49 protein-coding genes are annotated in these 55,357 nt (G+C 68.7%); 22 read left to right on the top strand and 27 right to left on the bottom strand.

Translation table 11 applies throughout. The features are described from left to right. Window positions 1-140 precede the first annotated feature (140 nt). The 6 genes from GIY56_RS15120 to GIY56_RS15095 all read right to left on the bottom strand — a co-directional run bounded on the left by GIY56_RS15120 (window position 141) and on the right by GIY56_RS15095 (window position 7,063). The gene (locus tag GIY56_RS15120; protein WP_154765695.1) at window positions 141-1,082 is read right to left on the bottom strand and encodes a substrate-binding domain-containing protein; all 942 of its coding nucleotides are present in this window, start codon (window positions 1,080-1,082) and stop codon (window positions 141-143) included. A 62-nt stretch (window positions 1,083-1,144) separates the two neighbouring features. Next, window positions 1,145-2,161 (bottom strand): ABC transporter permease, encoded by a 1,017-nt coding sequence (locus tag GIY56_RS15115; RefSeq protein WP_154765694.1) that lies wholly within the window; start codon window positions 2,159-2,161, stop codon window positions 1,145-1,147. Between the two features lie 13 nt (window positions 2,162-2,174). Beyond that, window positions 2,175-3,713: a sugar ABC transporter ATP-binding protein gene (locus GIY56_RS15110; protein WP_154765693.1), complete on the bottom strand. Its 1,539-nt coding sequence runs from the start codon at window positions 3,711-3,713 to the stop codon at window positions 2,175-2,177. A gap of 54 nt (window positions 3,714-3,767) precedes the next feature. Then, entirely contained in the window at window positions 3,768-4,709 is a 942-nt protein-coding gene (locus tag GIY56_RS15105) for a sugar ABC transporter substrate-binding protein (protein ID WP_154765692.1), read from the bottom strand. Window positions 4,710-4,953: 244 nt separating this feature from the next. Beyond that, window positions 4,954-5,982 carry a LacI family DNA-binding transcriptional regulator gene (locus tag GIY56_RS15100; protein ID WP_154765691.1) on the bottom strand — a complete coding sequence of 343 codons (1,029 nt, stop codon included), beginning with the start codon at window positions 5,980-5,982 and terminating at the stop codon, window positions 4,954-4,956. A gap of 73 nt (window positions 5,983-6,055) precedes the next feature. Beyond that, entirely contained in the window at window positions 6,056-7,063 is a 1,008-nt protein-coding gene (locus GIY56_RS15095) for a LacI family DNA-binding transcriptional regulator (RefSeq protein WP_154765690.1), read from the bottom strand. A gap of 108 nt (window positions 7,064-7,171) precedes the next feature. Here GIY56_RS15095 and GIY56_RS15090 point away from each other — a divergent pair, with 108 nt between their 5' ends. Both GIY56_RS15090 and GIY56_RS15085 read left to right on the top strand, forming a co-directional pair. Continuing rightward, complete coding sequence (locus GIY56_RS15090) at window positions 7,172-8,116, top strand: TIM barrel protein (RefSeq protein WP_154765689.1); 945 nt, start codon at window positions 7,172-7,174, stop codon at window positions 8,114-8,116. Beyond that, on the top strand, window positions 8,113-9,285 hold the full coding sequence (locus tag GIY56_RS15085; protein WP_154765688.1) for a Gfo/Idh/MocA family protein: 1,173 nt from the start codon (window positions 8,113-8,115) through the stop codon (window positions 9,283-9,285). The genes GIY56_RS15090 and GIY56_RS15085 overlap by 4 nt, the downstream gene beginning before the upstream one ends. Window positions 9,286-9,565: 280 nt before the next feature. Here the strand turns inward: GIY56_RS15085 and GIY56_RS15080 are convergent, their stop codons facing one another. After that, on the bottom strand, window positions 9,566-9,868 hold the full coding sequence (locus GIY56_RS15080) for an HNH endonuclease (protein WP_154765687.1): 303 nt from the start codon (window positions 9,866-9,868) through the stop codon (window positions 9,566-9,568). Between the two features lie 124 nt (window positions 9,869-9,992). Between GIY56_RS15080 and GIY56_RS15075 the strand changes: the two genes are divergently transcribed. After that, window positions 9,993-10,853, top strand: coding sequence for a hypothetical protein (locus GIY56_RS15075; RefSeq protein ID WP_154765686.1), 861 nt, complete (start codon window positions 9,993-9,995; stop codon window positions 10,851-10,853). A 55-nt stretch (window positions 10,854-10,908) separates the two neighbouring features. Here GIY56_RS15075 and GIY56_RS15070 read toward each other — a convergent pair whose 3' ends face one another. Beyond that, window positions 10,909-11,394 carry a PRC-barrel domain-containing protein gene (locus tag GIY56_RS15070; RefSeq protein ID WP_154765685.1) on the bottom strand — a complete coding sequence of 162 codons (486 nt, stop codon included), beginning with the start codon at window positions 11,392-11,394 and terminating at the stop codon, window positions 10,909-10,911. Between the two features lie 229 nt (window positions 11,395-11,623). Between GIY56_RS15070 and GIY56_RS15065 the strand changes: the two genes are divergently transcribed. Continuing rightward, complete coding sequence (locus GIY56_RS15065; protein ID WP_154765684.1) at window positions 11,624-12,109, top strand: DUF4142 domain-containing protein; 486 nt, start codon at window positions 11,624-11,626, stop codon at window positions 12,107-12,109. 4 nt (window positions 12,110-12,113) lie between these two features. Then, window positions 12,114-13,079 carry a patatin-like phospholipase family protein gene (locus GIY56_RS15060; RefSeq protein ID WP_196053645.1) on the top strand — a complete coding sequence of 322 codons (966 nt, stop codon included), beginning with the start codon at window positions 12,114-12,116 and terminating at the stop codon, window positions 13,077-13,079. Window positions 13,080-13,335: 256 nt separating this feature from the next. On the opposite strand, the gene GIY56_RS15055 is transcribed toward GIY56_RS15060, so the two are convergent. Further along, a complete protein-coding gene (locus GIY56_RS15055; RefSeq protein ID WP_154765682.1) occupies window positions 13,336-13,707 on the bottom strand; it encodes a response regulator in 372 nt (123 codons plus the stop codon). Window positions 13,708-14,036: 329 nt separating this feature from the next. Between GIY56_RS15055 and GIY56_RS15050 the strand changes: the two genes are divergently transcribed. Continuing rightward, on the top strand, window positions 14,037-14,201 hold the full coding sequence (locus GIY56_RS15050) for a hypothetical protein (RefSeq protein ID WP_154765681.1): 165 nt from the start codon (window positions 14,037-14,039) through the stop codon (window positions 14,199-14,201). 27 nt (window positions 14,202-14,228) lie between these two features. Here GIY56_RS15050 and GIY56_RS15045 read toward each other — a convergent pair whose 3' ends face one another. Both GIY56_RS15045 and GIY56_RS15040 read right to left on the bottom strand, forming a co-directional pair. Continuing rightward, window positions 14,229-14,807, bottom strand: coding sequence for a response regulator (locus tag GIY56_RS15045; protein WP_154765680.1), 579 nt, complete (start codon window positions 14,805-14,807; stop codon window positions 14,229-14,231). A 171-nt stretch (window positions 14,808-14,978) separates the two neighbouring features. Next, window positions 14,979-15,698 carry an arylesterase gene (locus tag GIY56_RS15040; RefSeq protein ID WP_154765679.1) on the bottom strand — a complete coding sequence of 240 codons (720 nt, stop codon included), beginning with the start codon at window positions 15,696-15,698 and terminating at the stop codon, window positions 14,979-14,981. Between GIY56_RS15040 and GIY56_RS15035 the strand changes: the two genes are divergently transcribed. Further along, on the top strand, window positions 15,697-16,395 hold the full coding sequence (locus tag GIY56_RS15035; RefSeq protein WP_154765678.1) for an ABC transporter ATP-binding protein: 699 nt from the start codon (window positions 15,697-15,699) through the stop codon (window positions 16,393-16,395). The two genes, GIY56_RS15040 and GIY56_RS15035, sit on opposite strands and share 2 nt — an antisense overlap. Further along, window positions 16,392-18,917, top strand: a complete 2,526-nt coding sequence (locus GIY56_RS15030) for an ABC transporter permease (protein WP_328288572.1) — start codon at window positions 16,392-16,394, stop codon at window positions 18,915-18,917. Before GIY56_RS15035 ends, GIY56_RS15030 begins: the two co-directional genes overlap by 4 nt. Window positions 18,918-18,979: 62 nt before the next feature. Here GIY56_RS15030 and GIY56_RS15025 read toward each other — a convergent pair whose 3' ends face one another. Next, window positions 18,980-20,029, bottom strand: coding sequence for an NAD(P)-dependent alcohol dehydrogenase (locus GIY56_RS15025; RefSeq protein ID WP_154765676.1), 1,050 nt, complete (start codon window positions 20,027-20,029; stop codon window positions 18,980-18,982). Window positions 20,030-20,180: 151 nt separating this feature from the next. Between GIY56_RS15025 and GIY56_RS15020 the strand changes: the two genes are divergently transcribed. Together GIY56_RS15020 and GIY56_RS15015 are read left to right on the top strand one after the other, a co-directional pair. After that, window positions 20,181-20,369, top strand: coding sequence for a hypothetical protein (locus tag GIY56_RS15020; RefSeq protein ID WP_154765675.1), 189 nt, complete (start codon window positions 20,181-20,183; stop codon window positions 20,367-20,369). A gap of 4 nt (window positions 20,370-20,373) precedes the next feature. After that, window positions 20,374-20,583 (top strand): hypothetical protein, encoded by a 210-nt coding sequence (locus tag GIY56_RS15015; RefSeq protein WP_154765674.1) that lies wholly within the window; start codon window positions 20,374-20,376, stop codon window positions 20,581-20,583. A 187-nt stretch (window positions 20,584-20,770) separates the two neighbouring features. Here the strand turns inward: GIY56_RS15015 and GIY56_RS15010 are convergent, their stop codons facing one another. From GIY56_RS15010 to GIY56_RS14970, 9 genes are all read right to left on the bottom strand, one after another. Continuing rightward, on the bottom strand, window positions 20,771-21,976 hold the full coding sequence (locus GIY56_RS15010) for a GAF domain-containing sensor histidine kinase (protein WP_154765697.1): 1,206 nt from the start codon (window positions 21,974-21,976) through the stop codon (window positions 20,771-20,773). 112 nt (window positions 21,977-22,088) lie between these two features. Next, window positions 22,089-22,925, bottom strand: a complete 837-nt coding sequence (locus GIY56_RS15005; protein ID WP_230312557.1) for an alpha/beta hydrolase — start codon at window positions 22,923-22,925, stop codon at window positions 22,089-22,091. Continuing rightward, complete coding sequence (locus GIY56_RS15000) at window positions 22,925-24,553, bottom strand: AMP-binding protein (protein ID WP_154765672.1); 1,629 nt, start codon at window positions 24,551-24,553, stop codon at window positions 22,925-22,927. Before GIY56_RS15000 ends, GIY56_RS15005 begins: the two co-directional genes overlap by 1 nt. Window positions 24,554-24,647: 94 nt before the next feature. Continuing rightward, the gene (locus GIY56_RS14995) at window positions 24,648-25,343 is read right to left on the bottom strand and encodes an ABC transporter ATP-binding protein (protein WP_154765671.1); all 696 of its coding nucleotides are present in this window, start codon (window positions 25,341-25,343) and stop codon (window positions 24,648-24,650) included. After that, window positions 25,337-26,095 carry an ABC transporter ATP-binding protein gene (locus GIY56_RS14990; RefSeq protein WP_154765670.1) on the bottom strand — a complete coding sequence of 253 codons (759 nt, stop codon included), beginning with the start codon at window positions 26,093-26,095 and terminating at the stop codon, window positions 25,337-25,339. Before GIY56_RS14990 ends, GIY56_RS14995 begins: the two co-directional genes overlap by 7 nt. Beyond that, a complete protein-coding gene (locus GIY56_RS14985; RefSeq protein WP_154765669.1) occupies window positions 26,092-27,081 on the bottom strand; it encodes a branched-chain amino acid ABC transporter permease in 990 nt (329 codons plus the stop codon). The genes GIY56_RS14990 and GIY56_RS14985 overlap by 4 nt, the downstream gene beginning before the upstream one ends. Next, window positions 27,078-28,001: a branched-chain amino acid ABC transporter permease gene (locus tag GIY56_RS14980; protein ID WP_154765668.1), complete on the bottom strand. Its 924-nt coding sequence runs from the start codon at window positions 27,999-28,001 to the stop codon at window positions 27,078-27,080. The genes GIY56_RS14985 and GIY56_RS14980 overlap by 4 nt, the downstream gene beginning before the upstream one ends. Before the next feature lie 88 nt (window positions 28,002-28,089). After that, window positions 28,090-28,380 (bottom strand): ABC transporter substrate-binding protein, encoded by a 291-nt coding sequence (locus GIY56_RS14975; RefSeq protein ID WP_154765667.1) that lies wholly within the window; start codon window positions 28,378-28,380, stop codon window positions 28,090-28,092. A gap of 188 nt (window positions 28,381-28,568) precedes the next feature. Further along, window positions 28,569-29,552 (bottom strand): helix-turn-helix domain-containing protein, encoded by a 984-nt coding sequence (locus GIY56_RS14970; RefSeq protein ID WP_154765666.1) that lies wholly within the window; start codon window positions 29,550-29,552, stop codon window positions 28,569-28,571. A 232-nt stretch (window positions 29,553-29,784) separates the two neighbouring features. Here GIY56_RS14970 and GIY56_RS14965 point away from each other — a divergent pair, with 232 nt between their 5' ends. The 8 genes from GIY56_RS14965 (at window position 29,785) to GIY56_RS14930 (ending at window position 37,275) form a co-directional block, all read left to right on the top strand. Continuing rightward, the gene (locus GIY56_RS14965; RefSeq protein ID WP_154765665.1) at window positions 29,785-31,017 is read left to right on the top strand and encodes a flavin-dependent oxidoreductase; all 1,233 of its coding nucleotides are present in this window, start codon (window positions 29,785-29,787) and stop codon (window positions 31,015-31,017) included. Window positions 31,018-31,047: 30 nt separating this feature from the next. Beyond that, complete coding sequence (locus tag GIY56_RS14960; protein ID WP_154765664.1) at window positions 31,048-31,497, top strand: cupin domain-containing protein; 450 nt, start codon at window positions 31,048-31,050, stop codon at window positions 31,495-31,497. A gap of 29 nt (window positions 31,498-31,526) precedes the next feature. After that, window positions 31,527-32,696, top strand: coding sequence for an ABC transporter substrate-binding protein (locus GIY56_RS14955; protein ID WP_154765663.1), 1,170 nt, complete (start codon window positions 31,527-31,529; stop codon window positions 32,694-32,696). A 111-nt stretch (window positions 32,697-32,807) separates the two neighbouring features. Beyond that, window positions 32,808-33,224 (top strand): CopG family transcriptional regulator, encoded by a 417-nt coding sequence (locus GIY56_RS14950; RefSeq protein ID WP_154765662.1) that lies wholly within the window; start codon window positions 32,808-32,810, stop codon window positions 33,222-33,224. A 20-nt stretch (window positions 33,225-33,244) separates the two neighbouring features. Then, window positions 33,245-34,285 carry an extracellular catalytic domain type 1 short-chain-length polyhydroxyalkanoate depolymerase gene (locus tag GIY56_RS14945; protein WP_154765661.1) on the top strand — a complete coding sequence of 347 codons (1,041 nt, stop codon included), beginning with the start codon at window positions 33,245-33,247 and terminating at the stop codon, window positions 34,283-34,285. Window positions 34,286-34,366: 81 nt separating this feature from the next. Beyond that, complete coding sequence (locus tag GIY56_RS14940; RefSeq protein WP_328288571.1) at window positions 34,367-35,518, top strand: zinc-dependent alcohol dehydrogenase; 1,152 nt, start codon at window positions 34,367-34,369, stop codon at window positions 35,516-35,518. Between the two features lie 13 nt (window positions 35,519-35,531). Continuing rightward, on the top strand, window positions 35,532-36,062 hold the full coding sequence (locus tag GIY56_RS14935) for a hypothetical protein (protein ID WP_154765659.1): 531 nt from the start codon (window positions 35,532-35,534) through the stop codon (window positions 36,060-36,062). Window positions 36,063-36,207: 145 nt separating this feature from the next. Further along, on the top strand, window positions 36,208-37,275 hold the full coding sequence (locus tag GIY56_RS14930; protein ID WP_154765658.1) for a M42 family metallopeptidase: 1,068 nt from the start codon (window positions 36,208-36,210) through the stop codon (window positions 37,273-37,275). Between the two features lie 250 nt (window positions 37,276-37,525). Here the strand turns inward: GIY56_RS14930 and GIY56_RS14925 are convergent, their stop codons facing one another. Both GIY56_RS14925 and GIY56_RS14920 read right to left on the bottom strand, forming a co-directional pair. Continuing rightward, window positions 37,526-40,711, bottom strand: coding sequence for a DEAD/DEAH box helicase (locus GIY56_RS14925; RefSeq protein WP_154765657.1), 3,186 nt, complete (start codon window positions 40,709-40,711; stop codon window positions 37,526-37,528). A gap of 93 nt (window positions 40,712-40,804) precedes the next feature. After that, on the bottom strand, window positions 40,805-42,469 hold the full coding sequence (locus GIY56_RS14920; protein ID WP_154765656.1) for a thiamine pyrophosphate-binding protein: 1,665 nt from the start codon (window positions 42,467-42,469) through the stop codon (window positions 40,805-40,807). A 121-nt stretch (window positions 42,470-42,590) separates the two neighbouring features. On the opposite strand from GIY56_RS14920, the gene GIY56_RS14915 reads away from it, so the two are divergent. Continuing rightward, window positions 42,591-42,752, top strand: a complete 162-nt coding sequence (locus GIY56_RS14915; RefSeq protein ID WP_154765655.1) for a hypothetical protein — start codon at window positions 42,591-42,593, stop codon at window positions 42,750-42,752. Between the two features lie 73 nt (window positions 42,753-42,825). Here the strand turns inward: GIY56_RS14915 and GIY56_RS14910 are convergent, their stop codons facing one another. The 4 genes from GIY56_RS14910 to GIY56_RS14895 are packed head-to-tail and all read right to left on the bottom strand — an operon-like array spanning window position 42,826 to window position 51,594. After that, complete coding sequence (locus GIY56_RS14910; RefSeq protein WP_154765654.1) at window positions 42,826-44,103, bottom strand: NAD(P)/FAD-dependent oxidoreductase; 1,278 nt, start codon at window positions 44,101-44,103, stop codon at window positions 42,826-42,828. Then, window positions 44,100-46,253 (bottom strand): 1,4-alpha-glucan branching protein GlgB, encoded by a 2,154-nt coding sequence (glgB, locus tag GIY56_RS14905; RefSeq protein ID WP_154765653.1) that lies wholly within the window; start codon window positions 46,251-46,253, stop codon window positions 44,100-44,102. The genes GIY56_RS14910 and glgB overlap by 4 nt, the downstream gene beginning before the upstream one ends. After that, a complete protein-coding gene (gene treS, locus GIY56_RS14900; protein WP_154765652.1) occupies window positions 46,250-49,531 on the bottom strand; it encodes a maltose alpha-D-glucosyltransferase in 3,282 nt (1,093 codons plus the stop codon). The genes glgB and treS overlap by 4 nt, the downstream gene beginning before the upstream one ends. Then, window positions 49,531-51,594: an alpha-1,4-glucan--maltose-1-phosphate maltosyltransferase gene (locus tag GIY56_RS14895; protein ID WP_154765651.1), complete on the bottom strand. Its 2,064-nt coding sequence runs from the start codon at window positions 51,592-51,594 to the stop codon at window positions 49,531-49,533. Before GIY56_RS14895 ends, treS begins: the two co-directional genes overlap by 1 nt. A 172-nt stretch (window positions 51,595-51,766) precedes the next feature. Here GIY56_RS14895 and GIY56_RS14890 point away from each other — a divergent pair, with 172 nt between their 5' ends. From GIY56_RS14890 to GIY56_RS14880, 3 genes are all read left to right on the top strand, one after another. Continuing rightward, entirely contained in the window at window positions 51,767-52,048 is a 282-nt protein-coding gene (locus tag GIY56_RS14890; protein WP_154765650.1) for a hypothetical protein, read from the top strand. 69 nt (window positions 52,049-52,117) lie between these two features. Continuing rightward, window positions 52,118-53,638, top strand: coding sequence for an FGGY-family carbohydrate kinase (locus GIY56_RS14885; RefSeq protein ID WP_154765649.1), 1,521 nt, complete (start codon window positions 52,118-52,120; stop codon window positions 53,636-53,638). Continuing rightward, window positions 53,635-55,275, top strand: a complete 1,641-nt coding sequence (locus tag GIY56_RS14880; protein ID WP_154765648.1) for a glycerol-3-phosphate dehydrogenase/oxidase — start codon at window positions 53,635-53,637, stop codon at window positions 55,273-55,275. Before GIY56_RS14885 ends, GIY56_RS14880 begins: the two co-directional genes overlap by 4 nt. Window positions 55,276-55,357: the final 82 nt, after the last annotated feature.

Genomic DNA, 55,357 nt, shown 5'->3' with positions numbered 1-55,357 from the left:
TTGACCTTGGCCGGGATCGCCTCCAGCGGAAGATGGCGGTGCATGAAGGGGTCGATGGCAATGCGCATGGATTGGTCCTGTATCGGTCTGAAAATGCCGGGCGGGGCGGGGAGGAGGAACGCCCCGCCCGGCGGCACCGCTTATTTCTTGTAATCGGCCATGTTCTCGGGCGTGACCGGCTCGAAGGGGATCCAGTGTTCGGGTTCGATCTTCTCGCCATTGGCCGCGGCAACCGCAGCCTTCACCGCCTGCTCGCCCTGGCCGGTGGCGTTCTGATAGACGGTCACGTCCATCTGCCCGGCCTCCATCGCCGCCAGCCCGTCGGCGGTGGCGTCGATGCCCGCGATGACGATGTCGCCCTTGCCGGTGGTGGCGGCCAGGGCCTGCGCCGCGCCGATGGCCATTTCGTCGTTGTTGGCGACGATGGCGTCGAATTCCAGGCCCGCCGTCATCCAGGACGTGACCAGATCCTGCGCCTGCACGCGGTTCCAGTTGGCGACCTGCTTTTCGAGGATCTCGACTTGGCAATCAGGTTGGGCAAAGGCTTCCTCGACCATCTGCGTGCGCACCAGGGCGGCGTGGTTTTCCAGAGGACCCATCAGGATCACGGCCTTGGGATCCTCGCGGCCCTCCAGCGCCTTGCAGACGGCGGCGGCCTCCAGCCGGCCCGCATCGGTTTCCTGCGACCCGACATAGGCGGTGCCGGCGGGCATCCCGGTTTCCAGCTCGGCGGGCGGGTGGTTCACGTAGATCAGCGGAATGCCCGCCGCCGTCGCCGTGGCGGTGATGGCAGAGGTCGAATCGCCATCGACCGCGTTCACGATGATCGCGTCCACGCCGTTGGCCACGAAGTTCTGGACCTGGTTCAGCTGCTTGGCCACGTCCAGTTGCGCATCCTCGACCGACAGGGTGACGCCTTCGGTGCGTTCGGCCTCGGCGCGGATGCCGTTCAGCAGGATGGTCAGGAAGGGGTTGTCGAACGAGGTCATGGTGACGCCGATCTGCGTGTCCGCAAGCGCCGGGGCGGCCAGCGACAGGCACAGGGCGGTGGTGGCGGCGATCTTTCCGGGCAGTCTGGTCATGAAGTGCATCCTCTTGGTTGGGTATGTCCGGGGGTCCGGCTGGTGCCGGGGCGCGTGTCGTGTCAGGCCTTCCGGCGCTTTCGTTGGCGATGCACGTCGGCCACCACGGCGGCCACGACGATCGCGCCCTTGATCATCTCCTGGTAATAGGCATCCAGCCGCAGGAAGGTGAAGCCCGAGATGATGACGCCGAAGATCACCATGCCGATGGCCGTGCCCAGGATCGACCCGCGCCCGCCATTGAGCGACACGCCCCCGATCACCGCCATGGCGATGGCGTCCAGTTCATAGGCCAGGCCCATCCCCGCCTGCGCGGTCTGGCCGCGGGCCGCGACCACCATCCCGGCCAGCGCGGCCAGCATGGCTGCGATGACATAGACCTTGACCAGGTGGCGTTCCACGTCGATGCCCGACACGCGGGCGGCCTGGGCGTTGGCGCCGATGGCATAGGTGAACTTGCCGTAGCGGGTGTATTTCATCGCCACGTGAAAGATCGCGGCGACCAGGATGAAGATGACGACCGGCATCATGCCCGATCCGATCCAGGCGAAGCCCTCGGTCGGGAAGGAGACCGGCTGGCCCTTGGTGTACCACTTGGCGAAGCCCCGCACCGTGACCATGGTGCCCAGCGTCGCGATGAAGGGCGGGATCTTGGTATAGGCGATCAGCCAGCCGTTGATCAGCCCCACGATGGCCCCGCAGCCAAGCCCGATCAGCAAGGGCACGATCATCGGCAGGTCGGTCAGCGCGGGATAGACCGCGCGGGCATAGGTGGACACCTGGGCAAACGACATCGCCACCATGGCGACCGCGCCCACCACGGACCCGGACGACAGGTCGATCCCGCCCGAGATGATGACCTGGGTCACCCCCACGGCGATGATGCCGATCACCGACACTTGCAGGATCATGATCTTGAGCCGGTTCCAAGACAGCAGGAACGACTGGCCCTGGAAGATCCAGCCCAGGATCTCGAAGACGAGCGCGATGCCGATCAGGACCAGCAGGATGTTGACCTCGGTCGGCAGGCGGCGTTGCGGGCGCGGGGTGGCGCGGGCGGAAATGTCTTGGCTGCTCATGGGTCTGTTTCCCTTACTTCGCCGCAAGCGACATGATCTTGACCTGGGTAGCGTCCGCGCGGTCCAGGAAGCCCGACACATGGCCTTCGTGCATGACCATGATGCGGTCGGACATGCCCAGAACCTCGGGCAGTTCCGAGGAGATCATCAGCACCGCCACGCCCTGCGCGGCCAGTTCGGTGATCAGGCGGTGGATTTCGGATTTCGCGCCCACGTCGATGCCGCGGGTGGGTTCGTCCAGGATCAGGATGCGGGGTTTCGTCAAAAGCCAGCGCGCGATCAGCAGCTTTTGCTGGTTGCCGCCTGACAGGTTTTCCACCGTTTCCTGAAGGTTCGGGGTCTTGACGCGCAGGGTGCGGGCCATGTCCTCGGCCAGGCGGGTGACCTCGGCCTGCCGGACGAAGCCGTGCTTCACGTGGCTGCGGGTGATCAGCGCGGACTGGATGTTTTCCAGGCAATCCAGCGTCAGGAAACAGCCGGTTTCCTTGCGGTCCTCGGTCAGGAAGGCCATGCCCTGCGCCATCGCCTGCGCCGGGGTGGCGATGGTCACGGGCGCGCCGTCGATCAGGATCTGGCCCGACTCGGCGGGCGTCACGCCGAACAGCGCCTCGGCCACGTTGGACCGCTTGGACCCGACCAGCCCGGCCAGGCCCAGGATCTCGCCCCGGCGCAGGGAAAAGGACACGTCGTGGAAGACGCCGGGAAGGGTCAGGTTGCGCACCTCGAGGATCGTGTCGCCGATGGGGCAATCGACCTTGGGGAACATGTTGGTGATCTCGCGGCCCACCATCATCCGGATGATGTCGTCACGGGTCACGTCCTTCGCGTTGTGGGTGCCCACGTACTTGCCGTCGCGGAACACGGTGAACTCGTCGGCGATCTCGAACAGCTCGTTCATCTTGTGGGTGATGTAGACGATGCCGATGCCCCGTTCGCGAAGATCGCGGATGATGGCGAACAGGTGATCGACCTCGCGTTCCGTCAGGGCCGATGTCGGCTCGTCCATGATCAGCACGTCGGAGTTGTGGCTGACCGCCTTGGCGATCTCGACCATCTGCTTTTGCGCGACGGTCAGTTCGCTGACCTGCGCACGGGGATCAAGGGCGATGTTCAGCCGCGCGAACAGATCGGCCGTCATCCGGGTCATTTCGGCATGGTCGATCAGGCCGAAGCGGTTCTTGGGTTCGCGCCGGATCCAGATGTTTTCCGCCACCGTCATCCAGTTCATTAGCGCCAGTTCCTGGTGGATCATCGAGATCCCCTGGTCCAGCGCGTCCAGCGGCGATTTCAGCGCGACAACCTGGCCCCGCAGCCGGATTTCCCCGGCATCGGGCTGATAGACCCCGGCGATGATCTTCATCAGCGTGGACTTGCCCGCGCCGTTCTCGCCCATCAGGGCATGGACGGTGCCGGGCATGATGCGCAACCGCACGTCGTCCAGCGCCAGCACGCCCGGGAATTCCTTGCGGATGCCGCGGATCGACAGCACGCCTTCGCTCTCGATGCTGGCCTTCACGCGGTCAATGGCGGCGGTCGTTGTAGGGCTGACCATCGTCTTTCCCCCATCCGATAAGGCGCCGGGACGCGGGCCGTCCCGGCGGCAGTTTCAGTTCCGGGCCTGATAATCGGCCAGGTTCGCGGGCGTCACCAGCTCGAAAGGGACATAAACCTTGTTTTCCACCTCCTCGCCGCGCGCGAGGCTCAGGGCGGCATCGACCGCGCCCTGGCCCTGGCCCGCGGCGTTCTGGAAGACCGACACGTCCAGGTCGCCTGCGGCCATCGCGGCCAGGGCGTCCTGCGTCGCGTCGATGCCGCCGATGATGATGTCGTCCATCGGCCGGCCCGCCGATTTCAGCGACTGGATCGCGCCGATGGCCATCTCGTCGTTGTTGGAAATCACCGCGTCGAATTCCAGGCCCGAGGTGATCCAGTTGGTCATCAGGTCGGCCGCCTGCGTGCGGGACCAGTTCGCCGTCTGCTCCTCGACGATCTGGATGAAGCTGCATTCCGGCGTGGCGATCACGTCCTTGATGTCCTGGGTGCGCACCCGGGCAGCCTGGTTCGAAAGTTCGCCCATCAGCACCACGGCTTTCGCCTCGGTCTTGCCGGCCTCCTTCAGCAGGCGGCAGATTTCCCGGGTTTGCAGCGTGCCGGATTCCTTTTCGTCGGACGCGACGAAGGCCTGGTTTTCCGGCAGGTCGTCCACGTTCACGGGTTCCCGGTTCACATAGACCAGCGGGATCCCCGCGTCGCTTGCTGCCTGCGACATGGCGACGGTGGCGTCGGTATCGACCGGGTTCACGATGATCGCATCCACGCCCGAGGCCACGAAGTTCTGGATCTGGTTCAGCTGCTTGCCCACGTCGTTCTGGGCATCCTCGATCTGCAGGGTCACGCCGTCCAGGGTGGCGGCATGGTCCCCCATCCCGTTGCGCAGCACGGTCAGGAAGTTGTCGTCGAAAAGGGCCATGGACACCCCGATATTCTCGGCCTGGGCAGCCGTTCCCATCACCGCGCAGATCGCGGTCGCCGTCAGCAGTCGCTTCATGGTCTTCCCTCCACTGTTGGTGCGCGTGGCACCTTTATTCGTTATCGCCAGGCCGCCGGGACGCACGGGACCAGCCCTGCAGATGCAGGGTTTCGGTCAGTTCCCGGTCTTTGGCAGGCGGCGACGATTCTCCTCAGACCGTCGCAAGGGGAGGATCACGGAAGGCTGCTCGTGGGTCAATCATGCCGTGACCGGTGAAGCCATCATCCCTGATGGAAAATGATGCCCCGATGATGGTTTCACATCACAGGCTTTCCGGCGTCCAGATCTGGAAGGGCAGGAACCGCTGGCCCGGATTGTCGGTCAGCCCATGGTCGCGGGCATGGATCATCAGGGCGATGGTTTCCCGGCATACCTGGCGCAGGGGCGTGCTGATGACCACCGACAGGGTGCGGTCCTGCAGCGCCTCTCGCGAATCCGGGGTCAGTTCGTTCACGATCAGCGCCACGTCACCGGGCTTGCGCAATTCGCGCAGGGCGGCGATGGCCCCTTCCATGCCCCCGCCCGCGCAATAGATGCCCACAATGTCGCTGTGGCGTTCCAGCAGTTCGGTTACGGCCTCATGGGTCAGTTGCCGGGTTTCCAGGTTGACCTGGGGGTTCAGCAGTTCGAAGTCCGGGGCGTATTCGCGAAAATAGCTGCGAAAGCCGGTTTCGCGCAACTCGTGCCCGTGAAAGCGGTGGCCGCCGATGAAGACCGCGACCTTGCCGGGTTTCCTTGCGATCCGGGAAATCAGCCAGGCAACCGTCCGCCCCACCTTGATGTTGTTGGTGCCCACATAGCTTTCGCGCACCCCCTGGGCGAAATCGGACAACAGCGAAAAGGTCGGGATCCCCCGCTGGCGCAGTGCGCTGACCGCCGCCGTGACCTTGTGGTGGTCAAGCCCCGTCGCCGCCACCGCATCGACCTTGCCCGCCATCGAGGTCAGCAGTTGCTCCAGTTCCCCCGGCAGCGTGGATTGCGCGAACCGCACCGTCACCCGCAGCCGGTGCGAGGCGACCTGCGCCGCCTGATCCTGAAATTCGCGCGCGAAGTCCTGGTAGAAGGGGTGGCGCTCCTTTTGCAGGATCAGCGCGACATGCAGTTCGGGCAGTTCCGCCATCAGCCGCGCGCGCAGGGCGTTCGCGCCATGGTATCCGATGCGCTGCGCGGCCTCTTGCACACGCCGGGCGGTTTCCTCGCGCACCTTCAAGCGGCCGTTCAGCACGCGGTCGGCGGTGGCCAGGCTGACGCCTGCCTCGCGCGCAAGATCGGCAATGGTGGGACGGCGCATGATCCCTCTGGTGATGTGACCCATCAAGGCTGTGAGGGTTTCACATCACACGCAGAGGCGTCAAGCGGCGGTGTCAGACGCTTTCCGGCATGAAGATCTGGATCCCGGTGGCGATGGATCCCGCCTCGCCCTCCAGCCGTCCGATCAGGCGGGCCATGGTTTCCACGGCAAGACGCGCCTCGAGCATGGGCTTCTGGTCGATGATGGCCTGCACCTGGCGCGTCGTCAGCAGCGCGCGCCGCTGCGGCGTCAGTTCGTGGGTGACGACCGCGATGGGGCGCGACCGGCGCAGGGGCGCAAGCGCGGCCACCAGTTCCGAACAGCCGGTGGTGCACAGATAGATGCCGCGCAGGTCCGGGTTCGCCCGCGCCGCGCGCAGGGCCAGGGCCGCCGCCGTCGCCTTGTCCTCGTGCGTTTCCAGGACATCGCACACGCGGACGGCCGGGTGGCGTCCGGCCAGCACGTCGATGAAGCCGCCGCTGCGCGCCCCGTGGCCCGGCATGTCGAAGCGGCCGATCAGGACCAGCGCCTCGCCCCCCTGCCCCATCAGGTGACCCATCAGGTCGCCCGCGACGCGGCCCGACTGGCGGTCGTCGGGACCGACAAAGGCGGCGCGGCGGGCGGTGGGCAGGTCGTCGGCCATGGTCACGACCGGGATGCGCGGCGGCAGCGCCTCGATTGCCGTCACGATCTGGGGGGCGGCGGGCACGGTCAGGATCATCCCGTCGGCCCAGGTGGCGGCGCGGGCGATCCGGGCGGCGATGCGGTCGGGCTGCGCCGGGTCGATCTGTTCCACCTGGAACAGCAGGTTCAGGTCGCGATGGATGGCGCGGGCCTGGTCGATCCCGCAGCGCAACCGGTCGTGGAACGGATTGGCGGGCGGCTGGATCAGGACGGCGATGCGCTTGGCCGTCGTGGGCCTGATGGCCAGGCTGCGGTCCAGGCCCAACCCGCGCGCGGCGCGCAGGATCGCCGCTTCCTTGTCCACTGACACCCCACCGCGCCGGTTCACCACCCGGTCCACGGTCGCGACCGACACGCCCGCGGCCTGCGCCACCTGTTCCAGCGTCACCTTTGCCATGATCCCCCCTTGTGCGGCGCGACTGTGGCGGATTGAAGGTTTCCCCTCAAGACATTCCTTCGCCCTTCGCGGCCTGCCGGTTAATCCTGCGCGGGACGGAGGACAGCCATGACCATCACCATCACGACGGCACCCTGCTGCTGGGGCGTGGACGACGTTTCCAACCCCGACCTGCCACCCTGGCGGCTGGTCCTGGCCGAGGCCGCGGCGGCAGGCTATGGCGGGCTGGAACTGGGACCCTACGGCTACATGCCGCTGGACGCGGGCGCGGTGTCGGCGGAACTGCGCAAGCGGGGCCTTTATGTCGTGGCGGGCACGATCTTCGACAACCTGGTGGACCCCGCCAACCGCGAAAACCTGGAACGCCAGGCCCGCCGGATCTGTGCGGTCATCACGGCGCTGCCGAAACCCCCCGTGGCGCCGGGCCAGCGGTTCCCTGCGCCCTATCTGACGGTGATGGACTGGGGCCATGACGCGCGCGATTACGCCGCGGGCCATTCCGACCGCGCCCTGCGGCTGGACGCCGCCGCCTGGGCGGGGATGATCGCCACCATCCGCGCCATCGCCCGCATCGCCCGCGACCATGGCGTCCGCGCCGTCATCCACCCCCACGCGGGCGGCCACATCGAGTTCGCCGACGAGATCGACCGCATCTGCGCCGACATCCCCGCGTCCGAGGCCGGGCTGTGCCTGGACACCGGCCACACCGCCTATGCCGGGATGGATCCGGTCGCCACGTTGGACCGATACTGGGACCGGCTGGACTACATCCATTTCAAGGACATCAATGCGGCGAAATACGCCGAGGTAATGGCCCGCCGCATCCGCTTCTTTGACGCCTGCGCCGAAGGGGTGATGTGCCCGATCGGCGACGGCTCCATCGACTATCCGGGCGTCCTCGCGCTGCTGGAACGGCGCGGCTATGCGGGCTTCATCACGGTGGAACAGGAACGCGACCCCCGGAACGCGGGCGGCTCGCTGGCCGATGTCGCGAAGTCCCGCCGCTATCTGGAACGGGTGGGCTTTGCCCGGCACCAGGAGGAAACCCGATGATCGACGGCATCCGCCTGACGAAAGCCCCGATCCGCTGGGGCATGGTGGGCGGCGGCCGGGGCAGCCAGATCGGCTATGTCCACCGGTCGGCCGCGATGCGGGACGGGTATTTCGACCTCAAGGCCGGGGCCTTCGACCTGGACCCCGACCGGGGCCGCGCCTTCGGGGCGGATCTGGGGCTGGACCCGGACCGCTGCTATCCCGACTACCGGGCGATGTTCGCCGCCGAATCCGCGCGCCCCGACGGCATCCGCTGCGTGACGGTCGCCACGCCGAACAACACCCATTACCCGATCACGCGGGCCGCGCTGCTGGCGGATCTTCACGTCATCTGCGAAAAGCCGCTGACCTTCACCACTGCCGAGGCGCTGGACCTGCAAGCCATCGCCAGCGAACGCGGGTTGGTCGTGGGCGTCACCTATGGCTATTCCGGCCACCAGATGATCGAGGAAGCCGCCCGCCTGGTCGCGAACGGCACCCTGGGCGACATCCGCATCGTCACCCTGCAATTCGCCCATGGCTTCCACAGCGCGGCGGTGGAGGGGGACAACCCCGCCGCCCGCTGGCGCGTCGATCCGGCCTTTGCCGGTCCCAGCTATGTCCTGGGCGATCTGGCGACGCATCCCCTGTACATCGCGCAGGTCATCTGCCCGGATCTGCGGATCAAGCGGCTGCTCTGCACCCGGCAAAGTTTCGTCGCCTCGCGCGCCCCGCTGGAGGACAACGCGACGGTGCTGATGGAATACCACGGCGGCGCGGTGGGGACGCTGTGGACATCCGCCGTGAACGCGGGGTCGATGCACGGGCAGAAGGTGCGGGTCACGGGGTCCAGGGGATCGGTCGAATGGTGGGACGAACACCCCAACCAGTTGCGGCTGGAAATCCAGGGCGAACCCGCGCGCGTCCTGGACCGGGGGATGGCCTATCTGCATCCGCAATCGCTGACCGACGACCGCATCGGCGCGGGCCATCCCGAGGGGTTGTTCGAAGCCTGGGCCAACCTGCATTCCCGCTTTGCCCTGGCCATCGAGGCGCACGAGGAGGGCGATCCGTCCCGCGTGGCCCATCTGCGCTATCCGGGCATCGAGGCGGGGGTCGAGGGCGTCCGCTGGGTGGAACACTGCGTCCGGTCCGCCGATGCGGGCGGGGTGTGGGTCGATTACGGGTGAGGGTTGGGGCAGGGCAGTTCGCTTGCTCGAACGGGCGGGATCAGGAAACGCATCGCGTTTCCCCCGCCCGCGACGGAACGGTGCCACCAGAAACGGTTCAGCCCGCGACCACATGAGGCCGGCGCCCGACCCAGGGGGGCGTGAAGCGCCCGCCGGGGGCGGGGCGGGCGCTGGCCGGGCCTTTTAGAGGCCCGGCGGTTCAGGTTGATATGGCGCGGCGTGGCGAAGGCGATGGCCTTCGCCAGATCGAAGGCGATGCCGTCAGGAATGTCGATCCGCCCTAGCGCCGCTTGCGCCGCGTGCCGCCGGGGACGCGCGACAGGAAACCCGGCGGGCGGCGGCTGACCCATTCGGCAAAGGCGGCCAGCCGGGGATGGGCGCGCAAGGCCTCGGGCGTGTTGAAGTTGCGGGCCAGATCCTTTTCGCCGATCGCGGCGTGGATTTCCTTGTGGCAGATGTGGTGCAGCAGCACGACCGGTCCCTTGGCGCCGCCCTTGGACCGGGGGACCAGGTGGTGCAGGCTTTGCGGCACGTCGGGCGGGATCGGGCGCAGGCAGAGGGGGCAGCGGGGATCGTCGGTCATGGCGCCCATATGGGAAGCCAACCCCCAAGGGGAAAGCGCGGCGTTCAATCTTTGTTCACCCCCATTGCATCCGGGGCGCCGCCATGGTTCAGGCAGGCCGAACCAAGGCTGCCCCCGATTCCCCATGAACGTCGCCGCTTTTCCCGACCGGATGTCCTGCCACGCCGATGGTCCCGCCCCGATCCTGGCGGGCTTCGAATGCGGGCGGCTGCACTGGAACGGGCACGACCTGCTGGATTCCACCAACCACCTGCCCCACGGGTCCATGGCCCATCACTATGCCGTGGCGCGCGACCAGGGCGTCGCGGGGGCACGCGACGGGCTGTCCTGGCGCCACGACATCGCCGCCCGCGTCCGGGCCGTGCCCGAGGGCTTCCCGGTGATCTGGGACTTCGTCCATTTCGACGCCCCGCCGCGTCCCGCCCGGCACGCGGCGGCCTGCTGCATGGCGCTGCCCCCGGATGCCTGGGCCATCGCGGTGAACGAACCCTCGGTCGGGCGGCGGGTGTCGGGGATGACGCCGGGGCGGGCGACCGAGATGGCGCTGCGGATGATGGCGACCGCGGCCTGCCTGCCGAACCGGCCGCGCTTTGCCACCTGCGATCCCTTTCACCACCTGCATCCACGCGTCTTCAAGGCCACCGACCGGCTGGTCGCCAGCGGCCATGTGCAGATGGTGGGCGTCAACTATTACCCCCACCACGCGGTCGAGCCGCTGCACCGCGTCCTGCGCGCGGTGGCCGACCGGTACCGCCTGCCGGTGATGATCACCGAGACCGGCTGGCACGACGGGCTGCCCGCCGCGCATCGCCGCTTTCCCCATGTCCGCGACCGCTGGGGCTGGCTGGCCCATGTCCAGGCCGAGATCGCGCTGTCGGGCGTGCCCGTCGCGGGCCTGTGCTGGTATCCCTGGCTGGACATGCCGGCCTGGGACGATCCCCGTCACGGCCGCTGGCCCTGCGGCTGGCCGGGGCGGCAGGCGTGAGCGCATGAGAAAGGCCCGGGGGTGCGCCCCCGGGCCTGTGCGGCAGTTGTAAGGATCAATCCCGCTGCGGCCATTCAAAGGCGGGCGCGTTTTCAAGCGCGGCGCGGTCGGCGGTGAAGACGATGAAATAGTCGTCCTCGGAATCGCCGTCGCGGATCATGCGAAGCTGGTCCATCGACACCGAGACGGTCTTTTCGCCCATGCCCAGGAAGCCGCCGACATCGACCAGCACGGCCTTGACCTCGCCCGTGTCGCCGATCACCAGGTCGTCGATCTCGCCGATGTTGTCCCAGTCTTCGTCGGCGTCGTTATAGGTCGCGGTCGTGTCGGGATCGGTTTCGGACACGTAGAGGTCCTTTTCAAGGAAATCGTCCGCCGACATGTCGGTCGGCATCGGCATGTAGCCAAAGCCCGGCATGGCCGACGCCGTGGCGGGTGTCGTCGCGGCAGGTGCCTCGGTGGCGGGGGCGGCGGTCGTTTGCGCCAGGGCCGGGCCGGAAAGCATGGCGATCAGGGCGGTGGATGTCAGAAGCTTGGTCATGGGATGTCTCCTTCAGCAGACCCGCAAGGGGAATGGCCCAAGAACCTGTGATGTCAGGCAAAGTTCCGGCCGAACGCCGAAAGGGGGGCTGACCGTTTCGTGATCCGGCCCGCATCACGCACCAATTCCGCCCGGCGTGCCGGGCGGGGCAGAGTTATCAAAAAGCAACCGCCGGAACATAACATTTGTTCGCCCGTTGCGTGCTGTCCCACAACGGAGGAGACCACCGATGGAACGTAGAACGCTTTTTGCCGCCGGCGCCCTGGCCGCCGTCCTGCCCGTCGCCCGCCTTGCCCATGCGCAGGGCGCACCCGATGCGGACAAGCAGAACATCCTGCTGGGGGGAAACTTCGCCCTTCTGACCAGCCGCATGGCGCTGGACAAGGCATCCGATCCGGCGGTCAAGGCCTTCGCCACCCTTGAAGTGTCCGAGCAGGAAGCCGTCGCCACCGCCTTTGGCGCCGCCCCGTCCGAACAGCTGATGCCCGAACACGCCGCGATGGTGGAACAGCTTTCGGCCCTGTCGGGCGCGGAATTCGACACCATGTACCTGCAAGGCCAGATGACCGGGCACGAACAGCTTCGCGCCCTTCATGCCGCCTATGCCCAGAACGGCAGCGATCCCCGGGCGCAAGGCGCATCCATCGTGGGGGTGCCGGCCATCGACACCCACATGTCGATGCTGCGGGCCATCCAGCAACGCCTGGGCGGCTGATCCGGTGGAGGCCTGGCTTTGCCTTGCCGGCGGGAACGCGCTTGGCGCCTTCCATGCCGGCGCCTGGCAGGCCATCGAGGCATCCGGGATGCGCGTCACGCGCATGTCGGGCGCCTCGATCGGCGCCGTGGTCGCCGCGCTGATCGCGGGAAGCCCGCCGGACCGCCGCGACGAAACCCTGCGCCGGTTCCTGTCGCGCGTGGGCCAGGCCAGACCCCTGACGGGACGGCGGACGGCGGTGGCGGGAACGCTGGCCATGGGCCATCCTTCGATGTTCCTGCCGTCCTGGCCCGGCATCTGGGAGATCATGCCGGGAATGCCCCCCGACAGCGCGCTGTTCCGCCGCGACCGGATGCAGCGCCTGTTTCGGGAACTGATCGACTTCGACCATCTGAACAACGGCGACATCGAGCTGACGGTCACCGCGCTGGATGCCGAAACGGGCGAGATCGTGGCCTTCCGCAACACCGACGCGCCGCTGACGGTCGATCACCTGATGGCCAGCACGGCCCTGCCGGTGCTGTTCCAGCCGGTGCGCATCGACGGGCGGTATTTCCTGGACCCCGGCACCTGCGAGAACCTGCCGCTGCGCCCGCTGCTGGACCGCCCGGGCGACGCCCTGATCCTGGCGCTGGATCTGTTCGAGCTGCAAAAGCCCCTCAGGCCCACGGTGGACGGCGTTGCCTGCCGCGCGCAGGAACTGGTCTTTGCCGGCCAGTCCGCCCGCATCATCGCGGACTGCGACCTGACGGGCCGCCGGTTCCGCCATGTCGTGCTGTCGGACCCCCAGGACGATTTCGCGGGCAAGGCCTTCGATTACGGCCGCACGATGCTGGAACACAGGCGGCAGCTTGGCCACGACCTGATGGCCGGCATCCTGCGCGAGGTGGCGTCCGTTCCCCGGCTGGCGGCGGAAGGATCGCTGGCCGGCGGGGCAACCGCCGCGGGGCATGGCGCCAGGGCAGGGTGATCCTGCCGGCCGGTTCCGGCGCAAGGGACCGGCATCAGGACCCCCCGGGCCGGGTCCGCAAGGCAGGGGCGCGTCATCATGCAGCCTGTCGGACCAGAAAGAACCCTGTGCGTGTCGTGGCGCACAGGGTCCCCTGGGGTGAGCACGAATCTCGACTGCAATCGGAAGGATAGATGATTTTGCATTTCGTGCAAGTCAGTCGATGGCCTTTTCCGGGAACCGGACGCAGTTTTCCTGCCCGCCTGCGGGCGGCGCGCTAGGCCGGCCTGCCCTGTTCCAAAAGCCGGGCGACAAGGGCGATCTGCAGCGGCTTCGTCACGACCGGGACGTGCCGCCATTGCGCCTGAATGTCCTCCAGGTCATAGCCGGTGGCGAACAGGAACGGGATCGCCTTGGCTTCAAGCCGTTCGGCGACCGGAAAGCTTCGCTCTCCGTTCAGGTTCACGTCCAGGACAGCCGCATCGATGGCGGGATTGGCGTCCAGCAGCCGCAGGGCCTTGTCAACCGAAGGGACGGGACCGACGACGATGGCGCCGGCCTGTTCCAGGTCGTGGCGGAGATCCTCGGCGATCAGGTAATCGTCCTCGACGACAAGGATGCGGCGGTTCCTGAGGTGCAGGATGTTCATGTCCGGCTCCGGTCGGGGACCATGGCGCAGCTTTCGGCGGTTTGCCCGGGGGCAGCGGCGCTCCTCTGCGGCCGGGACGCCATGCGGCTGAGATCGGGCGGCGCGGGCCGGGCTTGTGCAGCGGGATGGTTCATGGAAATTGAACGTCCGGATCGGACAATGGTGCCAATCAAGATAAGGACACCTGCGGCGTCTTGCACGGAAAAGGCCGGATCCGTCTGGAACATGGGTTTTTCGTCGGGAACGGGACCCGTGCATCATTCCCTGGAACAAAGGCGCGGTTCCCCGGTTCGGGGCGCCATGAGCGGAAATGCCGAGAGAGGTAGGACATGGGCAAGGACGCGAAGTTCGACAAGGATATGGAAAGGCACCTCAAGGAACTGGGCTGTCTGGTGGAACAGGAGGCCGTCCCGGACAGGCTTCGGGAACTGGCGGCACGCCTGCGCGAGGCCCTGCTGGCCAGGCAAGCGGCAGGCCGCCTGCCCGATCAGTGATCCCGCCCGCGCGCGCGACGGACCGCCTTATTGCAGGTGCAGCTTGCCGCGCTGGCTGTATTCGTCCTCCAGCAGGTCCAGCAGGCGGGTGCGGACATCCCCTTCCATCCGGCGTTCGGTGGTCTCGGCGATGGCGCGCAGCAGCGCCGCCTCGACCAGGCGGTCGGCCGAGGCCTCGTCGGGCATCACGGCGCGGGACCGCCGGATCATCTCGAGAACGGCGGCCTGGACGCTGTCGATCTCGTGCGGGGCCAGGGCGCGATGCTGCTGGTGAAGGTCGTGCAGCAGCGGCGCCGCATGGCTGGGCTTGGTATAGACGTGACGGCGTGGAAACCGGACCGGCACGGCCTGCGGGTCATAGCCGGTCAGGAAGACGAAGGGGATGCCATGGTGATTGAGGGAATCCGCCACTTGGAACGAGCTTTCGTCCTGGACCCGCACGTCCAGGATGGCCGCCTGCACCAGCCCGACCCTGTGGATCGCGTCATGGACATCGGCGAACGGTCCCACGACCGTGTCGCCCCCGGCGCGGATTTCCCGCGACAGCTTGTCGGCAACGAAGAAATCATCCTCGACCACGAGGATATGAAGGGGATCGAATGTCATCGGCTCTCCGGCAATAAGGCTCGGCAGGCAAACGCGTCAGGGCCGGATCCGGCTCCGAACGGGCGCCACAGCGCAGACATTACGGGATCAATTCCGCTACGTCACCCGCCAGATCAACCGGAGACTGTAATTTATGTTAACTTTCGTGAACCCCGGGCGGAAAGGCGCGCATCAATCGCCGGCAGGCGTGATGTCGTTCAGCCAGCCGTCCACGGCCGGTCCCAGGGCCGCGACGATGGCCGCCACCCCGGCGGCACTTGGATGCAGGCCGTCGTCCTGCACCAGATCGCGATAGCCCTGGCCCGCCGCATGGCGCCGCGTGATGGGCGCCAGCAGGTCGGGATACAGCGCCGCGCCATGTTTCCGCGCCAGGTCGGGGAACATGGTCCCGAACTCTTGCTGGAACTCGGGACCATAGTTGCCGGGCGCGGGCAGCCCCACCAGCATGGCGGGCACGCCCTCGGCCTTTAGCCGGGTCAGGATGGCGTCCAGGTTGGCGCGGCTGGTCGCGGGGTCGATGCCGCGCAGCAGGTCGTTGCCGCCAAGCGCCACGATCATCGCGTCGGGCTTGTCGGCCAGCGTCCAGTCCAGCCGCGACAATCCCCCCGCCGTGGTGTCGCCGCTGACGCCCGCGTTGATCACGATCACGTCATGGCCGGCCTTGCGCAGCCAGTCCTGCAACTGCGGCACCAGCCCCTGGTCGGCGGGCAGGCCATAGCCCTGCGTCAGCGAATCCCCCAGTGCCGCAACACGCAGCGGTTCCCCGGCGGGGGCGGCGGCGGGCAGGGCCAGCATGGCAAGGGCGGCGACGATGCCGCGCCATTGCCGCTTGCCGGAACGGCGGCGGACCCTAAATGGCAGGAAGGGCAGGCTTTCGGGAAGGATGTTCATGACCGATCCGGTTTTGTCGCTGAGGGATGTTTCCCTGACCTTGCAAGGCAATGCCGGGCTTGTGGAAATCTTGCGGGGCATTTCGATGGATGTCCACCGGGGCGAAAGCCTGGGGCTGGTCGGCCCGTCGGGGTCGGGCAAGTCCTCGCTTCTGATGCTGATGGGCGGGCTGGAACGGGCGACGGGCGGGACCGTGCAGGCCCTGGGCCACGACCTGACCGCCCTGGACGAGGACGCGCTGGCCCGGTTCCGCCGGGGCCGGATGGGCGTGGTCTTCCAGTCCTTCCACCTGATCCCGACCATGACCGCGCTGGAAAACGTGGCCACGCCGCTGGAGCTGGCGGGCCAGCCCGACGCCTTCGACCGCGCCGCGACCGAGTTGCGCGCGGTGGGCCTGGCCGCGCGGATGGACCATTATCCCGCGCAGATGTCGGGCGGCGAACAGCAGCGCGTGGCCCTGGCCCGCGCCACCGCGCCGCGCCCCGCGATCCTGCTGGCCGACGAACCCACGGGCAACCTGGACGGCGCCAGCGGGCAGGTGATCATGGACCTGCTGTTTAACCTGCGCGACCGGCACCAGGCGACGCTGGTTCTTGTCACCCATGCCCCTGACCTGGCCGCCCGCTGCGACCGCGTGGTCCGCCTGCGCGACGGCCGGATCGAGGGGTCCGAGGCCGACCGCCGGGCCGCGTCGTGACCGTCGCCTGGCGCATCGCCCGGCGCGAATTGCGCGGCGGGCTGGCGGGGTTCTGGATCTTCCTTCTGTGCCTGGTGCTGGGCGTCGGCGCTATCGCGGCGGTCGGATCGGTCCGCGCCGCCATCGCCACCGGCCTGGCGCGCGAAGGTGCGGTGCTGCTGGGGGGCGACGCGGCGATGCGCCTGACCTATCGCTTTGCCGATGCCGGGGAACGGGACTGGATGGCGGCCCGCGCCGCCCGGGTGTCCGAGGTGGTGGATTTCCGGTCCATGGCCGTGGCCGGCCCGGGCGAGGATGCCGAACGCGCCCTGACCCAGGTCAAGGGCGTCGATGGCAACTGGCCGCTTTACGGGCAGGCGCGGTTCGATCCGCCCCTGCCCGTGGCCGCCGTGCTGGCCGGGCGCGACGGGCTGCCGGGTGCCGCGATGGATCCGCTGCTGATCGACCGGTTGGGCCTGGCGGTGGGCGAGCGTTTCCGGCTGGGCGTGCAGGATTTCGTCCTGATGGCCGCGCTGGTCGGGGAACCCGACGCGCTCGGGTCCACCTTCGGGCTTGGCCCGCGCACGCTCGTGCCGACCGCGGGCCTTGCCGGATCGGGGCTGCTGGCCCCCGGCACCCTGTTCGAGACCGGCTATCGCCTGACCCTGCGCCCCGGCGACACGCTGGACGCCCTGCGCGCCGATGCCGAGGCCCGGTTCGACGGCGCGGGGATGCGCTGGCGCGACAGCCGCAACGGCGCGCCGGGGGTCGAGGCTTTCGTGGACCGGCTGGGGTCCTTCCTGGTGCTGGTCGGGCTGGCGGGGCTGGCGGTCGGGGGCGTCGGCGTCTCGTCCGCCGTGCAAAGCTATCTGGACGGCAAGACACCCGTCATCGCCACGCTGAAGACGCTCGGGGCCGAAGGGCGCACGATCGTCGCGGTCTATCTGATGCAGATCGGCGTGCTGACCCTGCTGGGGGTGGCGGGCGGGCTGGCCTTGGGCGGGCTTGTGCCGCTGGCCGCTGCCCCCCTGTTGCAGGCGCGCCTGCCGATCCCGGCCCAGTTCGCCCTGTATCCCGCCCCCCTGGCCGAGGCCGCGCTGTATGGCACGCTGACCGCGCTGATCTTCATCCTGCTGCCCTTGGCGCGGGTGGAACGGGTGCGCGCCGCGGCCCTGTTCCGGGGCATCGGGACCGGCGCGCGCGCCCGCCCGCGCGGGCTTTACCTGCTGGCGCTGGTGCTGGCGGTCGCGGCGCTGGTCGGGGCGGCCACCCTGCTGGCCTCGGCCCCGCGCCTGGCGCTCGCCTCTGCGGCAGGGGTCGCGGGGGCGCTGGCGGCCCTGGCGCTGGCGGCGCATGGGTTGCGCGCGCTGGCGCGGCGGCTGGCGCGCCATCCCTGGCTTCGTGGGCGCACCGCGCTGCGCCTGGCCTTTGGCGCGGTCGGCAGCCCGCAGGAGGGTGCTGCGGCGGTGGTCCTGTCGCTGGGCCTTGGTCTGACAGTCCTGGCCACCGTCGGTCAGATCGACGCCAACCTGCGCCGCGCCATCGCCGCCGAGCTGCCCGACCGCGCCCCGTCCTTCTTCTTCATCGACATCCAGCCCGACCAATTGCCCGGCTTCCTGGACCGGCTGGCCGCCGATCCGGGCGCAAGCGAGGTCGAGACCGCGCCGTCGCTGCGCGGGATCATCACGGCGATCAACGGCATCCCGGCCCGCGAATGGGGCGACCACTGGGTGCTGCGCGGCGACCGGGGCGTCAGCTATGCGGCGACCCCGCCCCCCGGCACGGTGCTGACGGCGGGCGACTGGTGGCCGGACGGCTATGCCGGCCCGCCGCTTGTGAGCGTCAGTGCCGACGAGGCCGCCGAGCTGGGCCTGGCCTTGGGCGACCGGATCACGGTCAACATCCTGGGGCGCGACATCACCGCCACCGTCGCAAACTTCCGGCAACTGGACTTCCGCAGCGGCGGGATCGGCTTCGTGATGATCTTCGACGCGGCCAGCCTTGCCGCCGCGCCCCATACCCATATCGCCACCGTCCATGCCGACCCGGCGGCCGAGGGGCGGATCGGGCGCGACATCTCGAACGCCTATCCCAACATCACCGCCGTCGCCGTGCGCGAGGTGGCGGGCCGGGTGGCCGAGGCGATGGCGGCGCTGGCATCGGCCACCTCGATGGCGGCGATGGCGACGCTGGCGACCGGCTTTGCCGTGCTGATCGGCGCGGCGGCGGCGGGCGAGCGCGCCCGCGTCTTCGAGGCGGCGGTGCTCAAGACCCTGGGCGCCACGCGGGGCCGGGTGCTGGCCAGCTTCGCGCTGCGGTCGGTGCTGATGGGCGCGGCGGCGGGGCTGGTCGCGGTGGGTGTGGCCGCCCTGGCGTCATGGGCGATCCTGACGCAGGTGATGGAAATGGACTATCGCCCTGCCCCGGGATCGGCCTTGGCCATCATCGCGGGCGGGATCGGCGCAACCCTGGCGGCGGGCCTGGTCTTCGCGCTGCGCCCGCTGTCCGCCCGCCCGGCCCGGGTGCTGCGCGCGCAGGAATGACGCCCGGGGCCTGCCCGGGGCATCCTGCGGCGTGGGGCGGCGGCAGATCGCCGCCCCCCGTGTCAGCCCGCCATCGTGGCGATGTCCATGACGAAGCGGTATTTCACGTCGCCCTTCAGCATCCGGGCGTAAGCCTGCTCGATCTCGTCCGCGCGGATCATCTCGATGTCGGCGGTGATGCCGTGTTCCGCGCAGAAGTCCAGCATCTCCTGCGTTTCGGGGATGCCGCCGATCATGGATCCGGCGAGGGAACGGCGGCGCATGATCAGGTTGAAGACGTTGGGCGAGGGGTGCGGCGTAGCGGGCGCGCCCACCAGCACCATGGTGCCGTCGCGCTTGAGCAGCGCCAGGAACGAGTCGAGATCATGGGGCGCCGCGACCGTGTTCAGGATCAGGTCGAAGCTTTGCGCGTGGGCCGCCATCTCCTCGGGATTGCGGGACACCACCACCTCGTCGGCGCCAAGCGCCTTGGCATCCTGGGTCTTGCCCGCCGAGGTCGTGAAGGCCACCACATGTGCGCCCATGGCGTGGGCGAGCTTCACGCCCATGTGGCCCAGGCCGCCGATGCCCACCACGCCCACCTTCCTGCCCGGACCCGCGCCCCAGTGGCGCAGCGGCGAATATGTCGTGATCCCCGCACACAGCAGCGGGGCCACGGCGGCCAGTTGCTCCTCGGGGTGGGTGATGCGCAGGACATAGCGTTCGTGGACCACGATGGCTTGCGAATACCCGCCCAGCGTATGGCCCGGCGCGTCGGGGGTCGGGCCGTTGTAGGTGCCGACCATGCCGTCGCAGTAATTCTCCAGCCCCTCGTCGCAATCGGGGCAGTGCTGGCAGCTATCGACGATGCAGCCGACGCCCACCAGGTCGCCGATCTTGTGGCCGGTCACATGGCCGCCCACGGCGGCCACGCGGCCCACGATCTCGTGCCCCGGCACGCAAGGATACAGCGTGCCCGCCCATTCGCTGCGCACCTGGTGCAGGTCGGAATGGCAGATGCCGCAATAGATGATCTCGATCCGCACGTCATGGGCGCCCAGGTCGCGGCGGGTGATCTCCATGCGGTCCAGCGGCTGGTCGGCGGCTTGGGCACCGACGGCAAGAATGGTCATGGCGTTTTCCTTTTCGTGTCATGGACCGGTCCCGATGCGGCATCCGGGCCGGGGTCTGGCGTCGAACCCGTGCCGGGGGACAGGGTTCCGGCCAGTCGTTGAAACAAAATGCGCCTCGGGCGGGTTAGTCCCCTGCTACAGGAGGAACATCATGTCCCAGCGACTTCCACCCGTCCCGCCGGCGAACCGCAGCACCAAAGGCCCCGGCGACCCCGCCAAGGGGTCCGTCCAGACGGATGACGCCATCCCCGATCCCCGCCAGCGCAACCTGGACCAGCAGGGGCGGCAGGGAAACATCAAGCAGAACACCACCAACCAAGGCCACCAGCAGGACAGGTAACCCGATGTCCACGTCGAAGAAAACCGAGGCCGCCAACCGCCATCACGGCGGTCCCGGCAGCAGCCACCAGCGCCCCGACCTTCCCGACCCCACCGAGAACCGGGGACCCGCGCCCGGCGAGCCGACCAACGGCCCGGATTCGGATGTCTCGGGCGGGGGCGGGGTGCGCGACAGCCACCACACCCATGACCCCAAGACCAAGGGCGGCCGCTAGGCCGCCCCGGCGCGAACCGGACAGCGGCGGGACCTGTCCCTGCCGCTGTCCTGCCCCTCCGGCCCGGCGGCGCGGGATGCCCGTGATGGGACGGACGGTTTGCCCCTGGTGGTCCCGGGCGCATGATCCCGGTCATCGACCCGGGCGCCCACCGTCTTGCTTGCCATGACGGCTGCGAAGCGCGCCCTTATCCGCAGGGCATCTCGAACGTGAAGACCGTCCGGGCCGCGTCCGAGCTGACCGCCATGCTGCCGCCATGCGCCCTGGCGATTTCCGCCGCGATGTAGAGGCCAAGGCCAAGCCCCTCGCGCCGGGGGGTGCTGCCCTTGTTGAAGGGCGCGAACAGGGCGGGGATCTGGTCCGGGGGGATCGGCTTGCCCTCGTTGGCGACGTGCAGGCGGAAGATGCCGTCCGATACCTGGGCGGACACGTCGATGGGCCGGTCCTCGGCGCCATGGGCGACGGCGTTGCCCAGCAGGTTCGACAGCAGTTGCGCGATCCGCGCCCGGTCGCAACTGACCGGATGGGGAATGTCGATAACCGCGTTGATCCGCCGGCCGGGGGCAATGGCGCGGAATTCGGCGACGATCAGGCGCAGCGCATTGCCCAGCGTGCCGTCGCGGCTGCGGTCCAGGACGATGCCGCCGCCCAGACGGTTGCGGGCGTGGTCCATCAGGTTGTTCACCAGGCTGGCCATGCGCTGGACGGTCGCCTCCATCATGACGATCAGTTCGGTGGCCGGGGGGTCCTGATCCATCCGCGACAGCATCCGCAGGCCGGCGCCGATGGCGCCGACGGGATTGCGCAGGTCATGCGCCAGGATCGCCATGAATTCTTCCTGCACCAGCGCAAGGCGGCGTTCCCGGGCCAGTTCCCCCTGCGTTTCCTTCAGCCGGTCCTGCACTTGCAGCGTGTCGCCGACCATCCTGGCGAACATGCGCGCCATGTCCAGGATGCGCGGGTCGTCCAGCCGGTTGGGTTCCGGGTCAAGCGCGCAGAGCGTGCCGAAGAAGCTGCCGTCCGGGCGCAAGATCGGCACCGACAGATAGCTGCGGAACCCGTAAAGCCTGGGCGTGCGGTGGTCGCGATACGCGTCGTCGCATTGCGCGTCGTTGATGACGATTTCCGCCTGCTGCTGCCGGACCTCGTGGCAGAGCGTGGATTCCACCACCAGCTCGTCCCCCGGCCCGAGGCCGAAATCCAGGGCATCCGCGACGCTGCAGGTGATCCAGCGTTCGTCGTTGACGCGCGCGATGGCGGCAAAGCGCAGGCCGGTCGCCAGGCACACCGTTTCCAGCATCGTCGGCACCGCCGGATTGTCGGCGACGGCAAGGATGTCGTCGCGAAAGTCGTGGTCCCGGACCTTGTCCGCCGCTGTTGCCCGTTCCGTCATTCCGATGGCACCCCGATGCAGGCAATCCCTTGTGACGGAGTAGATCATCAACGCCGCGCTTGCAAACACGCGGGCCGTAGGGTGCGTGCTCGCACGCACCGCAACGGGGCGATCACCCGCAACGGCACCCCGCGGATCCCAGCAGGGCCGTCAGCATCGGGTGATCGGCCCTTGCCAGTCCGTCCACGACGTTGAAATGGTGGCGGTCCGGTTCCTCGACGCAATCGGTGGCGGCGCCCAGGCCGCGCCAGATGTTGGCCAGCAGCGCGTTCTGGCGCCGGAATTCCGAGGTTTCGGACGCCCCCACCCAGCAGGTGATGCACGTGCCGGGCAATGGCTCCAGCAGGGCGGGGCTTTCGGCACGCGCCTCGGCCTCGTCGATCCGCAGGGTGTCTTGCCGCCATGTCCGGCGCAGCGGGCGCAGGTCGTGCAGGCCCGAGATCGAGACCACCCCCGCGACCCGCCCCCGCACCGCGCCGGACAGCGGAGAGGTGTGGCTGACCATGCGGCTGACCAGGTGCCCTCCTGCCGAATGCCCGGCCAGCCGGATCGGACCTTCCACCAGATCCGCCGCCGTGGTGATGGCCGCGCCGATCTCGGCCGTTATGCCCGCGATGCGGATGTCGGGGCACAGGCCGTATTCGGGGATCGCCACGGCATGTCCATGCGCCAGCGGGCCTTGCGCCAGATGCGACCAGAAGCTGCGGTCCAGCGCCATCCAGAAGCCGCCATGGACAAAGACCACCAGTCCCTTGGGCCTGTCCTGCGGCAGGAACAGATCCAGCCGGTTCCGGTCGCCCGGCCCGTAGGGGATGCCCGTCCGGGCGCGGTCCCCCATGGACTCGCGGAAGGCGCGGGCCGGTTCGATCCAGCGGCCCGGCCAGGAAGCGCCATCGGGAATGGCGGGCGCGTTGTCGTAAACCGCGTTCCAGTCTGCGATCGCGTGCATCATTGCACGGCCATCCCCTGCTTCAGCCGGAACCGCTGGATCTTGCCGCTTTCGGTCTTGGGCAGGGTGTCGGCAAAGACGACCGAACGGGGGTACTTGTAGGGCGCGATGGTGCGCTTGACGAAGTCCTGCAATTCCCTGGCCTTGTCGTCGCAGGCCGTCACGCCGGGGCGCAGCACGACATGGGCCTGCACGATGATGCCGCGCGCCTCGTCCGCCGCGCCCACGACGCCGCATTCGGCGACATCGGGATGGGCCAGCAGGGCGGCCTCTACCTCGGGACCGGCGATGTTGTAGCCGGCCGACACGATCATGTCGTCGGACCGCGCGGCAAAGCGGAAATAGCCGTCCTGGTCCTGGATGAAGGTGTCGCCCGGCAGGTTCCAGCCGTCGCGGACATAATGCGCCTGCCGGTCGTCGTCCAGATAGCGGCAGCCCACCGGCCCGCGCACCGCCAGATGGCCGGGCGTGCCGCGCGGCACCTCGTTCATGGCGTCATCGACCACCTTGGCCTCGTATCCCGTCAGCGGCTTGCCGGTCACGCCGGGGCGCGCGTCGCCCAGGCGGTTCGAGATGTAGATGTGCAGCATCTCGGTTCCGCCGATCCCGTCCAGCATCGGGCGGCCGGTCCTTTCGATCCAGGCATTGAAGACCGGCGCGGGCAGGGTCTCGCCCGCGGACACGGCGCAGCGCAGGGACGACAGGTCGGCGCCGTCCTCCATCGCGGCCAGCATCGCGCGATAGGCCGTGGGCGCGGTAAAGCAGATCGTCGCCTTGTGCGACTGGATGATGCCGATCAGGTCGGCGGGCGCGGCCTTTTCCAGCAGCACGGCGCAGGCGCCGAAGCGCAGCGGAAAGACCGCCAACCCGCCAAGCCCGAAGGTGAAGGCCAGCGGCGGGGATCCCACGAACACGTCGTCGGGCCGCACGTCCAGGATCTCGCGCGCATAGGCGTCGGCGATGATCAGCAGGTCGCGGTGGAAATGCATCGTGGCCTTGGGCACCCCCGTGGAACCCGAGGTGAAGCCCAAAAGCGCCACGTCGTCGCGGCCGGTGTCCACCCAGAACGGACCGGCGGGCTTGGCGGCGGCGGCGCGGTCCAGTTCGCCGTCAAGCGCGGCGGTGCCGTCGAAGGGAACGATGCGTTGCAGGAAGGCGCTTTCGGCCATGCAGGCCTGCAATTCGTCCAGCATCCGCATGTCGCACAGCGCCAGGGCGATCCGGGCCTTTTCGGTGTGCTGCAACAGTTCCTTTTTCCGCAGCAGGGGCATGGTGTTCACCACAACGGCCCCGGCCTTGGTCGCGCCCAGCCAGCAGGCCACAAGGGCGGGGGTGTTGGGGGACCGGATCAGGATGCGGTTGCCGGGCTTGATGCCGTAATCCTCGACCAGGGCGCGGGCGATGCGGCTGGTCCAGTCGGCCAGTTCCGCATAGGTGCGGCTGCGGCCCTGGCCCACCAGCGCCACCCGGTCGCCGAAGCCGCGTTCGACCATGCGGTCGGTCAGCTCGACCGCCGCGTTCAGCGTTTCGGGATAGGCGAAGCGGTCCAGAAGAAAGACGGGTTGGCTGTCCGCCGGGGGCAGGTTGTCGCGGCAGAACGTATCCGTATGGGTGCTGAGGCCAAGCATGGAAGGCGATCCCTGATGTTCGTCGTTTTTGTTTTGGACTTCGATATTTCGGACATGATGTATCCGGACGGGCCAAGGCCCGTCCCGCCCCGGTTCAGACATGCAGGAAGCGGGTCTTCACCTCGGGCGTGGCGATCAGGTCGGGGGTGGATCCGGTCCAGACGACGCGGCCCTTCTCGATCACCACATGGCGGTCGGCAAGACGCACCAGCGCATCGACGTTCTTGTCGATGACCAGGATCGCCTCGCCCTCGTTCTTGAGATGGCGCAGGCAGGACCAGATTTCCTCGCGGATCAGGGGGGCCAGGCCCTCGGTCGCCTCGTCCAGGACGATCAGCGCGGGATTGGTCATCAGCGCCCGGCCCACGGCCAGCATCTGCTGTTCGCCGCCCGACAACTGGTCGCCCATGTTGCGGCGGCGTTCCTTGAGCCGGGGGAACAGGGCATAAACCTTGTCCAGCGTCCATTTGGCGGTGCCGCGCGCGCGGGCGGTGGCGATCAGGTTTTCCTCGACCGTGAGGGGGGCGAAGACCTGCCGGCCTTCCGGCACCAGGCCGAGGCCCGCGCGGGCCACCAGATGCGGCGCCGCCGCCGTCAGGTCGCGCCCGTCGATGCTGACCCGCCCGCCGCGCGGCCGCAGCAGGCCGAAGATCGACCGCACGGTGGTCGTCTTGCCCATGCCGTTGCGGCCCAGCAGCGTCACCACCTCGCCCCGCGCGACCGACAGGTCGATCCCGAACAGCACCCGGCTGTCGCCATAGGACGCCTGCAAACCTTCGACCGTCAGCATGGGGCGGCCTCCTCTCCCAGATAGGCGGTGCGGACGGCGGGGTCGGCGCGCACGGCGGACGGGCTGCCGCTGGCGACGATCTGGCCATAGACCAGCACCGAGACCGTGTCGGCCAGCGCGAAGACCGCATCCATGTCATGTTCGATCAGCACCATCGTCACGCGGTCCTTCAGTTTCGCGAACAGGTCCACCAGCTGCGCGGCTTCCTCGTGTCCGGTGCCGGCCAGCGGCTCGTCCAGCAGCAGCAGGCGCGGGCGCGTGGCCAGCGCGATGGCCAGTTCCAGCTGGCGCTTTTCGCCGTGGCTCAGCGATCCGGCCCGCCTGTGCGCCCGGTCCGACAGCCCGACATCGGCCAGGCAGGCCATCGCCTGGTCGTTCAGCGCCTGTTCGGTCGCGGCGGGGCGCAGGAAGCGGAACGACGATCCTTCGCGCGCCTGGACCGCCAGGGCCACGTTTTCCAGCGCGCTGAAGCTGGGCAGCAAGGTGGTCAGCTGGAAGGACCGCGCCAGGCCCAGGCGGACGCGGCCCGCCATGTCCAGCCGGGTGATGTCCTGCCCGGCATAGACGACCCGCCCGCTGTCGGGGCGCAACTGGCCCGACAGCTGGGAAATCAGCGTCGTCTTGCCCGCGCCGTTGGGTCCGATGATGGCATGGACCCGGCCTTCGCGGACATCCAGCGACACGTCCTGCGTGACCTTCAGCGCGCCATAGGACTTGGACAGGTTCTGAACGCTCAGCAGCGGATCGGTCATTTCGCGTCCCTCACCAGGCCGACACGGCGCAACAGCCCGGACAATCCGCCGGGCGAGAACAGCGCGACCCCCACCAGGATCAGGCCGAAGCCAAGCCGCCAGTGTTCGGAAAGGCGGGCCAGTCCTTCCTCCAGCGCGATGGTGACAAGGGCGCCGGCCATCGCGCCGGTCAGGCTGCCCACGCCGCCCAGGACCAGCATCACCATCATCTCGCCCGAGCGGTGCCAGCTCATGTAGGCGGGCGAGACATAGATCGCCTGGTTGGCCAGCATCACGCCCGCCACCGAACACAGGCAACCGGCGATGACATAGGCGGTCAGCTGATAAGGAAAGGGCCGAAAGCCCATGGCCTGCATCCGCAGCGCGCTTTCCCGCGTACCCGTCAGCACCCGGCCGAACCGCGACAGCGTCAGCCGGTAAAGTCCTGCAAAGACCGCCACCAGCAGCGCCAGCGTGGCATAGAACATGCCGGGCGCGTCCTGCAGCAAGGGCATCCCCAGCACCGTGGACCGCGCCGCCAGCGCCACCCCGTCGTCGCCCCCCAGCGTCGAGAACGACACGAAGAAGAAGAACGCCATCTGCCCGAAGGCTAGCGTGATCATGATGAAGTAAACGCCCCGCGTGCGCAGGCTGATGGCGCCCGTGACGGTGGCGAAGACCGCCGACGCGGCCATCGCCGCCAGCAGCTGCAGGACCAGGTCGTCGATGCCCGCCCGCGACAGGATCGCCACCGCATAGGCGCCAAGGCCCAGATAGGCGGCATGGCCAAAGGACACCATCGCGCCATAGCCCAGGATCAGGTCCAGCGACAGCGCGGCGATGGCAAAGACCATCATGCGGGTCGCGACAACGATCAGGAACGGCTCGTCCAGGGCATGGGCCAGGGGCGGCACCACCGCCAGGACCGCAAAGATGCACAAGGCCAGCCTCAGCCGCCCGGCAAGGCCGGGACGCGCGGGGGCAAGGGTCTGGGTCAGGTCGGTCATCGCGCCACCGCCCGTCCGAACAGGCCCGCGGGACGCCAGAACAGCACCGCCGCCATCAGGATATAGACCAGCATCGGCGCGATGGTGCGCCCCGCCTGCGCGGCCGCCGCCGGGTCCATCATGGTCCTGAGGATGATCGGCCCGAACATCCGGCCCAGCGTATCGACGATGCCCACCAGCAGCGCCGCGCAAAAGGCGCCCTTGACCGAACCCACGCCGCCGATCACGATCACCACGAAGGTCAGGATCAGGATGCCGTCGCCCATGCCCGGATCGACCGACAGGATCGGCGACACGATGGCCCCGGCAAATCCCGCCAGCATCGCGCCCGCGGCAAAGACCAGCATGAACAGCCGGTTGATGTCCGCGCCCAGGGCCGAAACCATCGCCCGGTTCGCGGCCCCCGCCCGCAGCAACATGCCGACGCGGGTGCGGGCGATCACGAACCACAGCGACAGCGCCACCGCCAGGCCCGTGCCGATCACCGCCAGGCGATAAACGGGATAGCGCATCGGCCCGGCCAGGGGCACGGACCCCGCCAGAACCTCGGGCATGGCGACCGACAAGGGGGCCGATCCCCACAGGATGCGCACCAGTTCCGACAGCACCAGCACAAGGCCAAAGGTCGCCAGCACCTGGTCCAGGTGGGATCGGTCGTAAAGCCGCCGGAAGACCAGCAGTTCCAGCACCAGCCCGACGGCCAGCGTCATCGGCAGCACCATCGCCAGCGACAGCCAGAAATTGCCCGTCATGCCCATCATCATGGCCATCACATAGCCGCCGACCATGTACAGGACGCCATGCGCCAGGTTGATGAAGTCCATGATGCCGAACACCAGCGTCAGGCCGGCGGCGACAAGGAACAGCAGGATCCCGAACTGGGCGCCGTTCAGCAGTTGCAGAAGGAAAAGGTTGAACATCTTTCGTCCTTGCCAAGACGTTTGGGGGGCGCGCCGATCCGGCAAAGGGTCCGGCAGTCAGCCCCGCCGCCCGCGACGGGGCGTCATTTCATCGGGCATTCGCCGACATGGCGGTCGGCGGCTGCGGTGAAGACCTTCTCGACGACCGAGGTGCGTCGGGCTTGCCTTCGTCGTCGATGACGATGATCCGGGCCTCGCGCCCGCCGACCTTGCCGCCAAGCGCCTTTCGGGCCAGCAGCACGCCGTCGCGGGCATGTTCGCCCAGCACGGCGGGCGGGCCGGACAGCGTCAGCAGGACGCCGATCGTGACGGGATCGTCTGCAAGGACAGCCGGCGCGACGCACGGCGTCGGCGCGGCGGAAAGGGCCAGAAGGCGCATCCGGGCAAGCTCCTGTTGGGGGCCTTGTCGTTTTATCGTTACAAACAATTTCATACGTAAAGCTTCCACCGCGCAAGAAAAATCTGGTTGGCGGAAGGGATTGTTCATCCATGCAGCAATGCGGATGCATTTGCTTGGGAAACTGCGTGGTTTCCAGGCAATCACCGGAAGTGACGCAAGGCGTTGCTTTAGTCCTGAAATAAACCGCCGCGCTGTCTGCCCTGCGCCATCCGCGACGGCAGCACCCCGAATCGCTGCCGGTAATCGGCCGCGAACAGGCCCATGTGGCCAAAGCCGCAGCGCATCGCCAGGCCGGTCAGGCCATCGCCGCCGATCCGCCCGGCCTCGATCTCGGCGCGGGCGCGGTCAAGGCGCATGGCCTTCAGGGCCGTCAGCGGCGTGGTCCCGCGATGAACGCGAAAGGCGCGGTGCAGGCTGCGCAGGCTGGTTCCCGCGGCCTCTGCAATCCGCGCGGGCGTCAGGTCCAGATCCAGATGCGCCGCCATGAAGGCCTCGGCCCGGCGCAGCATGTCGGGACCGGGATCGGCAGCGGCCGGGCGCAGGTCGGCGCGCCCCCCGTCCAGCATCGCCCCGATCACCGCGACCAGGGCCTGTTCCATCGCGGCCTCGATCGCGGCATCCGCGGGGGCATCCGCCTGCTGCATCTCGATCTCGGCCAAAAGGAAGGTCAGCAGGCGCAGCATCCGCGCGGCGGCCCCGCTTGTCAGCGCCACGGCGGGACGGTCGCGCGCGATGCGCGAGAACAGCGCGGCCCCGCCCATGGCTTCCAGCTGTTGCGGTCCCAGATCGACGATCAGCATCCGGGTGCCGGGTTGGAATTCCAGCAGGACCGGCGCGTCGGGCGCCACGATCTGGGCCGCCGCGCCCTGGCTGAAGTGCCGCGTCGCGCCGCGCCGGTCGGTCGCCGCGAACCCGCCGCGCAGCGGAACCTGCAACAGCGATATGCCCTTTTCCGCCGACACGCGCACCTGCGCCGGTCCGCCCAGCGACACGCTGGTCAGGCCGACACGATCCAGCCTGCCATGCAGGACCTCGGTTCGGTATCGGGTGCGGGCGCGCCCCTCGACCCGGCAGGGCCGCAGCAGGCCGGACATCGTCGCCTCGAATTCCTCCAGCGAATCGGAACGCCGCCAGAATTGCCGCTGGTCCATGACACCTCACCACGCATGTTCGCCGCGCCATCGGACGTGCAAACCGGACGGCTGGCAAGCGCCGGATGCGGACCGGAATACTTTAGTCCTAAAATTTGTGCAGCAAGTCCGTTTTCTGCATCCCCTGGCGCTGCGGCGATGTCGTGGCGCTGCGGCGATGGCGCGCGGGCGGACCGGCGCGGTCAATGGTCCCAAGCCGGACGAAACCGGCAGTGCCACAGGAAGGTTCACCATGAAGGTCATGATTGCAGGCGCCGGGATCGGCGGCCTGACCACGGCGCTGATGCTGCATGAACGCGGCATCGACTGCCAGTTATACGAAGCCGCGCCCACGATCCGCGAACTGGGCGTCGGCATCAACATCCTGCCCCATGCGATCCGCGAACTGGCCGAACTGGGCCTCTTGCCGACGCTGGACCGCATCGCCATCCGCACCAGCGGCCTGTTCTACATGAACCGCCAGGGGCAGGAAATCTGGCGCGAGCCGCGCGGGGTCGAGGCGGGACACGACGTGCCGCAATTCTCGATCCACCGGGGGCGGCTGCATTCGATGCTGCACGAAGCGGTGCTGGACCGGCTGGGCGGCGGGGCGATCCTGCCGGGCCGGCGCGCCACCGGGTTTTCGCAGGACGGCGGGGGCGTCACGCTCTGCCTCGAAGATGGGGGCACCGCGCAGGGCGACGTGCTGATCGGCGCGGACGGCGTCCATTCGCGGATCCGCGCGCAGATGCACCCGGACGAGGCCGGGCTGAGGTGGAACGGGGTGATGATGTGGCGCGGCGCCGTCGAATGGCCCGCCTTCGCCGATGGCCGGACGATGGTCGTGGCGGGGGGCTTCGTCTACAAGCTGGTCCTGTATCCGATCGCGCCGGGCAGCCGTCCGGGCACGGTGCTGATGAACTGGGTGGTCTGCTATCGCGCGGCGTCCGAGGGCGCACGCCCCCCCGCGCGCGAGGACTGGAACCGCCGCGGCACGCTGGACGAGCTGATGCCCCATGTCCGCGCCTTCGACACGGACGTGATCGACCTGGAGGCGCTGGTGGCCGCGACGCCGGAATTCTTCGAATACCCGATGTGCGACCGCGATCCCCTGCCCTTCTGGAGCCGGGGCCGCGTCACCCTGCTGGGCGATGCCGCCCATCCGATGTATCCGGTCGGCTCGAACGGGGCCAGCCAGGCGATCCTGGACGCCCGCGCGCTGGCCGATCTGCTGGCGCGGGGCGGCGATGTTCCCGGGGCGCTTGCCGCCTATGATGCCGCCCGCCGCCCGCTTGTGGCCCGGGTCGTCGCGCTGAACCGCAAGGGCGGTCCCGAGGGCGTCATCGACGAGGTCGAGCGCCGCGCCCCCGATGGCTTTGACGACCTGGATGCGGTCATCACGCCGGAAGAACGCCAGGCGATCGTGCGCGGCTATGCCGCGACCGCGGGCTTTTCGCAGGACCAGACGCGCCTGCGCCGGGCCTGAACCCTGTTTTTTCAACCAAGGAGAAGAAGAATGGAACTGATGACGGCGGGCGTGACCACGCGCGAGGCATCCGTGGACGATGCCAGCTGGAATGTCCTGGGCCAGACCTATGTGCCCAAGCACCGCTGCGACACCTCGATGTCGTGGCACGCGACCTTTCCGGACGGCACCTTCGTGCCCCATCACATCCACACCACGCAGGACGAATTCGTCTATGTCCTGACGGGCGAACTGGAAGCGGAACTGGACGGCGCGGCCCCGGTCAAGGCCAGGCCCGGCGACCTGGTGCGGTTGCCGCAGAACGTGCCGCACGGGATCTTCAACCGCTCGGGACAGGAGGCGACCTGCCTGTTCTGGGTGTCGCCCACGGGGAACCTGTGGGATCTGTTCGTGGCCATCGACAGCCTTGCCGACCCGGTCGAGGTGGTCCGCCTTTCCGCGCTGCACCAGGTGGATTTCCTGCCGCCGCCCGCCCAATGATCCGCAAAGACCGACAGGGAAACGCAAGAATGAAAAAGACGTTCGCACTGGCTGCGGCGCTGGCTTTCGCCGGTGCCCTGCCCCTTCAGGCCGCCAGCACCGACGGCAAGGTCCGCATCGGCCTGCTTTACACGCTGTCCGGTCCCGCCGCCGTTCTTGGCGAGCAATCGCGCGACGGCTTCCTGATGGCCGCCGAGAAGCTGGGCAACCGCTTCGGCGGGCTGGAGGCCGAGATCATCGTCATCGACGACGAACAGAAGCCCGACGTGGCCGTTGCCCGCGCGCGCGAGATGGTGGAACGCGACCAGGTGGATTTCGTGGTCGGCCCGATCTTTTCCAACGTGCTTTACGCAATCCTGCAGCCGGTGACGCAGGGCGGCGCGATCATGGTTTCGACCAATGCCGGCACTTCCAGCCTGGCGGGGACGGAATGCAACCCGGATCTGTTCGTGACCTCGTACCAGAACGACCAGATCCACGAGGTGTCGGGCAAGTACGCGCAGGACCAGGGTTACGGCAATGTGGTGCTGATCACGCCGAACTATCAGGCCGGCAAGGACGCCATGGCGGGCTTCAAGCACAGCTATGGCGGCAATGTCGCCTCGGAACTGTTCGTGCCGCTGGGCCAGCTGGACTTTTCGGCCGAACTGGCGCAGATCGCGGCCTTCCAGCCGGATGCGGTCTATGCCTTCATGCCGGGCGGCATGGGCGTGAACTTCGTCAAGCAGTACCGGCAGGCGGGGCTGGATTCGATCCCGTTCCTGTCGGCCTTCACGGTTGACGAATCCACCCTGCCCGCGCAGGGCGCCGACGCGCTGGACTTCCTGGCCGGGTCGAACTGGGCGCCCGATCTGGACACCCCCCAGACCGCCGAATTCACCGATGCCTTCATCGCCAGATACGACCGCGTTCCCGCGACCTTCGCGATGCAGGCCTATGACGCGGCGATGCTGATCGACAGCGCCATCCGCATCACCGGCGGCAAGCTGGACGACCGCGAGGCGCTGCGGGCGGCGATGAAGCAGGCGGACTTCACCTCGCTGCGCGGCGATTTCCGCTTTGGCGACAATCACTTCCCGATCCAGGATTTCTACCTGACCAAGGTGGTCCGGCGCGAGGATGGCCGCTTCGCGACATCCATCGTGCAGACGATCTTCGAGGACTACCAGGACAACTTCGCATCGTCCTGCAGGATGTAAGGACGGGGCCGCGGCGCGCAGGATGCGCCGCGGCCGCATCCCGTTTCAAGAAACCTCTTGTTCAATCCAATAAAACATCCATATACCATCCACACGGATGGAGATATGGCCATGGCAGAGATACGACCCCTGCGCGACAGGGTTCCCGAGACCGAGAAGATCACCATCAACCTCGGCTATGTCGATCTGGGCCGCATCGACCTGCTGGTGCAGGAAGGGTTCTATTCCAACCGCAGCGACTTCATCCGCACGGCGATCCGCAACCAGCTGGACAGCCACCGCGACGTGCTGTCCCGCTCGGTCCAGCGGCACATGATGGACATGGGCCTGCGCGACTTTGGCCGGGCCGAGCTTGAAGCTGCCCGAAAAGCGGGCGAGGTGCTGCATGTCAAGGTCGTGGGCCTCGCGCGCTTCGATCCCGATGTTTCGCCGGAACTGGCGCGGGCCACGATCGGTTCGATCTCGGTCCTGGGCGCGTTGCAGGCCAGCCCCGAACTGAAGAAGGCCCTGGCCGACCGTATTCTCTGACCCTTCGCAAAGGACACACCATGAAGACCTTCAACGTCGGCGCCCTGCGCCAGGCGATGGGCGAGTTGCGCCTGAACGGCGCAAGCGACCTGGTGCAGCGCACCCTGGCCCAGCACGGGTTGAGCCTTCCCGGGCAGCAAGCGGGCTTCCAGCCGCCCTTTGCCGCCCCGGCGGCGCGCGCCCCGGCGGATCCCGTTCCGCCGGGGGCCACCCTCACGTCCGACCGCTTTGCCTGCGCGGCGGGCAGCCGGGATTACCTGGCCTATGTGCCGGCCTCGGCGGACAAAGGCATCCGGGGCATGGTCGTCATGCTGCACGGCTGCACGCAGGATCCGGCCGATTTCGCACGCGGCACGGGCATGAACGCCTTGGCAGAAGAACACCGGCTGGTCGCCCTTTATCCCCACCAGTCGCGGGGCGAGAACGCCCAGTCCTGCTGGAACTGGTTCAGCGCCGGCGACCAGCGCCGGGGCCGGGGCGAGCCCGAGATCCTGGCGCAGATGACCCTGGATCTGGCATCCCGCCACGACGTGCCGCGGGACCGGATCTTCGTGGCGGGCCTGTCGGCGGGCGCGGCCATGGCGGTGATCCTGGGCCAGACCCATCCCGATGTCTTCGCCGCCGTGGGCGCCCATTCCGGCCTGCCCTTCGGCGCGGCCAGGGACGTGCCCTCGGCCTTTGCGGCGATGAGCGGCCAGGGCGCGCCCGAGGCCCCGGGCCGAAGGGACGCCGTGCCCACCCCCACCATCGTCTTTCACGGCAGCGCCGACCGCACCGTGCATCCCCTGAACGGCGACCGCATCGCCGGGGCCACGCTGGCCGCCGGGCCGGTCCAGACGATGCTGGACAAGCAGACCGGCACGGCGGGCACCCGGCGCTTTACCCGCGAGACGACCACCCTGCCCGATGGCCGCGTCCTGCTGGACCACTGGCGGATCGACGGCCTGGGCCATGCTTGGTCCGGCGGCAAGCCCGGCGGATCATACACCGACCCGCAGGGTCCCGATGCCAGCGCCGAGATGGTGCGCTTCTTCCTGGCCCAGGGACAGGCCACGAACTGAAAGGCGCCCGGTCCCGTCCCCGGGGCCGGAACCAGTTCCCTTCGGCGCAGTTGCACCACAGGTCTGCAAGGAGGATCAACCGTGCTCGCTGCCGATTACAGGGGACCGCACCGCGTGCGGGCAAGCTCCAAGCCCGAACCCGCCATACAGCACCCGCGCGACGCCATCGTGCGCGTCACCCGGTCCTGCGTCTGCGGATCGGACCTGCATCTTTATCACGGCCTGGTACCCGACACCCGGATCGGCATGACCTTCGGCCACGAATTCTGCGGCATCGTCGAGGAGGTGGGCGCCGAGGTCACGAACCTCAAGCCCGGCGATCACGTGCTGGTGCCCTTCAACATCGCCTGCGGCCAGTGCCATTTCTGCAAGCAGGGCCTGTTCGGCAACTGCCACGAATCCAACCCCCAGGCCACGGCGGTGGGCGGCATCTATGGCTATTCGCACACGGCGGGCGGCTATGACGGGGGGCAGGCGGAATACGTGCGCGTGCCCTATGCCGACGTGGGACCGGCGCTCATCCCCGACTGGATGGATCCCGACGACGCGGTGATGCTGACCGACGTGGTGCCCACCGGCTATCAGGCGGCCGAGATGGGCGGCATCCAGATGGGCGACACCGTTGTCGTCTTCGGCGCGGGACCCGTGGGCATCATGGCCGCGCGCTGCGCCTGGCTGTTCGGCGCGGGCCGCGTCATCGTGATCGACCACCTGGATTACCGGCTGGATTTCGCGCGCCGCTATGCCCCGGCCGAGGTTTACAACTTCCTGGCCATCGACGACATGGCGGTCTTCATCAAGAAGCAGACCGACGGCCTGGGCGCGGATGTCTGCATCGACGCCGTGGGCGGGGACGCCTCGGGCAGCCCCATCCGCACGATCCTGGGCAAGAAGATGAAGCTGGAGGCCGGGTCGGCCATCGCGCTGCACTGGGCGATCAACTCGGTCAAGAAGGGCGGGGTTGTGTCCATCGTGGGCGTCTATGGTCCCACGGGCAACATGATCCCCATCGGCAACGTGCTGAACAAGGGCATCACGATCCGCGCCAACCAGGCATCGGTCAAGCGGCTGCTGCCGCGCCTGATCGAGCATGTCCGCGAGGGCCGGATCGACCCCAAGGCGCTGATCACCCACCGGATCCCGCTGGAAGAGATCTCGGACGCCTATCACATGTTTTCCGCCAAGCTTGACGATTGCATCAAGCCGGTTCTCTACCCCAACGGCGGACGCTAGGAGGACAGGAAGCATGGCGCAGAAATCGCGGCAGATGATCGACCCGGCCGAGGTGAACGGATGGGGCGTGGACGCCGATCCCAAAAACGACCCGACCTATCCGATGCGCGACCGCGCGGGCGATACCAAGGGGGGCATGGACTGGGACCGCCCGCCCCTGCAACGGGCCGATATCGAGGTGCTTCGGTCGATGGAATACAACCGCCGCCCCGCGGTCTTCGGCACGGCGTCGCCGCCCTCGGGCCTCAGCGGCATGGTTCGGCGCGCGGCCTTCGGCTACAGCGAATCCGACTGGCGGCACTGGCTGATGCTGCTGGGCGCCGACCGCATCAACATGGTCGAGGGGATCGTCGGCGATCTGGCCCACGGCCATGTCCCGAACCTGCCCGCCGAGATGGGCATGGGCGCCGAATGGCGCCACAACCGCGACGGCCTTGTCCGCAAGCTGGCCATCGGCGCGGCGGTCACGGTGGTGGCGGTGGCGCTGTGGGGCAGGCGGGACGACCGCAGCCACGACCGCAGGCCCGTGCGGCGGATCAGGTAGGCCCATCCCGACCGGGATTGCGGGAATGCCGGACCGGCATCCCGCGATCCCGTCCCTGCCCGAATTTTCCGCATTCGGCCCGGCGAGATCTGGAACATCGCGCTTGCCTCAGGGTTAACGACACCTTCCAGCAAGGGATGCAGCCATGCGTGATGACGCGCTCGATTTTCTCAAGGCCATCGTCGCGGCCCCGTCGCCCAGCGGCTTCGAACAGCCGGTGGCCAGGCTTTACCGCGATCGGGTGCAGCCCTTCGCGCACAAGGTCACGACCGACATCCTGGGCAATGTCAGCGCCGTCATCAACCCGGACGCGCCGGTGCGCTTCATGTATGCGGGCCACATGGACGAGATCGGCTTCATCGTCCATCACATCGACAAGGACGGGTTCCTGTATTTCAACACCATCGGCGGCACCGATGTCGCGACCGAGATCGGACAGCGCGTCTGCGTCCACGGACACGAGACCGTGCCGGGGGTGGTCGGGCGCAAGGCGATCCAGACCTTCAAGGCCAAGGATTCCAACGAGACGCCGACCCTGAAGGATCTGTGGATCGACATCGGCGCCTCGTCGCGGGAGGAGGCCGAAAAGGTCGTCCGGATCGGCAGTCCCGTGACCATCGACGCCGGCTTCGCGACCCTCAGCGGCCAGCTGGCCGTGGGCCGGGCCTTCGACAACAAGGTGGGCCTGCTGATCGGCGCCGAACTGGTGCGCTGCCTGGCCCAGGAGGGAGGCGTGCACCCAGATGTCGGGTTCTACATCCTGGGCACCGTGCAAGAGGAGATCGGCTCTCGCGGCGCCAAGGCGGCGGGGTTCAACATCGCGCCCCGCACGGCGCTGGCCATCGACATGGGGGTGGCCATGGACTATCCCCGCGCCTGCCCCGAGGATCAGGGCAGGCTGGACCTGGGCAAGGGACCCGGCATCCTGCAGGGGGCCAACACCAACCCGGTGGTGTTCGACCTGCTGGTCGCGGCCGCCGAGGAGAAGGGCATCCCCTGGCAGCACCAGGCATCCGGCGGCACAAGCCCCACGGACGCCCGCGTGATCCAGGAACTGGGGGGCGGCGTCGCCACCGGCCTGATCTCCGTGCCGCTGCGCTACATGCACACCCCGTCCGAGGTGGTCTGCCTCGACGACATTCAGGCCACCATCGACCTGGTCTGCGAATACTGCCGCCGCCTGCGCCCGGACACGGATTTCACGCCGATGTAGGGAAGGCACCGGGGGATCGGCCTCGATAAACGGGCCGCGTTTGAAGTGGCGAAGGCCATCGCCTTCGCCATCTCGCGACCTATCTTTCCCGAACCGCCGGACCTCAAAGGCCCGGCCAGCGCCCCCCTTCGGGTCGGGCGCCGGCCTTTCGTGGCCGCAGGATTGCACCGTTTCTGGTTGCACCGCCGGACAAAGTCGGGGGAAACACTCGTCGCGTTTCCTGATCCCGCCCGATACGGCCCCGCCCCAGTCAGGCCATGCGTTCCAGCAGGTTGGCCGCGACCTCCAGCCGGTCCTCGGGACCGGTGTGACGCAGCACCAGGCGCGTGTCCTGGCAGGACAGCCCTTCGCAGCCCGACAGTTGTGCGGCATAGTCCTCGACCCGCACACCCTCGCGCAGATCCAGCGCCACCCCCTCGGGACCCAGGCTGAGCGCCGCCACCCCCAGGCTTGCCGCCAGGGCGCGCAGTTCGGCGGCGCGCAACAGCGTTTCCACCGGCGGGGGCGGCGCGCCGAAGCGGTCGGCGATCTCGTCCGCCAGGCGCGCCACGTCGTCGGACCGCGCGGCGCGCGAGATGCGGTGATACAGGCCGATGCGGGTTTCCGGCTCGGGGATATAGTCGGCGGGGATATGGCCCGGCTCGCCCGGGACCTGCGGCGGAGGCGGGGCGTCGGGTTCCCCCTTGGCGCGGCGCAGGGCGGATGCCAGCATCTCCTGGTAAAGGCCAAGCCCGACGCGCTGGACATGGCCCGCCTGCTTGTCGCCCCCCAGGTCGCCCGCGCCGCGCCGGTCCAGGTCGGCGGCGCTGATGGCCATGCCGGCCCCCAGACGGTCCATCGCCTGCAAGGTGCCAAGGCGCTTTTGCGCGTCAGGGGCCAGATCCTCGCCCTCGGCCGTCAGAAGATGGCAATAGGCCTGCGCCGCCCCGCGCCCGACCCGGCCGCGAAGCTGGTGCAACTGCGCCAGCCCGAACAGCGCCGGGCGCAGGATCACCATCGTGTTGGCCCGCGCCACGTCCAGCCCGCTTTCGATGATGGCGGTCGCCAGCAGCACGTCGCCCTCGCCCCGGGCAAAGCCCACCATGGTCGCGTCGATTTCCTTCGCGGGAAGATCGCCATGGGCAACGCGCAGGCGCAGGTCGGGCAGCAGGCGCGCCAGGCGTTCGGCCACTGGGGCGATGTCCTCGACCCGGGGGACGACCACGAAGCTTTGCCCGCCGCGCCGCCGTTCGCGCAGCAGCGCCTGGCGCAGGGTCGCGTCGTCCTGGGGGGCGATCAGGGTGCGGATGGCGCGGCGGCGGGCGGGGGGCGTGGTCAGGTAGCTGAGGTCCTGCAACCCCACCAGCGCGGCCTGCAAGGTGCGCGGGATGGGCGTCGCGCTCATCGACAGGACATGCAGGCCCTGGCCCAGGTCCCGCAGCTTCTGTTTCTGCGCCGCGCCGAAACGCTGTTCCTCGTCGATGACCAGCAGGCCCAGGTCCTGAAAGCCGACGCCCTTGCCCAGCAGGGCATGGGTGCCCACGGCGATGCGGATGGACCCGTCGGCCAGGCCCGCGCGGACGGTGGCGGCGGGCTTGCCCGTGACCAGCCGCGACAGGTGCCCGACGGTGATCCCCAGGGGGGCGAAGCGGCGGCGGAAGGTCTCGTAATGCTGGCGCGCCAGAACCGTGGTGGGCGCGCAGACGGCCACCTGGCAGCCGCTGAGCGCGGCGGCGGCAGCGGCGCGGAGCGCGATCTCGGTCTTGCCGAAGCCCACGTCGCCGATCACCAGCCGGTCCATGGGCCGCCCCGAACCCATGTCGGCCAGCACCGCGCGCACCGCCTGATCCTGGTCGGGCGTCGGCTGAAAGGGAAAGCGCGCCACGAAGCGTTCGTAATCGCGCGCAGGCGGGACCAGCTTCGGCGCGGTCGTCGCATCGCGCGCGCGGGTCAGCGCCACGAGATGATCGGCCAGCCTTGCCAGCGCCTCGGCGGTGGCGGCCCGGCGCTTTTGCCACGCGGTCCCGCCGGGGCGGTCCAGCGTCACGCCGGCCTCGGCCGTGCCATAGCGCCAGATGCGGCCCGCGTCATGGGTGGGGACCATCAGCCGCTGGTCCCCCGCAAAGGTCAGGCGGATCGCCTCGGGTCCGGGGTTCGCGGGATCCAGCGGCTCAAGCCCCTCCAGCCGGGCCAGCCCGTGATCCTCGTGCACCACGAGATCCCCCAGCTCGAACCCGGCAGAGGGCAGGCCGGGTTGCGCCGGGACCTGGCGGTTGTCCCTTCGGGCCGCCCGGCTGCCCATCAGGTCCTGCGCGGTGATGACCACCAGATCCCCGGTCACGGCCCCCTGCCCCCCATCGGCCACCAGCACCGCACGGTCATGGCCTTCGCACCCTGCCCAATCGGCGGCGGGTTCGGGGGGACGGCCATCGGCCTGCGCCACCATCCGCATGATGCGCGTCCGTTCCGCCTCGGACCCCGCCACGAAGACCACCCGCCGTCCCGCCGCCGCATCGCTGGCCAGGAACTGCGCCAGCCGGGCGCGCGGGCGTGCGGCGGCGGCGAAGGCGGGAACGGCGTCCCACTCCGGTTCCGGCAGCGTGTCGATGTGGGACGCGAGCGCCGCCCATTCCTGCGCGCCAAGATACAAGGCGTCCAGGGGCAGCGGATAGGCGCCGTCCTCCTCGGCCTCGGCCCGCGCCTCTTCCAGCCGGGCGAGGCGGCGGTCGGCGGCCTCCAGCGTCGCGGGCAGCGCGGTGATGCGCGCGTCCCCCATGTGGTCGGGCAGGATCGTCAGGGCGTCCCAGGCTTTCGGCAGCCGGTGTTCGGCCCCGCGTTCCCAGGCGTCGTCAGTGGGGGGCAGTTCCGTGACCGGAACGATCTCCAGCGCCTCGATCTCGCCCGTGGACCGCTGGGTGACCGGGTCGAAGCAGCGCAGCGCCGTCACCACCCCATCCGACATCTCGATCCGGCAGGGGTGGCCGTCCCCGCCCGCGAACACCTCGACGGTGGTGCCGCGGATGGCGATCTCGCCCGGTTCATCCACGCGGTCGTCGGCGTCGTATCCGGCGGCGCGGGCGAATGCCTCCAGCGCGGCCACGTCCAGGGCCTGACCGACCCGGACCGGGAAGCTGCGCGCGGCGTGGCGCGGCGGCAGGCGTTGCATCAGCACGGACAGCGGCGTCACCAGGATGTCGCCTTCCTGCGGATCCTGAAGCTGGTGCAGAACGGCCATGCGGCGGCCCATGGCATCAGACGTGGGCGAGGCGCTGTCGAAGGGCAGGCAATCCCAGGGCGGCAGGAACAGCACCCGCCGCCCCGGCAGCGCCCCGCGCAGAAAGGCGGCCAGCGCCTCGCCGCCGCGTTCGTCGCGCGTCACGTGCAGGATCCGGTCGTTGGGACCAAGGCCGCGCAGAAGGGCCAGCGCCTCGACGCAAGCGGGGGTGGGGTCGGCCATGGAACACCTCTGATCGTCGCTTCGGTCAGGGGATCTGCCCGGCTTGCCTTTAGAAATCCGGCCGCCGGGGATCGGTTCCAGGCGGGTGCGGACTCACACCTTTTCCCTTGCGGCAAGGGCGGCGTCGCGCATCTGGGACAGGGTCTGGCGCGGGGTCAGCGCCTCGGGCGAGATGTCCAGATCCAGCAGCGCGCCGGTGGTTGATGCCAGCGCACGGGCGAAGGCTGCGGGGAAATCCTGGGTCGTTGCCACCCGCTCGGCGTGATAGCCATAGGCTTGGGCCAGTATCACGAAGTCGGGGTTCACCATGGTCGTGCCCGACACGCGGGCCGGGTAATGGCGTTCCTGATGCGCGCGGATGGTGCCGTAGATGCCGTTGTTCAGCACCAGCACGATAGGCTGCGCCCCCGCCTGCACGGATGTCGCAAGCTCCTGGCAGGTCATCTGGAAATCGCCGTCGCCCGCGAAGCAGACCACCGTGCGGCCGGGATGGGCCACCTTGGCCGCAATCGCGGCGGGCAGGCCGTATCCCATCGCCCCCGATTGCGGCGCCAGCAGCCGCGCCTCGGGGCCGAACTTGTAGAACTTGTTCGGCCAGACGGTGAAATTGCCCGCGCCGTTCGTCAGGATCGCGTCCGGGGGCAGCACGTCACGCAGATGGGCCGTGACCATCCCCATGTCCACGGGCGAGGGTTGCGGCGGCAGGTCGAAGCCGTCCTCCCAAGCCTTGCGGGCGTCCCTGCGCCAGTCGGACCAGTCCCCCCGGACCGGGGACAGCGCGCGGGCGAAGGCGTTCGGCCCCGCCTGGATGCCCAGCACCGGCTGATAAATCTTGCCGATCTCGCGGTCCGAGGCATGGACGTGGATCAGCCTTTGCGCGGGCACCGGCACGTCCAGCAGCGTATAGCCATCGGTCGTCATCTCGCCGAAGCGGACGTTGATGGCCAGGATCACGTCGGCGTCCCGGATCAGCGCCTTGACATGCGGCGGCATCCCCACGCCCGCCTCGCCCGCATAGACAGGGGAAAAATTGTCGAACCGGTCCTGATAGCGGAAGGCCGCAATCACGGGGATGTCGCTGGCCTCGGCAAAGGCCCGCAGCGCCTGCTGGCCTTCCGCGGTCCAGTTGCAGCCGCCGATCAGGATCAGCGGGCGGGCGGCGTCCGACAGCATCGCGCGCGCCTCGGCCACCGCATCGGGGGTGGGGGCGGGTTCGGCCACGCGCGCGGGACCGGCCAGGGGGGCGGCGTCGGTCGGGCTGGTCAGCATGTCCTCGGGCAGGGCGATCACCACGGGACCGGGGCGGCCGGTGGTGGCGGTGGTCCAGGCACGGGCCAGGATTTCGGGGATGCGGTCCGCATGGTCGATCTCGACCGCCCATTTCGCCATTCCGCCGAAGACCGCGCGATAGTCGAGTTCCTGGAACGCCTCGCGCCCCTTCATGTCCGTGCCCACCTGGCCCACGAACAGGATCATCGGCGCGCTGTCCTGCATCGCCGTATGCACGCCGATCGCGGCATTGGTCGCCCCCGGTCCGCGCGTCACCATGCAGAGGCCGGGCTGGCCGGTCAGCTTGCCCCAGGCCGCCGCCATGAAGGCAGCACCCCCTTCGTTCCGGCACAGCACGAAGTCCAGCCGCCCGGCCGTGTCGTGCAGCGCGTCCAGCACCGCCAGATAGCTTTCGCCCGGCACGCCGAAGGCCTTGGCCGCGCCAAGCGCCACCAGGCATTCCACCAGAAGCTGACCACCGCTGCGCATCCCGTGTCCTTTCCCGCGTCCGGCCCGATCCTGCCCGGGGACGGCGCAGGGGGCAAGGCGTCCCGCCCGGGCATGGGAACAGGAACCCCCCTCGCGGGTTGTTCCGGCAGGAGGACCACCCATGACCCGCGAAACACCCAAGCAGCCCAACCCCGCCACCGATCCCCCCCGCCAGCACGGCCAGGGCGATCACGAGGGCGTTCCCCATTCGCCCGAGGAATTCGACGTGATGAACCCGGCCAAGGCCGAAAAGACCCCCGGCGGCCCGCAGGAAAACCAGTGATCGATCCCGCCTGAGGATCGAAAGACGGCCCCGCGCAGCCATGCCGCGCGGGGTTTTTCCGTGCCCCGGCCGGTCAGTCGCGCCGCGCCGTTTCCTTCTGGGTGATCAGCCGAGCGGGGTTCTGGCGGGACAGGAAGCTCCACAGCCAGTTGATCGCGACGGCCAGGCGAGAGCGGACCCCGATCAGGAAATAGACATGGGCGACGCCCCAGATCCACCAGGCCAGCCAGCCCGTCAGCCGGATGCGGCCAAAGTCGATCACGGCGGCGTTGCGCCCGATGGTGGCCAGGTTCCCCTGATGGGCATAGCGGAACGGTCCCGGCGCGGGCTTGCCCGCCAGCCGCGCCCGGATCGCGGCGGCGGCGTATTGGCCCTGCTGCTTGGCCGCCGGGGCAAGGCCGGGCACGGGCTTGCCGTCCACCTCGACATGGGCGGTGTCGCCCAGCACGAAGATGCGGGGATCGCCGGGCAGGGTCAGGTCCGCGTCCACCATCACGCGGCCCGCCCGGTCGGCCTCGGCCCCCAGCCATTCCGCCGCAGGCGAGGCCTGCACCCCCGCGGCCCAGATCACCGTCCGGCATGGCACCGCCTCGTCGCCGATCGTGACCTGCCGGTCCGAGATGGCGGTCACGGGCCGCCCGGTCAGCACCTGCACGCCCCGCCGCTGCAAGGCCGCCGCCGCATAATCCGACAACGATTGCGCAAAGACCGGCAACACGCGCGGCCCGGCCTCGATCAGCATGATCCGGGCGGTGCGGGTGTCGATGCGGCGGAATTCGCGCGGCAGGACGCGGTGCGCCAGATCCGCCAGGATGCCCGCAAGCTCGACCCCGGTGGGACCGCCGCCGATGATGGCAAAGGTCAGGTTCGCGTCGCGTTCCGCCGCATCAAGAGTCAGCTCGGCCCGCTCGAAGGCCAGAAGCAGGCGGCGGCGGATGGTGGTCGCATCCTCCAGCGTCTTCAGCCCCGGGGCGTCGGCCTCCCATTCGTCATGGCCGAAATAGGCGTGCCGCGCGCCGGTCGCCAGGACCAGCGTGTCGAAGGGCACCCGATCGCCCGTTTCCAGCAGCACCTGGCCCCCGGCGCGGTCGATGCCGGTCACGCGGGCCAGCAGGGTTTCGACATCGGGGCGGTCGCGCAGCACGCGGCGGATCGGCCAGGCGATCTCGGACGTGGACAGAAGCGTGGTGGCGACCTGATACAGAAGCGGCTGGAACAGGTGGTGGTTGCGCTGGTCGATCAGCGTGATCGCGCAACCTGCGCCCTTCAGGCCCTGGACCAGGTACAGGCCCGCGAAACCGGCCCCGACCACGACGACGCGGTGCTTGGCGGCAGCCGGGGATTGCGTCATTCGGGAACCAGCACGATGACCGCCAGCGGCGGCAGCGTCAGGGCGAGGGACGCCTTGCGCCCGTGCCAAGCGATGTCCTCGGTTTGCAGCGGCCCCGCGTTGCCGACACCCGACCCGCCATAACCCGCGTCGTCGGTGTTCAGGACCTCGCGCCAGCCGCCCGGCTGCGGGACGCCGATGCGGTAGTCGTGATGGACCTGCGGCGTCAGGTTGCAGACGATCACCGCAGGCGGCGCGCCGTCGTCGGACTTGCGCAGAAAGACCAGCACGCTCTGGTCCGCGTCGCTGGCGTCGATCCATTCGAAGCCGCCCGGGTCGCAGTCCAGCCGGTGCAGCGCGGGATGGTCGCGGTAAAGGCGGTTCAGATCCCGGATCAGCGCCTGCATTCCGGCGTGCAGCGGATCGTCCAGAAGGTGCCAGTCCAGCGACTGGTCGTGGTTCCATTCGCGGTCCTGCGCGAATTCCCCGCCCATGAACAAAAGCTTCTTGCCCGGATGCGTCCACATGAAGGCGAAATAGGCGCGCAGGTTCGCGAATTTCTGCCAGCGGTCGCCCGCCATCTGGCGGATGAGGGATCCCTTGCCATGCACCACCTCGTCATGGCTCAGCGGCAGCACGAAATCCTCGGACCAGGCATAGACCAGGCCGAAGGTCAGGTCGTTCTGGTGGTACCGGCGATGAAGGGGGTCGCGCCGGAAATAGCCCAGGGTGTCGTGCATCCAGCCCATGTTCCACTTGAACCCGAAGCCCAACCCGCCGTCCTTGACCGGGCGGCTGACCTTGGGAAAGGCGGTCGATTCCTCGGCGATGGTGATGGCGCCGGGATGATCGGCGCAGACCCGTTCGTTCACGTTGCGCAGGAAGTCGATGGCTTCCAGGTTCTCGTTCCCGCCGAACTGGTTGGGGATCCATTCGCCGGCCTTGCGCGAATAATCCAGATACAGCATGGACGCCACCGCATCCACGCGCAGCGCGTCGATGTGGAACTTGTCCAGCCAATACAGCGCGCTGGCCTGCAGGAAATTCGCCACCTCGCGCCGGCCGAAGTTGTAGATCAGCGTGTTCCAGTCCTGGTGGAACCCCTGCCGGGGATCGGCATGTTCGTAAAGCGCGGTGCCGTCGAAGCGGCCCAGGCCGTGGGCGTCCGAGGGGAAATGCGCCGGAACCCAGTCGATGATGACGCCGATGCCTGCCGCGTGCAGCCGGTCCACCAGCCGCGCGAAGGCCTCGGCCGAGCCATAGCGGCTGGTGGGCGCGAACAACCCGATGGGCTGGTATCCCCAGGACCCGGTGAAGGGATGTTCCGACACCGGCAGGAATTCCACATGGGTGAAGCCCATTTCCGTGACATAGGGCACCAGCAGGTCGGCGATGGATTCGTAATCCAGCACCTCGCCCTCGCCCCCGCGCCGCCAGGATCCCAGATGCACCTCGTAGATCGAGATCGGGGCCGTGCGGTCCTGCCGCGCCGCGCGGGTTCCCATCCAGTCCCCGTCCTGCCAAGGGTGATGGGGCAGCCCGCTGATGACCGAGGCGGTGCCGGGCGATTGTTCGTGCGCGAATCCCACCGGGTCGGCCTTCAGCGGCATCCGTTCGCCATGGGCGCTGATGATCTCGTATTTGTACAGCTCGCCCACGGACAGGCCGGGGATGAACAGTTCCCACAGGCCGGGGCCGAGGCGCCTGCGCATCGGGTGGCGGCGGCCGTCCCAGGCGTTGAAATCGCCCACCACGCTGACGCGGCGGGCATTGGGCGCCCAGACGGCGAAGGCCACGCCCTCCACCCCTTCATGGGTGATCGGATGCGCGCCCAGCCTTTCGTAAAGCTGGCGGTGGCGGCCTTCGGCGATCAGGTATTCGTCCATCTCGCCCAAGACCAGGCCGAAGCGATAGGGATCCTCGGCCACCCAGGTCCGCTCGCCGGATGTCATTTCCAGTTGATACTGGTGGCTGTCGAAGGGTCCGGCAAAGAATCCCTCGGGGTGGACGCGGTCCAGGGGCGTGCGCTGGCCATCATGCAGGACCGCGACGGCCGAGGCCTGGGGGGCGAAGACCCGCACCTCGCCGTCATGGGGACCCAGGACGGCGAAGGGGTTGGCATGGCTGCCGCGCAGGATCGCCTCGATGTCGCTTGCCGATGCGCTGGTCATTCGCCGGTCCCTTCCAGAAGATCGAGGATCCCGCGCAGGGGAATGCCGATCCAGGCGGGCCGGTTGCTCAGTTCATAGCCCGCCTCGTAGATTGCCTTGTGCAGCAGGAAGAAGTCCAGCAGCGCCTGCCGTGATGCCGCGTCCGCAGGCAGGTTCGGCGCACCTTGCGAATGGGCGTCATAGGCCGCCAGGAAGTCGCGCATCACCGTCTGCCGCCAGGTCTCGACCCGGGCCAGCCCGCGTTCCGCCGCGCTGCCGAAGCCTTCGCCCTGGCGCGAGATCACCGTCATCGCGGCATAGTCGAAGGACCGCAGCATCCCCGCCACGTCGCGCAGGGGCGAGGATTTCCGGCGCCGTTCGTCCAGGCTGCGTGCAGGCTCGCCCTCGAAGTCGATGATCGCCACGTCGTTCTGGGCCAGCAGCACCTGTCCCAGGTGGAAGTCGCCGTGGATGCGCGACAGCTTGCAGGCGGGCGCAAGGTCCGCCACCGCCCGCAGCCGCGACAGCAGTTTCTCGCGGCTCTCCAGCAAGGACTGCGCCAGGGGGGCGACCTCCTCGGGCAGGCGCGCCTGGTCCAGCCGGTCGATCAGCGCCTGCGCCTCGGCCTCGGCATCCGCCGCCCATTGGCCAAGCTGGTCGGGGGTCAGATCCTCGGTCGCGAAGGCCGGATCGTCGGTGTCCGTGGCCAAGGCCTTGTGCAGTTCCGCCGTGCGCTGCCCCAGAAGCGCCCCCAGGGCCAGCGGAAAGGCGAAGCCCGGCGGTTCCGGCTGCGTCTCGCCGGCCGAGGACCAGGTCTCGTGCTCGTGCAGTTCCAGGCCCAGGGCGTCGATGATGCCGGTCCAGGCGTCGCCCCGGTTCGGGACAAAGGCGAAGGCCGCGGCCAGGGTCGTCGGCCCGTGCGCGGCCTGGCCCAGATAGCGGGGGGTATGCCTGTAGCCCGCGACCTCGGTCAGGAACTTCGCGACCTCCACGTCCGGTTGCTCGCCCTCGCGGATGCGGCGATACAGCTTCAGGATGATCTTGTCGCCGAAGGCGATGGACAGGTTCGACTGTTCCGCGCCAAGCTGGCGCGGCTCGCCCGGATCCTCGATGGCGCGCAGGGCGTCGGTTCCCTCGAACCGCAGGGGACCGTCGGACCGGTTTTCCTTCAGCGCCTCCAGCAGCAGTTGCGGCAGGCGTTCGTCATAGGCGCCGTCGATCAGGGCGCCCACGCGCGCGGTGTGGCGGATCTTGGCCAGCGTCCAGGACAGCTTCGATCCGCCGGGCCGCAGGTTCTCGTCCCCCCACCGGGCCGAGATCGGCAGAAGATAGCGTTGCGCCTCGTCCCCCACCGTCACGTCCAGGGACACCAGTTCATGTTCCCCCTGCCCCAGGCTGCCCAGGGGGGTCATGCGGACCGCGCCGATCCCCTTGTCCTTGCCCGCGAACCAACGTTGCAGCGGCAACCATTGCGGCAGCACGTCGTTCTGGAACAGCCGCCCTTCGCGCCCGCCGATGGCCGTGGCCACGCGCCCGTCGCGGGTGGTCAGCGTCATGAATTCCGGCAGGATGTCGGGCATCGCCTCGTGCCAGGAGGGGGTTTCCTCCTCGGCGCTGAGCATGAACCAGAAAAAGCCATAGGCGGGCAGCGTCAGCATGTAGGGCAGGTCGCCCACCGGCGGGAACACTGACCGGCCGGTCAGTTCGACGGGAACGGTGCCGCGATGGCGCGACAGGTCCAGTTCCACCGCCTGCGCGCTGTCGGCCAGGTTCGCCACGCACAGATAGGTCCGCCCCTCGTGTTCGCGCAGATAGGCGAGGATCTTGCGGTTGCGGGGATACAGCAGCACCATCGCGCCGCGCCCGAAGGCCGGATGCTGGCGGCGCACGGTGATCATGCGGCGCATCCAGTTCAGCAGGGACGACGGGTCGTCCGCCTGCGCCTCGACGTTGATGACCTGGTGGCCGTAAACGGCGTCGATGATCGCCGGCAGGTAAAGCTGCTGCGGTTTCGCGCGCGAGAAACCGGCGTTGCGGTCGCCCGACCATTGCATCGGCGTGCGCACCCCGTCCCGGTCGCCCAGGTAATAGTTGTCGCCCATGCCGATCTCGTCGCCGTAATAGATGATGGGCGTGCCGGGCATCGACAGCAGCATGGAATTCATCAGCTGGATCTTGCGCCGGTCGTTCTGCATCAGGGGCGCAAGCCTGCGGCGGATCCCCAGGTTGATGCGCGCGCGCGTGTCGGCGGCATAGGTCTGCCACAGGTAATCGCGTTCCTCGGACGTGACCATTTCCAGCGTCAACTCGTCATGGTTGCGCAGGAAGATGCCCCATTGGCAAATGTCGGGGATCTCGGGCGTCTGGCGGATGATGTCGGTGATGGGATGGCGGTCGGCCTGGGCCAGCGCCATGTACATGCGCGGCATCAGGGGGAAGTGAAAGCCCATGTGGCATTCGTCGCCCTCGCCGAAATAGGGGCGGGTATCCTCGGGCCACTGGTTGGCCTCGGCCAGCAGCATCCGGTCGGGGAAATGCTTGTCCAGGTCGGCGCGGATGGCTTTCAGCACGTCATGCGTCTCGGGCAGGTTCTCGTTGTTGGTGCCGTCGCGTTCGACCAGATAGGGGATCGCGTCCAGCCGCAGCCCGTCCACGCCCATGTCCAGCCACATGCGCATGACGCGCAGCACCTCCTCCAGCACCTTGGGGTTGTCGAAGTTCAGGTCGGGCTGGTGCGAATAGAAGCGGTGCCAGTAGTATGCCCCGGCCACCGGATCCCAGGTCCAGTTCGACTTTTCCGTGTCCAGGAAGATGATGCGCGTTTCGGGCCATTTCTGGTCGGTGTCCGACCACACGTACCAGTCGCGCGCGGCCGATCCGGGCCTCGCGCGCCGCGCCCGCTGGAACCAGGGATGCTGGTCCGAGGTGTGGTTGATCACCAGTTCCGTGATCACGCGGATGCCGCGCCGGTGGGCCTCCTTCACGAAGGCCTTGAAGTCCTTCATCGACCCGTAGGACGGGTTGATCGAGCGATAGTCCGAGATGTCGTAGCCGTCGTCGCGCAGGGGCGAGGGGTAGAAGGGCAAAAGCCAGATCGCCGTGACGCCCAGTTCCTGCACATAGTCCAGCCGCTGCATCAGGCCCGCGAAATCCCCGATGCCGTCGCCGTTGGAATCCATGAAGGCCTTGATGTGCAACTGATAGATGATCGCGTCCTTGTACCAGTCGGCCTGGCCGCGGTCGATCCCGTCGGTGCGGACGGCGAAATTCGCGTCGGAAGGGGTCGTGGCGATGTTCATCAGCGGGGAACTCCGGGGGCGAAAAGCTGCCAGATGGCATAGGGTCGGGTATGCGGCTCAAGCTCCAGCCATTGGGTCTTGCCGTGCCAGGTGAAGCTGTTGCCGTGGATCAGGTCGCGCACCTCGACCGAGGCCTCGTCGGGCAGGTCCCATTCCCACAAGGGCACCTCGAACTCGAAGACCTGGGTGGCGTGGGGGTCGAGGTTGACGTGGACCAGCACGAAGTCGTTGCCGGTCTGCTTGCCATAGGACAGCACCTTGTCGTTCCAGGCGTTGTAGAATTTCACGTTGGTGAAGCCTTGCAGCGCGGGATGCGTTTGGCGCAACCGGTTCATCAGGCGGATGTCGTCCTGGATGTTCCCGGGCCGGTCCATGTCCCACGCCCGGATCTCGTATTTCTCGGAGTCGAGGTATTCCTCCTTGCCCGGCACCGCTGCCGCCTCGCAGATCTCGAAGCCGTTATAGACGCCGTAGTTGCCCCCCAGGGTCGCGGCCAGCACCAGGCGCGTGCGGAAGCCGGGCCGCCCGCTGGTCTGCAGGAAGCGGGGGTTGATGTCGGGGGTGTTCACGAAGAAGTTCGGCCGCATGTATTCGCGGCATTCCTCTTGCGTCAGCTCGGTCAGGTAGTCGGTGATTTCCTGCTTTTCGTTGCGCCAGGTGAAATAGGAATAGGACTGCGAGAATCCGACCTTCGCCAGCCGCTTCATTACCTTGGGGCGGGTGAAGGCCTCGGCCAGGAAGATCACGCCGGGATCCTTTTCCCGCACCTCGGCGATCATCCATTCCCAGAACGGGAAAGGCTTGGTGTGGGGATTGTCCACGCGGAAGATGCGCACCCCCTGGTCCACCCAGAACAGCACCACGTCGCGCAGCGCATACCACAGGCCGGGCAGCGCGCCGCGATAGAAATGGACGTTGACGATGTCCTCGTATTTCTTGGGCGGGTTCTCGGCGAACTTGATGGTGCCGTCGGGGCGCCAGTCGAACCATTCGGGATGGTCCCGGATCCAGGGATGGTCGGGCGAACACTGGATGGCGAAGTCCAGCGCGATTTCCAGCCCGTGGTCCCTGGCCGCAGCGATCAGGCGGCGGAAATCATTGAGGCTGCCCAGTTCCGGGTGGATGGCGTCATGGCCGCCCGCCTCGCTGCCGATGGCATAGGGGCTGCCGGGTTCGCCCTCTTGCGCGGTCAGGCTGTTGTTGCGGCCCTTGCGGTTGGTCTTGCCGATGGGATGGATGGGGGGAAAATACAGCACGTCGAAGCCCAGGTCGCGCACATAGGGCAGGCGCGCGATCACGTCGTCAAAGGTGCCATGGCGGTTCGCGTCGCCCGATTGCGACCGGGGCATGAGTTCATACCAGGCGCTGAAGGCGGCGGCCTTGCGGTCCACGAACAGCGTCAGGGTCTTGTATTCGGTCAGGTTGGTGCGCGGCCCGAACCGCTGCATCAGGGCCAGGACTGCCGGGTCGCCTATACGCGCGAAACGGGCGGCATCGACAGCCGCGCCGTCGCCGGTGGCCTCGGCATGGGCCGCGTCCGCCGCCAGGACCCCCACGATGGTCGCGCGGGCCTCGGCGGGGGCGTGGCCCTTGTCCAGCCCGTCCTGCAACAGCCTGCGGCCTTCCTCCAGCTCCAGCGTGATCCGCTGCCCGGCGGCCAGCTTCTTGGTCACCTCCTTGTGCCAGGTGGTGAACAGGTCGCGCCAAGCAAGGATCGTGCAATCGTAGGGGCCGTTCTCGGGAAAGACGACCGTGGCGGTCCAGCGGTCGTTCTCGACGAAGGTCATGGGGGCTTCGTGGCTGTCCTCGGCGCCCGCGCGGCGCCAGGCGATCGCGGCGCCAAGCGAATCGTGCCCATCCGAGAAGATGTCGGCCCCGATCACCGTGGGCTGTCCCGCGACGGCCTTGGCAGGAAAACGGCCGCCGTCGATCTCGATCGAGACGCCCTCGATGGCGATTCGCTGCGCGGCCAGCGCCCGCAGCCGCGCGTCCGACGATCCCGCAGGGTCGGTGTTCGGGGCCGCGTCGCCCTTTGCCTTGTCCGTCAAGTCGTTGCCCAGCATGGTTCCTTCCCCGGCAGCCACCAGTCACAACAACCGGCTTTGCACGGCGAAGGTTCCTGCCCGATCACGCCCCGGTGACCGGCTTCTTTTTCGCGCGGAAATTTCCGCATGTGCGGGAACAATCGTCTTGCTGGATCGTTGTGTCCTCCACTTCAAGGGGCGTGGTGCCAACATGCGCGTAGTGATCCAGGATCGGGACGCCGTTCGGCTTGGGGAAATCGACCTCGATCCCGTGCCGCTGGCCGGGGACAGCATCCAGATCTTGTCCGGCAACAAGACCGTCCATTACGATGTGCTGTCGCGCCGCTTCCTGGTCGGCCCGTCCCGGGGGTCCGGGACCACGCCGCGGGACGTGGAGCTTGTGGTCCTGGTCCGGCAGGCCTGCGTGGCGGGCAGCAAGGGCTATGACTGGGGCGCGGAATGCCCGGGCGACCAGGCCGCCCGGATGACCTGAGCGGACCCTTGCCTCGGGGGCGGGGGCGTCGTAGGGCTGCCCGGTGCTTCCTGGCAGGGAATGACCGACATGCCGCTGCTGCTTGGCATCGACAACGGCCTGACCGTCACCAAGGCGGTGATCTTCGACGAAACCGGCCGCGTGCTGGCGACCGCGCGCCGCCGGGTGGCGCAATCCATGCCGCAGCCCCGCCACGTCGAACGCGACATAGACACGCTCTGGACCCAGACCGCCGCCGCCGTGGCCGAGGCCGTCGCCGCCTGCGGGCGTCCCGCGTCGGACATCGCGGCGGTGGCCGCCACGGCGCATGGCGATGGGCTTTACCTGCTGGACCGGGCCGCGCGCCCCCTCGGCCCCGGCATCCTGTCGCTGGACAGCCGCGCGGGCGAGATCGCTGACCGCTGGCGGCAGGACGGCACCGCCGATGCCGCGCTGGCGCGCACCGGGCAGGTGCCCCATGCCTCGGCCCCCTCGGCGTGCCTCGCCTGGATCCGGGACAACCAGCCGGACCGCTTTGCCCGCGTCGCGCATGTGCTGGCCTGCAAGGACTGGCTGGCCTTCTGCCTGACCGGCCACATCGGCACCGACCTGACCGAGGCCAGCACCGCCTTCACAGATGTCCGCACGCAAGCCTTCGACGCGCAGGCCCTGGCGATCTTCGGCCTTGGGGCGCTGTCGGGCGCGCTGCCCCCTGTCGCCCTGCCCGACCAGGTGATCGGCCATGTCACCGCCCCTGCCGCCGCCGCGACCGGCCTTGTCCCCGGCACGCCGGTGGTGGCCGGGCTGCACGACGTGACCGCATCCGCCCTGGGCGCGGGCGGCTATGGCGAGGGCACGGTGGCCATCGTCGCCGGCACCTATTCCATCAACGAGACGGTGACGCGGGCGCCGCGCGTGGATGCCCGCTGGTTCTGCCGCAACGGGCTGCGCCGGGGCGAATGGAACGCCATGTCGATCTCGCCTGCGTCGGCGGCGAACTACGACTGGTTCCTGGACACGCTCTGCGGCGGCGACCGCACTGTCGCCGAGGCGCAGGGCCGCCCCTTCCACGCAGCCATCATCCCCGAGATCGAGGCCGCGATGGCCCGCCCGTCCACCGTGATCTTTCACCCCTTCCTGTTCGGCTCGCCCTTTGGTCCCCATGCCAGCGGCGCGTTCCTGGGGCTGCACGGCTGGCACGACCGGGGCGTCCTGCTGCGCGCCGTGGTGGAAGGCATCGCCTTCAACCACCGCCACCATGTCGATGCCCTGCGCGACGGCTTCGCGCCCGATACCGCGCGGCTGACGGGCGGGATGGCCCGCAGCCCGGTCCTTGCGCAGCTTTTCGCGGATGTGCTGGCGATGCCGGTCGCGACCTCGGACACGGACGAAGCCGCAGCCTGGGGCGCGGCCCTCTGCGCCGGGTCGGGGGTCGGGCTGTTCGCCAGCCCCCACCATGACCCGCGCGACATGGCGGTGCTGACCACGACCTACCAGCCGGATGCGCAGCGGTCCGCCGACCTCGGGCGCCGCTACGGCGTCTTTACCGACCTTGTGGATGCGCTGTCCCCCCTCTGGCCGCGGATCGAGGCCCTGGGAGACCCGGCATGACCGACATTCAAGACATCGACGTGCTGATCCTGGGCGCGGGCATCAACGGCGCGGGCCTGTTCCGCGACCTGTGCGAGCAGGGCCTGACCTGCGTGATCGCCGACAAGGGCGATTTCGGCGGCGGCACGTCCGCCGCGCCCTCGCGGCTGATCCATGGCGGCATCAAGTATCTGGAAACGGGCGAGTTGCGGCTGGTCGCGCAATCCACGCTGGAACGCAACCTGCTGTTGAAGAACGCGCCGCATCTGGTGCGCCCGCTGCCCACGGTGATCCCGATCTTTTCCTGGTTCAAGGGCGTGCCCGCCGCGCTGCGCACGCTGCTGGGGTCCACCACCGCGCCGCGCAGCCGGGGCGCGGTGCTGATGAAGACGGGCCTTGCGATGTACGACTTCTATGGCCGCCGCCACCGGGTCATGCCGCGCCACCAGCTTTGGTCGAAAAAGCGCACCTTGCGGGAAATTCCCCCCCTCACCCCCCGCATCGTCGCGGCGGGGCAATATCACGACGCCGCCGTGACCCTGCCCGAACGCCTGGTCTGGGAACTGCTGGCCGAGGGGATGCGCGCCAATCCCGCCTCGCGCGCCTGGAATTACGCCGCGCTGGAGGAAACCGACGGCGACACGCTGCGGCTTGTGGTCGATGGCGCGCCGCAGCACCTGCGCCCTCGGATCGTCGTAAACGCCGCCGGTCCCTGGATCGACCGGGTGAACGCGGCGCTTGGCGCGCCCTCGCACCTGATTGGCGGCACCAAGGGGTCGCATGTCCTGCTGGACCATCCCGGCCTGATCGCCGCGCTGAAGGGCCGGATGATCTATTTCGAGGCCGACGACGGCCGCATCTGCCTGGTTTTCGATTACCTGGGCCGCGCGCTGGTGGGGTCCACCGACACCCGCGACGACGATCCCGACAGCGTGGCCTGCGACGATGCCGAGATCGACTATTTCCTGGACGCCCTGCGCAGCCTGCTGCCGGGCCTGTCCTTCGACCGGGGCCAGATCGTCTATGCCTATTCGGGGATCCGCCCCCTGCCCGCCTCGGACGCGGCCAATCCCGGCCTGATCAGCCGCGACCATTCCGCCCCCGTGGCGGAACCTTCGGGCGCGCGGCGCTGGCCCGTGATCTCGCTGGTGGGGGGCAAGTGGACCACCTTCCGGGGCTTTGCCGAGGAGGTGGCCGACGTGATCCTGTCACGTCTGCATCACCCCCGCCGCCGCGACACGAAGCTGGCCCCCATTGGCGGCGGCAGGGATTACCCGTCCGACCCGCAGGCCTGGGCGCGGCAGGCCGCCCTTGCCAGCGCCGCCCCGCCGGACCGCGCGGCGGCGCTGCTGGCGCGGTATGGGACCACCGCCACGGCCATCCTGGCCGCCGAAGGCGCAAGCCCCCTGATGCTGCAAGACGCGGATCATTCGCTGGCGGAACTCGACTGGCTGATCCGCCACGAGGCGGTCCGCCACCTGACCGACCTGGTGATGCGGCGCACCGCGCTGGCGATCACCGGGACGCTGACCGGGCGCGACCTTGAAACCGTCGCGTCCGTCTGCGCCCGCGCCCTTGGCTGGGACGAGGCGAGAACCGCGCAAGAGGTGCGGGACGCCCGGACCCTGCTGGAAACCCGGCACCGCCTGCGGCTGTAGCCGGGAGCTTGCCCCATCACGCAGCCCCCCTTGTTTGATCGACCGCAAAGACGGGGCGCAGGGTCTTGCGCGATGATGCCGG

The sequence above is a fragment of the Paracoccus lichenicola genome (assembly GCF_009708075.1).
Classification (GTDB): domain Bacteria; phylum Pseudomonadota; class Alphaproteobacteria; order Rhodobacterales; family Rhodobacteraceae; genus Paracoccus; species Paracoccus lichenicola.
Note: the sequence above shows the minus strand (reverse complement) of the source record. Positions and strands in the feature narration are given on the sequence as shown.

Coding starts and splice junctions, on each gene's coding strand:
- GIY56_RS15025 (WP_154765676.1), bottom strand. CDS start 20,029: ATGACCATTCTTGCCGTCGGTGCCCAAGCCGCCGACCAGCCGCTGGAC.
- GIY56_RS14915 (WP_154765655.1), top strand. CDS start 42,591: ATGACCCGCGAAACACCCAAGCAGCCCAACCCCGCCACCGATCCCCCC.
- GIY56_RS14880 (WP_154765648.1), top strand. CDS start 53,635: ATGACCGACATTCAAGACATCGACGTGCTGATCCTGGGCGCGGGCATC.
- GIY56_RS14980 (WP_154765668.1), bottom strand. CDS start 28,001: ATGTTCAACCTTTTCCTTCTGCAACTGCTGAACGGCGCCCAGTTCGGG.
- GIY56_RS15105 (WP_154765692.1), bottom strand. CDS start 4,709: ATGAAGCGACTGCTGACGGCGACCGCGATCTGCGCGGTGATGGGAACG.
- GIY56_RS14935 (WP_154765659.1), top strand. CDS start 35,532: ATGGCGCAGAAATCGCGGCAGATGATCGACCCGGCCGAGGTGAACGGA.
- GIY56_RS15045 (WP_154765680.1), bottom strand. CDS start 14,807: ATGACATTCGATCCCCTTCATATCCTCGTGGTCGAGGATGATTTCTTC.
- GIY56_RS14950 (WP_154765662.1), top strand. CDS start 32,808: ATGGCAGAGATACGACCCCTGCGCGACAGGGTTCCCGAGACCGAGAAG.
- GIY56_RS15070 (WP_154765685.1), bottom strand. CDS start 11,394: ATGACCAAGCTTCTGACATCCACCGCCCTGATCGCCATGCTTTCCGGC.
- GIY56_RS14925 (WP_154765657.1), bottom strand. CDS start 40,711: ATGGCCGACCCCACCCCCGCTTGCGTCGAGGCGCTGGCCCTTCTGCGC.
- GIY56_RS14885 (WP_154765649.1), top strand. CDS start 52,118: ATGCCGCTGCTGCTTGGCATCGACAACGGCCTGACCGTCACCAAGGCG.
- GIY56_RS14970 (WP_154765666.1), bottom strand. CDS start 29,552: ATGGACCAGCGGCAATTCTGGCGGCGTTCCGATTCGCTGGAGGAATTC.
- glgB (WP_154765653.1), bottom strand. CDS start 46,253: ATGACCAGCGCATCGGCAAGCGACATCGAGGCGATCCTGCGCGGCAGC.
- GIY56_RS14930 (WP_154765658.1), top strand. CDS start 36,208: ATGCGTGATGACGCGCTCGATTTTCTCAAGGCCATCGTCGCGGCCCCG.
- GIY56_RS14945 (WP_154765661.1), top strand. CDS start 33,245: ATGAAGACCTTCAACGTCGGCGCCCTGCGCCAGGCGATGGGCGAGTTG.
- GIY56_RS14995 (WP_154765671.1), bottom strand. CDS start 25,343: ATGCTGACGGTCGAAGGTTTGCAGGCGTCCTATGGCGACAGCCGGGTG.
- GIY56_RS15050 (WP_154765681.1), top strand. CDS start 14,037: ATGGGCAAGGACGCGAAGTTCGACAAGGATATGGAAAGGCACCTCAAG.
- GIY56_RS15020 (WP_154765675.1), top strand. CDS start 20,181: ATGTCCCAGCGACTTCCACCCGTCCCGCCGGCGAACCGCAGCACCAAA.
- GIY56_RS14910 (WP_154765654.1), bottom strand. CDS start 44,103: ATGACGCAATCCCCGGCTGCCGCCAAGCACCGCGTCGTCGTGGTCGGG.
- GIY56_RS15065 (WP_154765684.1), top strand. CDS start 11,624: ATGGAACGTAGAACGCTTTTTGCCGCCGGCGCCCTGGCCGCCGTCCTG.
- GIY56_RS15085 (WP_154765688.1), top strand. CDS start 8,113: ATGATCGACGGCATCCGCCTGACGAAAGCCCCGATCCGCTGGGGCATG.
- GIY56_RS15080 (WP_154765687.1), bottom strand. CDS start 9,868: ATGACCGACGATCCCCGCTGCCCCCTCTGCCTGCGCCCGATCCCGCCC.
- GIY56_RS14985 (WP_154765669.1), bottom strand. CDS start 27,081: ATGACCGACCTGACCCAGACCCTTGCCCCCGCGCGTCCCGGCCTTGCC.
- GIY56_RS15115 (WP_154765694.1), bottom strand. CDS start 2,161: ATGAGCAGCCAAGACATTTCCGCCCGCGCCACCCCGCGCCCGCAACGC.
- GIY56_RS15095 (WP_154765690.1), bottom strand. CDS start 7,063: ATGGCAAAGGTGACGCTGGAACAGGTGGCGCAGGCCGCGGGCGTGTCG.
- GIY56_RS15055 (WP_154765682.1), bottom strand. CDS start 13,707: ATGAACATCCTGCACCTCAGGAACCGCCGCATCCTTGTCGTCGAGGAC.
- GIY56_RS15100 (WP_154765691.1), bottom strand. CDS start 5,982: ATGCGCCGTCCCACCATTGCCGATCTTGCGCGCGAGGCAGGCGTCAGC.
- GIY56_RS15090 (WP_154765689.1), top strand. CDS start 7,172: ATGACCATCACCATCACGACGGCACCCTGCTGCTGGGGCGTGGACGAC.
- GIY56_RS15110 (WP_154765693.1), bottom strand. CDS start 3,713: ATGGTCAGCCCTACAACGACCGCCGCCATTGACCGCGTGAAGGCCAGC.
- GIY56_RS14975 (WP_154765667.1), bottom strand. CDS start 28,380: ATGCGCCTTCTGGCCCTTTCCGCCGCGCCGACGCCGTGCGTCGCGCCG.
- GIY56_RS14990 (WP_154765670.1), bottom strand. CDS start 26,095: ATGACCGATCCGCTGCTGAGCGTTCAGAACCTGTCCAAGTCCTATGGC.
- GIY56_RS15010 (WP_154765697.1), bottom strand. CDS start 21,976: ATGACGGAACGGGCAACAGCGGCGGACAAGGTCCGGGACCACGACTTT.
- GIY56_RS15000 (WP_154765672.1), bottom strand. CDS start 24,553: ATGCTTGGCCTCAGCACCCATACGGATACGTTCTGCCGCGACAACCTG.
- GIY56_RS14965 (WP_154765665.1), top strand. CDS start 29,785: ATGAAGGTCATGATTGCAGGCGCCGGGATCGGCGGCCTGACCACGGCG.
- treS (WP_154765652.1), bottom strand. CDS start 49,531: ATGAACATCGCCACGACCCCTTCCGACGCGAATTTCGCCGTCCGCACC.
- GIY56_RS14960 (WP_154765664.1), top strand. CDS start 31,048: ATGGAACTGATGACGGCGGGCGTGACCACGCGCGAGGCATCCGTGGAC.
- GIY56_RS14895 (WP_154765651.1), bottom strand. CDS start 51,594: ATGCTGGGCAACGACTTGACGGACAAGGCAAAGGGCGACGCGGCCCCG.
- GIY56_RS15035 (WP_154765678.1), top strand. CDS start 15,697: ATGACCGATCCGGTTTTGTCGCTGAGGGATGTTTCCCTGACCTTGCAA.
- GIY56_RS15015 (WP_154765674.1), top strand. CDS start 20,374: ATGTCCACGTCGAAGAAAACCGAGGCCGCCAACCGCCATCACGGCGGT.
- GIY56_RS14955 (WP_154765663.1), top strand. CDS start 31,527: ATGAAAAAGACGTTCGCACTGGCTGCGGCGCTGGCTTTCGCCGGTGCC.
- GIY56_RS15040 (WP_154765679.1), bottom strand. CDS start 15,698: ATGAACATCCTTCCCGAAAGCCTGCCCTTCCTGCCATTTAGGGTCCGC.
- GIY56_RS15120 (WP_154765695.1), bottom strand. CDS start 1,082: ATGACCAGACTGCCCGGAAAGATCGCCGCCACCACCGCCCTGTGCCTG.
- GIY56_RS15005 (WP_230312557.1), bottom strand. CDS start 22,925: ATGCACGCGATCGCAGACTGGAACGCGGTTTACGACAACGCGCCCGCC.
- GIY56_RS14920 (WP_154765656.1), bottom strand. CDS start 42,469: ATGCGCAGCGGTGGTCAGCTTCTGGTGGAATGCCTGGTGGCGCTTGGC.
- GIY56_RS15075 (WP_154765686.1), top strand. CDS start 9,993: ATGAACGTCGCCGCTTTTCCCGACCGGATGTCCTGCCACGCCGATGGT.
- GIY56_RS14890 (WP_154765650.1), top strand. CDS start 51,767: ATGCGCGTAGTGATCCAGGATCGGGACGCCGTTCGGCTTGGGGAAATC.